The sequence below is a fragment of the Actinospineispora eucalypti genome, from assembly GCF_039543365.1.
In the GTDB taxonomy this organism is placed as follows: Bacteria; Actinomycetota; Actinomycetes; order Mycobacteriales; family Pseudonocardiaceae; genus Pseudonocardia; species Pseudonocardia eucalypti.
Window position 1 is genome coordinate 230,686 of the sequence record NZ_BAABJP010000052.1, and the last position, 57,671, is coordinate 288,356.

Annotated in this window: 13 protein-coding genes (2 of these 13 only partly in view); 7 read left to right on the forward strand and 6 right to left on the reverse strand. The window is 71.5% G+C overall.

Going from position 1 to position 57,671, the window contains the following annotated elements; all coding sequences use genetic code 11:
• From ABEB12_RS35890 to ABEB12_RS35915, 6 genes are all read left to right on the forward strand, one after another.
• Positions 1-19,636: the 3' portion of a rhomboid family intramembrane serine protease gene (locus tag ABEB12_RS35890; protein ID WP_185063161.1), read on the forward strand. It extends 103,127 nt beyond the left edge of the window; the window shows 19,636 of its 122,763 coding nt (coding positions 103,128-122,763); its start codon lies off the left edge, out of view; its stop codon occupies positions 19,634-19,636.
• Between the two features lie 65 nt (positions 19,637-19,701).
• Positions 19,702-20,382 carry a hypothetical protein gene (locus ABEB12_RS35895; RefSeq protein ID WP_185063160.1) on the forward strand — a complete coding sequence of 227 codons (681 nt, stop codon included), beginning with the start codon at positions 19,702-19,704 and terminating at the stop codon, positions 20,380-20,382.
• The gene (locus tag ABEB12_RS35900) at positions 20,379-20,996 is read left to right on the forward strand and encodes a trypsin-like peptidase domain-containing protein (protein WP_185063159.1); all 618 of its coding nucleotides are present in this window, start codon (positions 20,379-20,381) and stop codon (positions 20,994-20,996) included. The genes ABEB12_RS35895 and ABEB12_RS35900 overlap by 4 nt, the downstream gene beginning before the upstream one ends.
• 111 nt (positions 20,997-21,107) lie before the next feature.
• A complete protein-coding gene (locus tag ABEB12_RS35905; RefSeq protein WP_185063158.1) occupies positions 21,108-22,109 on the forward strand; it encodes a dihydroxyacetone kinase subunit DhaK in 1,002 nt (333 codons plus the stop codon).
• Positions 22,106-22,747: a DAK2 domain-containing protein gene (locus ABEB12_RS35910; protein ID WP_345703438.1), complete on the forward strand. Its 642-nt coding sequence runs from the start codon at positions 22,106-22,108 to the stop codon at positions 22,745-22,747. The genes ABEB12_RS35905 and ABEB12_RS35910 overlap by 4 nt, the downstream gene beginning before the upstream one ends.
• Before the next feature lie 4 nt (positions 22,748-22,751).
• A complete protein-coding gene (locus ABEB12_RS35915; RefSeq protein ID WP_185063157.1) occupies positions 22,752-23,432 on the forward strand; it encodes a winged helix-turn-helix domain-containing protein in 681 nt (226 codons plus the stop codon).
• Positions 23,433-23,469: 37 nt separating this feature from the next.
• Here ABEB12_RS35915 and ABEB12_RS35920 read toward each other — a convergent pair whose 3' ends face one another.
• Together ABEB12_RS35920 and ABEB12_RS35925 are read right to left on the reverse strand one after the other, a co-directional pair.
• Complete coding sequence (locus ABEB12_RS35920) at positions 23,470-24,225, reverse strand: winged helix-turn-helix domain-containing protein (protein WP_185063156.1); 756 nt, start codon at positions 24,223-24,225, stop codon at positions 23,470-23,472.
• Positions 24,226-24,227: 2 nt separating this feature from the next.
• Complete coding sequence (locus tag ABEB12_RS35925; RefSeq protein ID WP_345703439.1) at positions 24,228-25,646, reverse strand: amino acid permease; 1,419 nt, start codon at positions 25,644-25,646, stop codon at positions 24,228-24,230.
• A 290-nt stretch (positions 25,647-25,936) separates the two neighbouring features.
• On the opposite strand from ABEB12_RS35925, the gene ABEB12_RS35930 reads away from it, so the two are divergent.
• Positions 25,937-26,803 carry a MurR/RpiR family transcriptional regulator gene (locus ABEB12_RS35930; protein WP_345703440.1) on the forward strand — a complete coding sequence of 289 codons (867 nt, stop codon included), beginning with the start codon at positions 25,937-25,939 and terminating at the stop codon, positions 26,801-26,803.
• Positions 26,804-26,922: 119 nt separating this feature from the next.
• On the opposite strand, the gene ABEB12_RS35935 is transcribed toward ABEB12_RS35930, so the two are convergent.
• The 4 genes from ABEB12_RS35935 to ABEB12_RS35950 form a co-directional block, all read right to left on the reverse strand.
• Positions 26,923-27,561, reverse strand: coding sequence for a winged helix-turn-helix domain-containing protein (locus ABEB12_RS35935; protein WP_185063154.1), 639 nt, complete (start codon positions 27,559-27,561; stop codon positions 26,923-26,925).
• Positions 27,562-27,572: 11 nt separating this feature from the next.
• On the reverse strand, positions 27,573-28,205 hold the full coding sequence (locus tag ABEB12_RS35940; protein ID WP_185063153.1) for a trypsin-like peptidase domain-containing protein: 633 nt from the start codon (positions 28,203-28,205) through the stop codon (positions 27,573-27,575).
• Positions 28,202-28,870 carry a hypothetical protein gene (locus ABEB12_RS35945; protein WP_185063152.1) on the reverse strand — a complete coding sequence of 223 codons (669 nt, stop codon included), beginning with the start codon at positions 28,868-28,870 and terminating at the stop codon, positions 28,202-28,204. The genes ABEB12_RS35940 and ABEB12_RS35945 overlap by 4 nt, the downstream gene beginning before the upstream one ends.
• 86 nt (positions 28,871-28,956) lie before the next feature.
• Positions 28,957-57,671 carry the 3' portion of an MFS transporter gene (locus tag ABEB12_RS35950; protein ID WP_345703441.1) on the reverse strand. The gene runs 32,794 nt beyond the window's last position, so only the last 28,715 of its 61,509 coding nucleotides appear in the window; its start codon lies off the right edge, out of view; its stop codon occupies positions 28,957-28,959.

The following is a 57,671-nucleotide window of genomic DNA, read 5'->3' on the forward strand; positions in this document are numbered from 1 at the left end:
CGTTTCGGCGGAGGACGGGGCTACCAAGCTGGATCTGGCCGAGCGGTTCCCCGCGCTGGTCGGGGATCCGCTCAACTCTCGCCTGCTGGCTCTGTACCGAGCAGGGTTGCTTTTCCGCGAGACCGAGTCCATGCCGCACGGCGGCGCGCGGCTTCGCTATCGGGCCTCGGCACGTCTGCCCGAGTTGTTGGGCTATGTGCGCGACCCGGGCAGCTGTCCGGCCGATCGGAGGGCTCCGTTGGGCCTGGTGCGGGGGTGGTTGGCGCCGGACGCGGAGTTCGCGCCGAGCAAGCTGCCCGTACGCCGGGTGGCCGCCGCGGTACGCGAGGTGCTCGGGCTGACCGACGAGCCACTGGTGTGGGATCTGGTGCCGGAGAACTCGATACGGGCGCTGTTGGAGTTCCTGGTCGACTACCCGGACACCGCCTACCCCAACGGGCTGACCATCTGGGAGCTCGCGCGGCTCATGCCCTGGCTCAACGCGTACGCGATCCGGGAGTGGCTGCCCGCGTTGGCCCGGTTGGGTCTGCTGTGGTGCGACGCCGGCCGCTACCGGCTCGCGGAGAACGTCCCGGCGTTGTTGGCCGCGCTCGACGATCCGTTCGGTCACCGCGATGAGGACCTTGCGGTGATCTGGGCGTTCGCCGCGCTGTTGATGGGACCGGTCACCAGGACCCGCCTCGCCGCGACGGAGGTGGATCTGCAGGTCCTGCTGAGGCGGCTGGGCCGGATAGCCGGCGGCCCGCTGGCCGGCAGCTTCCGGCTGGCCCCCGAGGGTTCGGTGGGCCACATGCTCGACGCGATCGCCGCGACGGGCACCGAGCGGATCAGCGGCGACGAGCTGGCGGCGCTGCCGGGCGGCCCGCCGAGGTCCCGGATCGGGACTCGCCTCCCGGTGCTCGACGAGCTGGGGGTGACCGACGGTGAGGGACATCCGAAGCGCTACCGGGTGACCGAGTTCTTCGGACGCCTGCGGGAAGCGCTGGACGGGCTGGACAGCCACCTGAACCCGGAGACTTACGACAAGTTGTGGCGGCTGGCCGGACTGCTCCGGGACAGCGGCCTGAGCCTGGGACGCGGCCAGGTCTCGACAAACACGTTCATTCATCTGGTGACACAGCTGAACAAGATCATAAATGCGAAGCTGCCCGTCCCCCTGGTCAGTGTGCAACGCGGCTCCGTTTGGGCACTGCTGCTTCAGGTCGCCGCTGCCGAGCACGGCATCCTCGGCGATCCGACCAGCAGGCCATGGCTCGACCTGCTGACCGAGCTACGGTTGCTCGCCCGGACGGTCGGCCCAGACGGTGCGCGGTATCGAGTGACCGTGTCGACCTGGGAGCTGTTGGCGGATCTTGCCGATCCGGTCCGGCGGACCCGCGGCGCCTACCGGGTGGCGGTTCAGGACCTCGCGGGGGTCATCAGCCGGCGGGCGGCGACGGTTGACCAGGTCCGAGCGGGGGTCGCGGCGTTGCGGAACCTGCCTGACCCCCGGGTCGCCGAGGTGGTCGCCCTGTCTGCGAGGTCACCGCTGGGTTTCCTGCGTAGCGTCATCGCCCATCCGGGCGGCGCCACCGTCAAGGAGCTCGCCCGCCGGCCGAACAGCTACAGCGACAACCTGGTGAGCGGCCAGTTGGTGGTGCTTCGGCACCTGGACCTGGCCACTCGGACCGCTCACCGCTACCCACCGACCCCGCTCCTGGTCAGTCTGGTGGCCGCGCTGAACCGGCCCGGGACCATCACCGACGGCGCGGCGCGGAAAGTGCTCGGGCAGGCCAGGGCACGGCTGGGTAGCGAGTGGTCGTTCACCGAGCCCGATATGGGTGCCGACGAGCTCCGTGACGTGGCCAAGGTCGCCCTTGCCGCCCTCGGCTCGACCCGGCGCATCCCGGCCGGCCGGGTGACCGGGCTGTTCCTGCTGATCGCGGTTCCGCTGCTGGTGTTGCTCGCCGCCGGCCCGGCGGCCGCCCATTCGGCCGGCGGCGCGATGGCGGTGGTGGGCATGTTCAGCATGCGCGGCCTGCTGGGCGCGGTGCGGTCCAGGTCGACCTCTGGCGAGCTGGCCGAGCGGTTGAGCACGCGGTACGTCCGCGTCCAGCCGGCACAGGTCGAGGCCGCACTGGCCTACCTGCTACGCCTGCGCCTGATCAACGGTGACCCGGAGATCGGCTATGCGCGCGGGGACTCCGGCAACGCGTTGCTGCGGCTGCCGGCGGTGCTCCCCATGCGGGACGCCAGGACACGGCGAGCGACCCAGCTCGCCCTGGATGTGCTCGACCGCAGGCAGAACTGGCGTCCGGCGATCGTCCAGGCCGGCGTACGCATCACCAGGGAAGCCATGCTGCTGACGCGGGTGCTTGAGCTGCTGACCGAAGGACTGCTGGCCCCTTCGGGCGTCGCTGACCCCCGGCGCGGGCTGGGGCGGCTGCTGGCGCTGCTCGCCGGTCGGGGTGGCGCCACGGTCGGGCTTCTGGTCGGGGCACTGGGCCGGGACGAGGCGACCGTGCGGCCGGTGCTGGAGGCACTCGTCACCGAGGGCTGGGTGGACCGGGACGGCGATCGGTATCACCTGGCCACTCGGCCCGCGGAGCTGCTGGGCAAGCTAGCCGATCCGGAGCTGTCGGTGGTTGCCGAGCGGCTCGCCCGCTGGCCGGACTGGCCGGCCGACGCGGACGCCGACTGGGCGGTGCTGTGGGCCGCCCTGGCTCGGTTCACCGGGCCCACCGAGCCCACCGAGCCGCCGCCCGGGCCGGCACCCGTCATCACAGAGGCCCTCGACGAGGGCGGGCCCGCCAACCTGCGCGATCTGTGGCAAGCGCTGGCTGGCGGACCGGCGCCGATGCGCCAGTTGCTGCAGGGCATGGGTGGCCGGGAGAAGCTCCCGGTGCGGCAGCGGCTGGACGCGTCCGCCGAGCTTGGCCTTGTGCACGTCGACAAGGCGGATAGGGCGTTCACCTACGAGTTGACCGATCGCGGCCGGACGGTGCTGGATCGCGTTCCTCCGGGCATCGAGCGGACCACCGAGGCCGAGCGAGTCATCGCCCAGCTGCTCGAGGGCTGGCCGACGGCGCAGACCATGCTCGAGCACCGGGACGCTTTCCACCGGGTCAGCCTCGGTGAGCGGGCGGCTCGGCGCGACTCCCCGCTGCGGTCGGTCGGCTTCTTCGCGCCGCTGGAGGGCGTCGGCCACTCGCCGGCGGTCCAGGTGGCCGCGGCGGTTGTGGAAGCCGGGCTGATGCTCTGGGCGTTGACCCTCCCGGTGTCGCGTGCCTGGATCTCCGGGCTGCTGGTGCGCCGCGGCTGGGCCGGTGACGACCGCCGGCGGTTGGTTCGTGCCATCGCCGCCGAGCTGGCCCAGCTGATCAAGACCGCGCCGGGCGATCTGCACCCCGAGACCCGCCGCTGGCTGGCCGGTGAGCTCGGTGTGCTGCACGACAACCTCGTCCACGCGCCGGCGAAACCCGCCGCGACCGTGCTGGTCGAGCCGGGTGGCGACCCGGTACCCCGGGCGGCGCGGCTGCGTGGCGGGCCGGGCCAGCGGTTGCGGCTTCGGGTTCCCGACGGCTTGGTCACCCGGCTCACCCGGATCGTCGACGAGACCGCGGCGAGCCATGACGTCGACCTCGACCCTGGGTTGCGCGATCGGCTGGTGATCGCTGTCGTGGTGTCCACCGCGCTGGTCAACTACCTGCACGAACAGTACGGCGAGGGCGCTGCCAGGGCGTTCGCCGGGCGTGCCTACGGCGGGCTGGTCGCGACCTTGCCCGCCGAGCTGCGCACGCCGGTGCACGCGTTGCTGCGGATGCTCACCGACTCGGCACCGCGCGCCCGGGTTCGCGTCCCGGGCCAGGGCGCCCGGTCCCCGCCGCCGACGCAACCGCGGCCGAGCGCGTCCGCGCCGTTCGCCCGGTTCTGGAACTGGCTGAGCAGGCAGCCGATCTGGGCGTTCTACCCCGGCGCCGGGCTTGGGCTCGGCCTCGCGTTGCTGGTCAAACAACCGTCGACGATGGCGCTGATCGGGCTGGCGGTCGCCGCGATCGCGGCGTTGTGGCCGGATGCGGGCAGTGCGGTGGTCAAGCGGTGGTCGCGGCGGCTGATGTGGGCCGGGATCGGGCTGGCGTCCGGCGCGGCCTGGGCGTTGCTGTTGACCGGTGCCGTCGTGATCCGGTTCGGCTTCGGGGTGAACGGTGCGCTGGAGCTGTTCCCGGATACCGATCCACTCGACCCGGACGACGAGGAACCTAGGCTTGCCCGGGAGCTGCCCGGCCTGACGCTCACCGAGCTGGGCACCGAACGCACCGGCGCGCCCGCGGACGTCACGGTGGTGTCCTTCGACGTAGGGCAGCTGGCCGGCCGGGTCGGCGCCCGCACCGCCCACAAGATCGCCGCGTACACCGTGGGCCGGGTGGTGTACCTGCCGGACACGGCGGTCACACGGCTCCCCCCGAAGCTGCTGCGCGCGCTGGTCGACTACGAGGTCACCCACCGGGTGCGCGGCCCCACCGATGACGCGGACCGGGAGCGGCACGCCGGCTGGCTGCGCGAGGAGCTGCGCAAGTACCTGGCGCCCGGTGTCGGAACGGTGCGGTACGCCCGTCGGCAGATCGAGATCGGCTACCTGCTCGGCGCGGTGGAGCTGTTGCTGGACGAGCTGGACACCACGGCGTGGGACCCGACCAACGAGACGGTTCGCCGGGTCGGGGCGCAGGCTCGGGTGCGGCTGCTCAGCTCGCTCACCCGGCTGGGGCTGGTCGACGAGGCGGTGGCGCGCTATCGGGACATCCTGGACTACCGCACGCTGGCCGAGGCCGCGCCGGCACTGTTGAAGGCCTGGCAGGACCGGCGGGGCGAGGTGGACCGGTTGCTGGCGGTCATGCCGACCGACCGGCACCGGGCCGCGCTGACCGCTCAGCTGGCCATGGTGGGCGAGCTGGCCGAGCCCCGAAACGCGATCGACGAGGGACACCGGCGGGCGGAGGCCGACGCCGACTACCCGGACGGGCTGCGCTGGGACTACGGCTACGACATCGCGCTCGGCGTGTTCAGCGGGCTCACCGAGGGCAGTGGTGTGCGGCGGGCCGAGCGGTTCTTCGCCGACGACCCGAAGCTGGTCGCCGCGCTGCACTTCGTGCACCGGCTGATCGAGGGCGAGGCGTCGGAACGGGAGTTCGCCGGGTTGCCCGAGGATCCGGCCAAGGACTGGGCACTGACCCAGCTGGCCGAGTACCTCCGGACGGACGAGGAGTACCGGCTTATCCAGCGATCCGGGCCGGAGCTGATCGGGTTCACCGATCAGCGGATGCTCGGACGGGCACACGCGGCGGGTGAGCCGGACGGCCGAGACCCGGCCACCGAGCGGGCCGTCCTGGCGCACTGGTTGACCGAGGCGCTCGGCTTCCGGGTGCGGAAGCTGCCCGAAGCCGCGCAGCACCACCTGGCCGACCTGACACGCGCGGGTTCCCGATGGGCCGATTCGGCCAGCTGGCCGGCCGGCGACTGGCCCGAGGTGCGGGGGATGCTGCTGGCCGGCGCCTGGGCCCGGTTCGGCCCGCTGGACGCGCGGTTCTGGGCCACCGCAACGGCGGCGGTGCGGCACCTGATCGAAGCGGGCGACGACGAGCCGGACTGGTCGGCCCCGCTGCTGCGCCGGCTCGCCCTGGTGCTGGCCCGGCCGGTCACGGAGGCGCACCGGGCCGCACACCGTGAGCTTGCCGGGCACGTCCTCGCCGCGCTGGGCCTGGACCTGCCGGTCGGCGATGTGCCGACCGGCCAGCTGGTCGACCTGATCAGCCTGTGGCTGGATCCGGCGCTGGCGGAGCATCGAGGTGCGCTGAGCAGGCTGCGCGCGGAGCTGCTCGTGGCGGACCCGCCGGTGGCGCGCGCCTGGATCGGGCTGGTCAGCGCGGTGGCCCGGATGGCACCCGCGCTGCGCGCCCACCTGCTCATCGATGCCGCGAGCGCCCAGTTGTGGCTGCTGCCCACCAGGCTGTCCGGGCTGACCGACCCGACGGTCATCGCGGACCGGCTCGAGGGGGCCGCCGGCACACTGCGACACCTGGTGCATCGCGCGCTGGGCCTGCCCGCCGCTGAACCCATCGACGAGGAGCTGGCGTCGGTACTGGTCGACGACCGCCCGACGCACCCGGCGCTGGCCCGGCCGCTGGCCGCCTACGAATCCGCGCTGCGCGCCACCGGGGACCGCCGGCGGGCCACCCTCGATGCGCTGAAGGCCCTCGGTGCGCTGGAAGCCGCCGCGCCGGCGTCTCTAGTGCTCGGTGACCCAGCGGCCCGGATCGGCGTGCTGGACGACCTGGCCATCAAGATCCACCTGTTGCGCCGGGACGGAGAGCTGGACGAGGCCGCCCTGGAACTGCTGACCGACCCCCGCGCGGTCTGGCTGGGCGCCTGGGATATCACCGGCACGCTGCTCGGTTACACGGTGCTGTTCCACGCCGAGTCGGGTCTGGCCGTGCGGGTGCCACCGCGCGGTCTCGGCCACATCGACGTGCGCGATGCCTTCCGGCTCTACCTGGATATCTGGGATCCGCCCGCCGACCGGCCGGACCGGCGCATGCTGTCGACGGCCGTGCTCGGCCTCGGCGCCGGACACCTGGCGGTTCCGCACTGGGTCGGCGCCGTGGTGCTCGGGATCGCCGCGGTGGTCCTGCTCGGCCACCTGGCTTATCGGTACCTGCTGCCCTCGGCCGTCACCATCGAGGAACCGGTCGGCCGGCACTGGGCGCTGCGCGCGCCGCTCCGGCGGCTGGCCTCGGCGACGGTCGTGCCGGACAGGTACTCGATCCTGGCGACGCCGGACCAGGACGTGGCGGGACACGCGCCGGACGCCCAGCCTGACCTGGGCATCGGCCGGTGGGGGGCGCTGTCGCCGGCGGAGGTGGCCGCCCTGGAAGCGGTGGCCCCAGGGCTGGTGGTGCTGCGGTTCGGTGGCCGGGCACTGATCCCGTTGGCTCTGGCCACGGCTACCGCCGACGACATCACGGTGGGCGTGCTGCGAGAGGACTGGTGGCCCCGGGTGCTCGCCCGTGCCCGCGAGGGCGTGCTGCCGGCCGAGCTGCGCCGGGAGTTGCTGGACGCGCGGCGGGCGGCGCCCACGGCACTGGCCGACCGGATCGCGCTGCTGCGCGGCCGGTGGGACCTGCTGAGTCGGTCCAGGCTGCTGCCCGGCGGGATGGCCGAGCTACGCGAGGTGGTCTACCAGCGCTCGTCGCTCGAGCGCATCGCGACGCGCTATCGCGACCGATTCGGCACAGCGGCGATGGCCCGGGCCGACGCGGAGCTGACCGTGCTGAACGCGGCGATACGCGAACGCCACCATGCGGCCCGGTGGCGATACGCGCGGACGCTGCTGGCCAGGGCGGAGCGGTCGCTGCGCGGAATCCGCGACCCGCTGGAGCTGCTCGAGGTCGCGGTCCTGGCTAACGAGGCGGCGATCGACCTGAGCTACCGGCTGGCCACCCCACCGGCGGAGTTCCGGCCCCTCCGCAACCAGCTCGGACACGTCCGGTCCGAACTGGCCAGTCGGTACGCGCGAGTTGCGCCGGCCGCTGGCCGTCCACTGGATGAGCGAATCGCCGGGTTGGTCGGCCAGGTGGCCGGCCCGGTGCACGTCGGTCCGCTGGCCATGCTCTTCGGCATCGAGCCGAGCACCGTTTACGAGACCGCACGCCGCTCCGTTCGCCTCACCCTGGACACCCGGCAGCGGACGATCACCATCGCGCGCCGGTCCTGGCTGGGCCTGCTGGTTCGCTGGTTCGGCATCGCCGCCGCCGTCATCGCCGGGCTAGGCACGGTCGCCGCCGCGACCGGCTGGCTGCACAGCTTCTTCGCCGCCGCCGTCGGCTCGGTGGTCGGGCTGGTCATGGCCACCTTCGGCGCCGGCGGCGGGCTGACCTCGATCCCCGCCCTGGACCACCTGTTCGGCCAGGCTCCCGCCACCGTCACCACCGGCAGCCTGGTCATCGTCGGCCTGACCGCACTGGTCAAGACCCTCACCAAGCTGCGCACCCGAACCGGCGGGGTGGACTGGCGCACCGTGGCCGTGCTGGGCGCGGCCAGCGTGCCCACCGCCATCAGCGGGGCGATCATCGCGGTTCCGCCGGTCGTGTTGAAGTTCGGCCTGGCCGGGCTGATGGTCTTCGCCGCGATCCGCACCCTGCGCAACGCCGTCCCGGCGAGCTCGGGCACCGACCCGCCGAGCGGCATCGCCCGACTGGCCAAGACGGCCGTGATCGGTGTGCTGGCCGGCGTGCTCACCGGCATGTTCGGCCTCGGCGGGGCGTTCCTGATCGTCCCGTTGCTGGTCGCGGCCAAACTGACCACCACGTCGAAGGCCGTGGACATCCTGCTCGCGGTCACCGCGATCACCTCCGCGGCGAGCCTGCTCGCCCGGCACACGCAGCTGGCTGTGCTGGACTGGACGGTGGTCGCGCCGTTCGCCCTGGCCGCCGTGGTGGCCAGCCTGTTCGGCGGCAAGTTGAAGAACCGGCTGCCCGGCGGCCTGGAACGCGGCTTCGCCGGCTTCCTCACCGTGCTCGCCGGGCTGACCGTGTTCGAGGGCCTGGCCATGCTCGCCGGCGGGCTGGCCGCGGGTGTGGTCACCGCTGTGCTCGCACTGGGCGTCATTGCCGCCGCGCTGCACGGCCGGGGTAGGAGTGGCAGGTCCGGCGCGCTGTCCGAGTGGCCGCTGGAGCCGGCCGAGGAGCGGTCGGTTCAGGCCATGTTGGTCTGGGCGCACGAGCACGACCTACTGACCGAGCGGTCCGTGAAGCGGTGGCGGAAGGTGCTCGGCGTCCACGACCACCGGCTGCGGTGGGTTCCCGGCGAGCTGATCGACCGGCTGGCCGACGGCGAGTTCGGCGTCCCGGTGCGCGGGGTGGTGCTCTACACCTGGCTGGAGCGTGACGGCGCGCCCGGTGGCGACCTGATCGCGGTGTCCGCGCGGGCGGCGCGGCAGACCGGGACCGATGCCGAGCGGTTCTGGAAGAGTGCCCTGCGGTACGAGCTCAAGTACCGGATCGGCGGCGCCGAGGGTGCGGAGGAGGCTCGCCGCGCGTTGATCAAACGGCTGCACGAGCTGCGCGCGGCCCGGCAGGACCGGCGGATCAGCGACCAGCAGCGCCGGCTGATCGACGTGAAGGTGCGCAAACACGGTGCCGTGCTCGCCTCCGCCGAGGAACGGCGGGCCGACCGGCGCGATCCGGCGGGTTACGACGCCGGTTGGCTGGGCACCGCCCGGGGCGCCGCGCTGGAGATCCTCGGTCTGCGGCCGGCCGAGAGCAACCAGCAGGTCCTGCGCGCACCGTTCACCAGCCGGCGGATCAGTGGGTTGGTCCGCGAGGCCATCGACCGCTGGGTGACCGAACTCGACGGCGGCGGGCTCACCACCCGGACCTACAAGCCGGAGGATGACCGGCGGGTGCACGCGGCGATGACGGAGCTGCTGGCGGTGCGGCCCGACCTGGCGGGTCCGCACACCGATCTGGTGCTGGACTGGGCACAGGTCGGCGGGTTCTTCGTGCTGGCCGGGCTTCCCCAGGCGGGCGCGGAGATCCTGGCCTACACGGTGTTCATCAAGGGGCAGCGGGTCACGTTCAGCTTCCGGCATGTCCGCAACCTGATCGACAGCCTGCCGGACCGGGAGCGGGCCGCGCTGAACCGGATCGTCAAGGCACACGAGCGGGGCCATGCCGTCGGCGACTGGGCGGAGCGGGAGAGCGACCACGAGCGGGAACGCCGCGAGGTCATGCTTTTCCACCGGGCCGCGCTGCTGCTGGCTCAGCTGCCGGCGAGCCTCATCGAGGTGGTGAGGGTGGCGGCGGCCCGGCCCGGGCTGCCGCTGGAGCGGTTGCGTGCCGAGGCACTGCCCGGGGTGCCGGAGCCGACCGCGAACCTGGCATTGACCCGGCTGGTCCAGCTCGGCGTGTTGCGCGTCGGGCACGGCCGGGACACCGAGGTGGACGAAGGCCTGCTCGACCTGCTGGTGCGCCACCGGGTGCTGGACAAGCCCCGCAACCTGCCGGGGTCGCGCCCGGCCACGCCCAAACCGGCGCGCACGGTGGAGGCATCGCTGCTGTTCACCCTCCAGCTGCTGGTCGACGCGCGCCGGCACGGCCGGGGCATGACCGCTACACAGCTGGGACGACTCATCCCGAGCACGTACAACCGGGGCGTCGAGCGGCTGCACGCGTTCACCCGGTGGGGGCTGGTGACGGTGAGCCTGCGTGACGGTGTCAGCCAGTTCACCGCGACCGAGGATGCCGAGGTGGTGCTGCGGCGGTTGGGGGGTGTCCGGCCGCACCCGCTGTGGGACGAGCTGGCCGTCTGGTTCGACACGGCCAGCCATCTGCTGCCAGGTCAACCGGCAACCCGGACGATCGGCGGCCTGCTGCGCGCGCTGCGAGCCATCCCGGGCGGTGGGCTGTCCCGCCACCGGCCGGCGGCGGCCGGCCAGGGCTCCTACCGCCACCTGTTGATGCTGCTCACGGACGCCGAGGACGGCATGGGCCTGGCCGAGATCGCGGCCGCCATCGGTGAGACCAGCCGGCGCAGGACCGAGCGGCGGATGTTCGTGCTTCAGGAGGAACCCGCACTGGTGGAAGCCGTCGGCGGGCTCTACCGGCTGACCCCGCTGGGCCAGTTGCTGGTGCACGACATGACCCACCCCGACGGCCATCCCGAGGAGTACCGGCGACCGCTGGCACGGCTGGCCGAGCTGTTCGACTGGATCGCCAGCCCGGTTCCGGCGCGCGTGCTGCACGAGAAGATCCGTCAGACCTTGGCGGAGGTGGTGCGGGAGCGCACGCGGTTGATCAACGCCGACCGGCGCCGGGGCGCCTGGCCGCGCGCCGGGCGGCCGACCGTCTGGGTCGCCTCGGTGGAGGGCTGGTCCAGGGACGACACCGTCGCGCTGGCCGAGCTGCTGCCTCGGTTGGTCGGGTTCCTGCGCCCGGCACCGGAGCTGTCGGCTGTGCTGCCCCGAGGTCCGCCGCTGGTGCTGGACATTGACGCGCTGGCCAACGCCGCCTGGCTGAACAGCGAGCAGTTCGCGCTGCTGGCCCGGGTTCTGGCGATCCGCTGGCGGGACCCGGCCCTGCCGCTGGTGGCCACCGGCGCGGTAGTGCTGACCAGCACGCTCGTGGCCGAGGCGGCCTCGGCGAGCGCGGGCTGGTGGCTGCGGCTGGCCGAGCGGCTGAGCAAACCGCCCAGGCTGACCGACCGCCCCAGCCTGCTGGCCTCCGACCAGTCGCGGGCGCTGGACGAGGTGGTGGAGCGCCACCGGGCCGAGGTGGCCGCACCTGGCGTGCGGGCGGCGTTCGCCGCCGACTCGGTCGGGTTCCTGACGTCCGGCCGCTACCCGTGGGCACCGAGGCTGGTGGACGCCGCGTTGGTCGAGCTGGCCCGCCCGATGATGGCCGATCTGGGCGAGCTGCTGAACGCCCAGCTCATGGCCAACGTGGTGGTGCGCCGGGGCACCCGCGACGTGGCCACGTTCGGCTTCCTGCTGGTCGACGCCGAGGGGGCGGTGGTCGCGGTGGGCGACGGGGACCACCAACCGCTCGCGGCGCTGCTGTCCGAGCTACCGGCCGGAGCCGGGTACACGATCCACTGGGACGAGCGGCCCTCAGGCCTGCCGCTCGTGGCGTTCCGTGACCGGTTCCTCGCCGACACGACCGCCGACCAGGCCACCGCGGTCGAGCTGAGCACCGCGGAGGGCCCGGGCCACGCCTACCGCATACCCCTGACCCGGAACGCGCTCACCCATGAGATCGCGCTCGCCCTGGCCCGCCGTTTCCACCTGGACGAGACCAACGGCAAACCGGCGCGAACCGGTACCGACCCGGGAGCGGTCGATCCGGCCGACCTGGAGGATGCGCTGGCAGGGCTGCGGGGGCTACGTGAGACGGACCCGGACGCCTACGCCGCGGGCCGGGCCGAACTGATGCTCGCGGCCCATGGGTGGCTGCGCGAACAGCGCACCCATCGCGGCCGCCCCGGGACCACCGCTTACCTGCGTGATCGGCTGCTCGGCCAGCTCACCGAGCTGACCACGGCGGTGCCCGCTTCCGAACAGGACAACCTGGTCCGGCTGCACCGGCAGTGGAGCCGAGCCGACGCTGCGCCCGCCATGCTGGTGAAGAACCTGGTCACCGCCCTGCGGCGAATCGAGGACGCCGGCCACGCCTCGGCGACCAGGTCCCTGCGGCTGACGGTGCTGCTGATCGTCGAGGACGCCCGCTCCACCGGCGGCGGGCTGACCACCCGGCCGTACGAGTCGGAGGACGACTTGCGGGTGGCCGCCGCAGTGGCCGCCTACTTGGAGACCCGTCCCGACCTGGCCGGACCGCAGACCGATCTGGTGCTGGACTGGGCGGCGGCGCAGCCGTTCTTCACCAGGGCCGGGCTACCGAACGCCGATCTGGAGATCCTCGCCTACACCGTCCAGGTCGGGGGTCACTGGATAACGTTCATGTTCGACCACGTCCGGCGGGGGCTCGACAGGCTCCCGGCGACCGACCGGGACACCCTGTACGCGCTGCTGCGGGCACACGAGCGCCGGCACACCGAGAACGGCTGGGCCGGCCACGAGCATGCGCACGAGCGAGAGCGTCGGGAGTTCGTCAAGCTGTACCGGGCGGCGCTGGTGATCAACAGGCTGCGTGCGGCGGCCGAACGACGGGCGCACCGGTCCGGGCGGGCGCCGGACGTCCTGCCGGCCGGAATCGTCGAGCTGCTGCGCACCGCCGCGCAGGAGCCGGGCCTGTCCGTGGAGCAACTGCGCCGGGTCGCGCTGCCAGAGGTGCCGGAGCACACCGCCGGCCTGGTGCTTGCCTGGCTGGCCCAGGCCGGGCTGCTGCGTATCGGGCTGGGTCTCGACGTCGAGGCCGACGAGGGCATGTTGACCCTGCTGGCCGACCAGTTCCTGCCGGGCACGTCCGAGCGGGAGTGGCCGGAACCGAAGCTCAACTCGAGGCGCTCGCCGAGGGCGGTGCTGCGCGCGGTCGTCGAGGCCGAGACACCGATCACGCCGGCGGAGGTGGCGAAGGCCACCGGAATAGGGGAGAGCACGGTCGGCTACCTGCTGCGGGTCTTCGCCGGCTGGATGCTGATCCGAGCGCGACCGAGCGGGGATTACTTGCCGACCAGAGACGGCCGGGCACTGCTGCATGGCCTCGCCCTGCCGGCGCCGCGGTCGCACCAACTGTGGGACGAGGTGGCCGTTTGGTTCGAGGCGGACGCCCGGTGGCGGCTGCGCCGGGCGCAGATCCAGATGATCGGCGCCATGCTGCGCGCGTTGCGGGCCACGCACGACAGCGGCCTCACCCCGTTCCCGATCCTGACCTGGGACCAGGTGCGGGGGAGCACCGACGAGGTGAGCCCGTTGCTGCGGGCGGTGCTGGCCGACCTGCGCATGCTGCCCGGCCGGTCGGAGCGCTACCAGCGGATGTTGGAGGAGCTGGCCATCCGGTACAGCGAGTCCGACCGCGACGGCGCCGAGCGGGTACTGCGCGACATTGCCGAGGAACGAACCCGGCTGGTCAACGCCGACCGCCCCGGTGACGCCTGGCCCCTGGCCGGCACGACCACGGTCTGGGTAACTGCCCGGGAGCGCTGGTCGGCCGAGGACAACGCGGCGTTGCTCGCCCTGCTGCCCCGGCTGGTGGACCATCTGCACCCGCAACCCGATCTAACCCCGCTGCTGCCCCGGGGGCCACCGCTGCTGCTCGACCCGCACGCGGTGCCCGAGCTGACCGACGCGCAGCGCGCGTTGCTGGGCCGGATCGTGCTGGCCCGCTGGCGGGACCCGAACGTGCCGCTAGCCGCCCGGGGCGTCGTGGTGATCACCCCGGCCACCCTGGCCGACGCGGCCGAGCCGGACAGCGGCGGCTGGCCGAGGCTGGACCAGCGGGCCGCCTACCCACCTGAGCCGCACCGGCGGCCGAGCCGGCTGAGCGAAGAGCAACAGCGCCAGATCGACCGGGTGATCGCCAAGTACGGCGCGCGGCTGACCGACCCGGCGGCGCACGCCGCCTTCGCCGCCGACCCGATCGGCTTCGTTGTGCTCCGCCAACGCGGCTGGGTGGGGAACATGCTCGGCGCCGCGCTCGAGGAGCTGGCCCGCCCACTGATGACCGAGCTGGCCGACCTGCTCGGCGGCTGGGTCCTCAAGAACGTAACCGGCGCGCGGGCACGGTTCGAGCGCGACTACCTGCTCGGAGACGACTCCGGCGTCCTGCTCCAGGTCAACGCCAAGGTCAGCCACATCACCTTCCACCCGGCCGACGACAAGGACAAGCTCGGCCGGCTGGTCACCGACACCGACTACCCGGCGCGCTGGGACGGCTCCCGGGGTTGGCTGCGCAGCGGCGAGTTCCAGACCCGGTACGTCAGGCAGACCCGACCCGACGAGGTCATCACGGCGTTGCTGACCACGGCGGACGGCCCACCCGCCGCCTACCGGCTGTGGCTGACCCGGGACGAGCTGGTGCACGAGGTGGTGCTGGGCATCGCCCGGTACATCGCGTCGCTCGAGGCATCCCTGCCCGGGGCGTTCTCCGAGACCAGGCTGGACCGCTACCGCCGCGCCGCCCCAGGCAAGCATGAGCACGCCGGCCACCTGATCGCGTTCGGCGAGGCCGGTCGGCCGGTCGAGGCCGAGGGCGAGTTGTTGGAAGCGCTGCTGGAGACCGTGCGGCTGCTGCGGTCCCGGGGCACGCTGAAGGTGGCGGACAACGAACGGACAATGCTGGCCACCCCGCAGGGCACCTGGGCCGCCGCCGGCCTCGGGTTCTCGCTGGGTGACGGGTTCGCCGCGGTCCTGACAGAGCAACTGGCTCGCCGGGGCCTACCCCCGGTGACCGTGCTGTACTTCCTGCACCGGGATACCGCCACGGTGATCGCCGACCGGGAGCTGTTCGACGGCCGGATCAGTGACTTCGACCTGGCGACACGCATCGGCATGGAGAACCACGAGCTGGTGCACTGGCAACACCCGGACTGGTCGGAGGACCAGGTATGGGCGCACGCTGAGGCGCTGCCCCAGGCGCAGCCCCTGGTTCCGCTCGGCCGGCTGCGCTTCGGCGAATCGCTGACCTCGGAGGTCATCCGGGGCAGCCGGGTGAAGGTGTTCACCGCCTACGACGCGCAGCGCAACCTGCTGGTGCTCAAGCACTGGGAAGGCAACCCGGGCATGCTGCTGCGCTCGTCGGCCGGCCCCCGGTTGTTCGAGGTCGCCGGCTTCGACGCGCCTTGGTCCGAGATAGCCATCGCCACCGAACCGCTGCCCGGCCGGCGCGGCTACGTGCTGCGGGCCGGCGACGTGGTGGAGATCGTCGGCCGGGTCCCCGGACCCGCACCGACGGACCTGCGGGACGTCGCCGAGCTGTGGATCGCCCAGATCGCGCTCAACGCGCTGCTCGGCGACTGGGACGGCGCCGCGCATCCGCACAACTTCAAGGTGCCCGCGCCCGGTGAGCTGGTTCGCATCGACTTCGACCGTGCTCTGGAGGACAACGACAGCTTCGTCGCCAAGCTGGTCCAGCAGGCCTCGACACGGGCCGACCTGGTCCGGGAACTCACCGAGGCCCAACTGCGCGCACAGATCGTGCACCTGGTCGGCCTGCGGGAGCCGTTGCTCGCCGTGCTCGCCGAGCCGCGGCTGCGCGTGCTGGTGGCCGCCCGCCTCGACCAGGCCGAGCGGCTGCTCACCGACGCGGTCGAATGGACCGGGTTGGCTCGCGCGCTGGCGTTGCGGCCCGGTGGCTCGGCCGGCGATCGCCGGATCGTGCGCCCGACCGAAAGGCCGAAGCTGGCCAGCGAGTTCTGGCTCATCCATCCCGACGACCTGCTCGGCGCGGCCACCGCGACTCCCGAACTGATCTTCCTGCACAGCTTCGTCGCCGGGCAGTGGCTGGTCAGCCTCACCCCGGGTGCCCCGGTCGGCGCCGCGTTCGCCCGAGGCCCGCCCAGGTCCGGCTTCGCCCGGTGGGTGGTGCGACATGCCGCGTACGGCCCGCTCACGGCCGAGCCGCACCGGCTGGACCTGGTCGCCGAACCCGCCGACGGGGACGGTGGCTCCATCGCGGACGGCGTCGACAGCCGCGTCGCACGTGCGGTGATGCTGCCCCTGATCGGCCGGCTGCGTGCTGAGGCCCGCAAGCTGCTCGACTCCCGTGGCGAGTTCCCCAACCTGGCGCGGGGGCCGGCCGAGCTGGTCAAGCTGGTGCGCATCACCGACGAGGCCCCGCTGGACGGAAAGCTGTACGGCTTCAGCTGGAAACCGCGCGGCGCCGCACCGGAGGACGGCATCATCCTGGTGCCCGCGCACATTGCCCGCCGGGTGGAACGGCGGATCGCGGCCGACCCGTCCTTCGCCGCCGAGTGGGCCAGGTTCCTGTACCACGAGTGGGAGTTCCACCTGGTTCGTGACGAGCACACCGGGCATCGGCACGACCGGGACGCCGCCCCGATCGCCGCGGCGTTCAACGCCGCCGGCCCCGCCGAACCGCCGGCGCTGGCCCACTCAGCACAGGTCGCGGGATGGCTTGCCAGGGTAAGGGACCTGATCCGCGATCCGGACTACAAGCCGCTACCGGTGTTCCACGGTGACGGTCCGCTGTATCTGGGCCTGGAGCTGGAGATCGAGGTACCCAAGGGGCGGCTGCGCGAGGTTGTCGAGCTCGTGTTCAGCACGATGGGTCCACGGGCCTATCTGAAGGCGGACCGGTCGATCGTGCGCGGCTTCGAACTGGTGACGCACCCGATGACCTACCGCTGGATGCTGGCCAACTTCCCCTGGCCGGTGCTGCCCCAGATCGGCGTGCCGGACTCCCTGGTCCAGCGGGTCGGCCTGCACGTCCATCTCGGCCGCGCCGGTTTCGACTCAGCGGAGCACATCTACCGCTGGATGCGCCTGATCCACTACAACCGCGACGAAGTGGTCATCTTGGCCCGACGGGAGTCGAGGCGGCACGCCGAGTTCAGCGACCACGATCGCCGCCTGCTCAGGCAGTACGCCGAGGGCACCCTGCAGACGGAACGTGGCCAGGCGATCAACACGCGCAACGCGGACACCTTCGAGCTGCGGGTGTTCGCCAGCACGCTGAATCCCGATCTGGTCAAGGCCGCGCTCGCGTTCGCGGACGCAACCGTGGAGTACACCCGTGACCCGGATGCCTCGCTGGCCTGGGCCGACTTCGTGCGCTGGGTCGGCGACCAGCCCGAGTACCGCCCGCTCAGTGAGGAGCTGCGGCGGTTGGGCCTGCAGCCAGGCCCCGCCGTTGGGGAGATGGCCGGCGGCGGGGCGGCGGATCAGGTGGAACGGGTGTTGGCCGACGCTCGGGAGCTGTTGGACGCCCGCGAGGAGTTGCCGCACCTGGCCCGGGGACCGCCCGACCTGGTACGCCGCGTCCGCCTGATCGGCGCGTTCGCCGTGGGAGGGAAGCTGTTCGGCCTGGCCCCGAGACCGCCCGGCGTGGTCGCCGAGGAACGTCCGCTTTTCGTGCCGTTCTGGCTCGCGCGCGCGATGGAACGGCTGATCGCGAACGACCCGGATCTTGCCGTTTGGTGGCTCCGGTTCCTGCGACACCTCGACGACGGGGCGCACCCGGAGCCGACCGATCTGCTGGAGTGGCTGCACGCCGAGACGCTCAGGCCGCGAGCCAGCCTCACCAGGTTCCCCGAGCGACACCATCCGCGGCTGCGGCGGGCCGAGCAGCTGTGGGCGCTGGCCATCGACCTGGAGGCCGCCGGGCAGCGGGCCGATGCGGAGGCAACCAAGGAGCGGGCACGGAACACACTGTGGTCGCTAAGTGGCGAGGTCACCCCTCCAGCCGGTGAGCTGGCCGACCCACTGGCCGCGCTGGGCCGGGCGATCGAGGCCCTGGCCGAGCACCCCGAGGCTGAGGACGAGCTGTCCGGGCTGCTTGTTCAGCATCTGGACCGGAGCACCGATCCGTTGGACGCCTTCGACCTGCCGGACTGGGACCAGCTCGGCGAGCGGGTCAGGTCGGCGTTCACCTTCGCCTATCGGACCGTGGTCGAGGCCGGTCCCGGGGTCTGGTTGCGGCGGGTCGCCGGCCGGGTTCGGGTGCGGCTGCTGCCCGACGACGAGTTCCTCCGGTACTACCGGGCCTCCCGCGGGAGGTCGGTCTCGCCGGGGGCGTTTGCCGTGACCGACCTCGGGCTGATGGTGTTCCGCCGCTCCACCTTCGACTTCGACCCCGCCCGGGCCGGGGAGCTGCCCAAACCGGTTATCGACGCCGTCGGCAGCCTGACCCACGAGTGGGTGCATCTGGCCGACCGGATGCCGGCCACCAACCGCGGTGATCGGGAGCGTCGGGCCTTCTGGCTACAGCGGATGCTCCAGCAGGCCCTCCGCGAGCGGCGCAGCCTGGTGTCCTCCGCCCGGGCGGCACGCACGCCACGAGTCGAACGATCGGTAGCCACGCAATGGCTCGCGGTCGAGCTGTTGGACGCGTTGTTGCGCTCCTGGCGACCGGACTCGCCCGCCCCGCCGGCACACTCACTGCCGCCCAACTACCACGAGCTCACAGCCGGCGATGCGCCATCGGTCCATGAACAGGCCGAAGGCCCGGCGGGCAGCCTGATCCTGCCCAAGGCAGCGAAACCGAGACCGGCGCACCGCGGCCGAGGCCCGCTGTTCCTCGGACTAGAGCTGGAGATCCACACAGTCGCCGGCAGGGTGCGGCGGTTCGCCCGGCTCAGCCAAGAGTTGCTGGGCGGCCTCGGCTACCTCAAGAAGGAAGGTGGCACCCGGCACGGCTTCGAGATCGTCACCCATCCGATGGGCTACCGGTGGGCGCTGCTCCATTTCCCGTGGGCGCTGCTCACCGAGCTCGAGGCCATGGGCGCGACCACCGACGGCCTCGGTATGCACATCCACCTCAGCCGCGCCGGTTTCGCCTCGGCCGAGCACATCGAACGCTGGATGACGCTGATCTACGACAACACCGCGAAGGTCACCACGTTGGCTCGGCGGCGGTCGACCGAGTGGGCCGAGTTCACCGAGGAAGACCGGAACCGGATCCCCGACTATGCGGCTGGGGTGCGCGGGGACAACCGCAACCGAGCGATCAACACCACCCCCGCGGACACCTTTGAGCTGCGGGTGTTCGCCAGCTCGCTGGACCCGACCGTGGTCAAGGCCGCGCTGGCGTTCGCGGCCGCCTCGGTGGGCTACACCCGCGCTAGGGACACCCCGTTGGATTGGTCCACCTTCGCGCACTGGGTCGCCGCGCGGCGCGTCTACGCCCCGCTCGCCGCCGAACTATCCCGGCTGGGGATCGGCCCCGACCCGCCCCGACCAGTGGCCGGCGGACACCCGGCCAGGGCACCACCGGAACCGCTGCCGGCCGAGTTGCCCACGCCTTCGGTCCCGGACATCGGCAGGGCGGTCGCCGATCGCCAAACAATTCGCGCGGCATTCCACACGCTGCCGGAACCGATGCGCGCCGCGCTCTGGGCCATCGAGGTGGAAGGACGGCAGACCAGGGAGGCAGCCGCCCTCCTCGGAATGCCCCGAAACGAGCTTTCACTGCTGGCCGAGCGGGCGTGTGAGGCACTGCGCCTCGAGTTCCGGCGGATCGGGGGTGGCCCGTGAGCGCCCGCGCCCCACCCCGGCGACGCGGTTTCCGCCCACCCACCCGTCCGGGAAAGGATCCGTCGTTGTCTACCTTCACCTACACCCGGCCGGTGCGCTCGCATCCGGCCCTCACCTACCTGCGGCTGGCCGACTTGGTGTGCCAGCGACTGGCCGAGTTCGGCGTGGACTGCGCCCCGTTGATCTGGTTGTGCCGCGAACTCGGGGTGTCCGAGACCGAGCTGCGCGCCACCATGGACTACGCCCTGCACCTGGGCATTCAACCCACCCGAGCGGGCGAGCTGGTGTACTGCCTGCCCCACCAGCCGATCGCCGCCGGTTTCCTGCCCGAGTACCGGCGAGGGCGGATGCGGCTGCGGCTGCCCGGGCGCGGGCTGCGCTCGCCGCTGTTGATCATCGGGCGGCGGGTCGGACCGGCACCCGATGGAGAGGCCACCCTCGGCGCGGGTGAGCTCGGGTACACCGTGTCTCGGCTGACCTCGATGGCGGGAACCTGGCTGCCGGCCAGCCCCGACCCGGCCAGGTTCCTGTTCGAACTGATGGCCGAGGCGTGGCGGCACGCCGACGGCACCCACCAGCTCGGCGGGCTGGGCATCCACCGGGCCAGTTTCCAGGCGCCGATCGCGGCCGGCTCCGGGGTGTCCGGCGACGCCACCAACCGGCTGGAGCTGGTGACCAACCGGCGCGGGAAGGGCCACGAGCTGGTCAACCTCTACCCGATCCCGGCCCGCGGGGTCGACCGGTGAGGCTCAACTCGCGCCGGCTGCGCCGAAGGGTGCTGCCGGTGCGCAACCCGGGCGGCGTGATCGGCACCGCCACCGTGGTCGCGCCCGGGCTGGCACTGACCGCGCTGCATGTCATCACCAGGGACGGCCCGGCGACGTTGAGTGTCGGCGAGCACGCCCGCTATCCGGTAGCGGCGGTTCAGAGCCTGCCGCTCGCCGGGTACCGGGACGCCGGCGAGCTGGCCCGCCGCTCCCAGCGGTACGCCGAACACCTCACCGGCGGCCCGGTGGATCACGCGCTGAGCACCGTCGACCTGGCGCTGCTCACCGTGCCGGGGCTGCCCGGGCCGGCGGTGTCGCCGCGTGGCGATCCGGTCAGCCCTGGGGAGCACCTCGTGGTGCCGGGTTACCCGGGCGGGTACTGGAGCGTCAACCACGGGCCGGTGGTCGGCACGGACGGCGCCGACTTCGCGGTGCGCATGCTGCTCGGCCCCGGCGCCAGCGGGGCTCCCGCACTGGACCTTCACAACCGCCTGGCCGGCGTCGTCACCCTGGACCACCACACCGCGACCATCTGCGTCGGGCCGCCACTGGTCAGCACTTTTCTGTACCGATTCCTCACCCCGCGCCGATGAGGCCGAGCCCTTGTGTGCCGCGGGTCTCTCCCGTACCGTCCGAAGTAGCTTCGGTATTAACGAAGTCTTTTCGATTATGTCGAACAGCGGCAACTTCTCAAGGGAGAGCGGATGAGCGGCCGGAAACTCCTCAACAAGCCCCTGGACTTCGTTGACGAGGCGCTGGAGGGGCTCGAGCTGGCCCATCCCGGACTGGTCCGGTGGAACCGCACGCCCAGCTTCGTCCGGCGCGCCGAGCTGGCCGGCCCGAGCAAGGTGGCGCTGGCCTCCGGCGGGGGATCGGGGCACGAGCCGCTGCACAGCGGGTTCGTCGGCACCGGAATGCTGGACGCGGCGGTGCCGGGCGCGGTGTTCGCCAGCCCGACCACCGAGCAGATCATCGCCGCCACCCGGGCCGTCGCGCACGACGCCGGCGCGATCCTGGTGGTGAAGAACTACACCGGTGACGTGCTGAACTTCGAGATCGCCGAGGAGACCCTGGCCGACGACGGGCTGCGGGTCGGGCACATCCTGGTGGACGACGACCTGGCCACCGACGGCGATGACGACGGCCCCGGCAGGCGGGGCACGGCCGCGGTGATCGCGGTGCACAAGGCCTGCGGAGCCGCGGCCGAACGCGGCGCCAGCCACGAGGAGGTGCTCGCGATCGGCAGGGGCGTGGTCGCCCGGTCCCGCACGATGGCCTTCGCGCTCACCGGCTGCACCCAGCCGGACCAGATGCAGCCGTCGTTCGAGCTGGCCGACCACGAGGTGGAGATGGGCGTCGGCATCCACGGTGAACGGGGCCGGGGGAGGGTCCCGTTCGCCACCGCCGACGACCTGGTCGACTCGGTAGTCGGACCGATCGTCGAGGCCGTGGGCCTGACCAGGGGCGACGAGGTGCTGGCCATCACCAACGGCCTCGGCTCCACCCACCCGCTGGAGCTGCACATCGCGCACCGCGCCGTGGTGCACCAGCTGGCCGCGCGCGGCATCCGGGTGGTCCGCTCGCTGGTCGGCCCGTACGTGACCGCGCTGGACATGGCCGGCTGCTCGATCACCCTGACCAAGGCGGACGACCGGTTCCTGGACCTGTGGGACGCCCCGGTCCGCACCCCGGCGGTGACCTGGTGAGCACCGTGGAACGCACCCGGCAGATGACCCTGGACGAAGCGTTGGCTTGGATCGACCGGTTCGCCACCCACGTCCAGAAGGCGAAGGTCGACTTCACCGAGCTCGACCGCCGCGCCGGCGACGGCGACTTCGGCACCAACGTGGACACCGCGCTGGTCCGCGCCCGGCAGAAGATCACCGAGCGACCGCCGGACACCGCCGGCGGCGTCATGCACCGAGTGTCCGCCGGGTTCCTGACCACTGGCGGCACCTGCGGTCCGCTGCTCGGCGCTTGGTTCCGTGAGCTGGGCAAGCACCTGGCCGAAGGCGCCACTACCGAGGCCTTCGCCGCCGGTGTCCGGGCTGCCACCGAGAAGGTGCAGCGGTTGGGCAAGGCCCAGGTCGGGGACCGCACGATGGTGGACGCCATGGTGCCGGCCGCCGACGCCCTGGCCACCGCCGCCGCCCTCGGCACGGGGCTGACGAGCGCCCTGGCCGACGCGGCCGACGCCGCCCGCCGGGGCGCCGAGTCAACCGCCGAGCTGCTGGGCCGCAGGGGTCGCGCCAGCTACGTCGGCGAGGCGGCACACGGCAGCCCCGACCCGGGGGCGGTGCTGATCGCCGACCTGTTCGTCACCGCGATACCCCAGCACGCGTGAACCGATGAAGATCCTGGTCATCGCCAAGGGCAACCGCGTCGTCGACACGCTTGCGGGGGAGTTGCGGAGCAGCTCGGTGGACCTGCGGAGCGCACGGACGGCCCGGGCCGTGTTCGAATCGCTCCGGCACATCGATGCGGTGCTTGTCGGCTTCGCCGCGGACGACCTGGCCGCCGGCAGCGTGGGGGTCTGTCGGGCCATCCGAGCCAGGAGCGACGTCCCGATCGTCGCCCTGGTGGACACGCCGGAGACCGGCCGACACGTCCTCGCGCTGCGCGCCGGGGTGAACGAGTTCCTGTGCAAGCCGTACCGGGCCGCCGCGCTGGTCGCACGGCTGGACATGCTTCGACGCAGCCGTACCCGCGAACCGGACCCGCCGGACAAGCTGCTGCTGGACGACGTCACGATCAACTTCCGGGGCCGGACCATCACGGTGGCGGGCCGGACGCTGCAGCTGACGAACAGGCAGTACCAGATCCTCGCGCTGCTGGCCGAGCATTACGGCGCGGTGTGCCCCAAGAACGCGTTGATCTCGCGCATCTGGGGCGACTCCTGGTACGGGGCCGACCAGAGCCTGTACGTGCACATCAACGCGCTGCGCGGCAAGATCGGCCGCCCGCGCGTGATCCAGACCGTGCGCGGCGAGGGCTACCGCCTGGCCTCGCCGTGCGCCATGGCAAGCTAACGCGAGACTGAACCCAGCCAGATCCGCGGGACACGCTCTAAGCGGTGTTTGCGTGCGGGCGGCCGCGGTCCGGGCTCGGGTCGGCAGAGGACAAGAGGTAGGTGCGGGTGGGCGCGCTGGCCCCGTCGGGACTCTTCGCCACGGGACCGGGTGAGGGGGCGCCGAAGCGGTAGCCGAACCCGTGGATGGTCTGGATCAGCGCCGGCCGGTTGATCTTGGCGCGGAGCGTGGTCATGTGCACGTTGAGGGACCGGGATGTGGAGTTGTTCATCGTGCCCCACACCGCTTCCTCGATGTTGCGCCGGCTGACCACCTGACCCGCGTGGCGGGCGAGGATGGAGAGCACCTCGAACTCCTTGGCGGTGAGCAGCACCGTTTGCTCGCCGACCCAGACCGCCCGGGCCTCGAGGTCGACCGTCACGTCCAGCGCGGTGACCACCCGGTTCGCCCGCAGCGCTGCCTGGTGCACGATCTGCTCCAGCTTGCGCAGCAGCTGGTTCGCGTCGACCGGCTTGACCAGGTACTCGTCGGTGGGCGCGGCCTCCCGCAGGGCAGCCACGTCGGCATGGGCGACCAGTATCAGCACCGGAGCCGGGCTGATCTGGTGCAGGCGGTCGAGCGTGTCCAGGTCGGTGCGCAGCCCGACGTCGACCAGGATCGCATCGGTGTTCAGGTAACAGGTGTAGCCGATGGCGTCCCGCTGGCACCAGATGATGCTGTGGCCGCCCCAGCCGAGCGTGTCGACCAGGGCGCGCCCCTGCTCTTGGTCCTCCTCGACGACCAGGATGTGCATCGTCAGTCGACGTCCCCGGCGAGTACCTCGGCGCGAAGCTGCTGCTCGGCGCGGACCTGCCGGCGTTGCCAGATCAGTCCGGCGCCGACCGCGACGAACGTGGCCAGGCCGGTCAGGTACAGCGGTTTGTGACTGGCCGGATCGAACACCATCCCGATCACCACACCCACCAACAGCACCAGGGTCAGCCCGGACAGCCACGGGTAGGCCCACATCCGCACCGGCAACGCCGCCACACCCTCCGCACCCAACCGCCGCCGGCACGCGATCTGCGTCACCGCCACACACAGGTAGACGACCACCGCGACCGCGCCGGCCGAGGCCAAAAGGAAGCTGAACACCACATCGGTGGGCAGGAAGTAGTTCGCCAACACCGCCACGAACCCCGCCCCCGCGCAAATCCACACCGCACGAGTCGGCACCCCTTGCGCGTTGACCTTCCGCAACGCGGCCGGCGCCTCACCCCGACGGGCCATCGAGAACATCATCCGCGACGACGAGTAGATCCCCGAGTTCAAACACGACAACACCGCGGTCAACACGATCAAATTCATGATCAACGCCGCGCCGGGGATACCCAGCCGGGTCAACACCGCCGTATACGGCGACGCGGTCACCTCGGTCGAGGACGCCGGCAACAGGGTGACCACCACCGCGATCGACCCCACATAGAACACGATGATCCGCGTCGCCACACTCCGCAGCGACCGGCGCACCGTCTCCGCCGGATTCACCGACTCACCCGCCGCCACCGTCACCAACTCGGTACCGAAATACGACAGGAACACCGTCAACGCCGCCGGCAACAACGCCCCGAACCCATGCGGCAACCACCCACCGTGCCCCGTCAAATTGCTCATCCCCGGCGCCGGCACATGCGGCAACAACCCGACAATCACGATCAGGCCGATCACGATGAACAACACGATCGACGCGACCTTGATCAGCGCGAACCAGAACTCGAACCGGCCGAACGACGACACCGCCGCCAGGTTCACCGCCGTCAAGAACACCATGAACACCAACGCGGACAGCCAGTTCGGCACGCCCGGCACGAGCTTGCCCGCGATCGCCGCCCCGGCCACCGCCTCGAACGCCACGATCACCCACCAGTGATAGGCGTACAACCACCCCACCGCCAGACCGGCCCACGGGCCGAGTTCCCGGGTGGCGTACGCGGAGAACGACCCGGTATCCGGCGCCGCCACCGCCAACTCCGCCAACATCCGCATCACCAACACGATCAGCACCCCGACCGCGGCATACACAAACACCACACCCGGACCCGTCGCGTTGATCGCCTTCCCACTACCCACAAACAAACCAGCACCGATCACCCCACCGATACCGATCATCGTCAACTGCCGACTGCTCAACGCGGCCTTCAGACCCGTGCCGCTCGACGGTAGATGCGTGGCCATGGTTACCCCCTCCGGGTTGACAACAGCAGTGCCGCGGTGTCAGCCACACTCAATTCAAGTTGAGCAATATCGTGGCGGCGCAACTATTGTTTCGTCAAGGGGTCTTCACGGCTCGGACAAAGCCTCACGCGGCAGGGTGAACGACTCGGCGATCCAGGGCAGGGCGCGGTCCAGTCGGTCCGCGTCGGGGACGCCACCGGCCTCCTCCGGGATCAGCACCGAGACCACCCGCTTGCGATGCGCAAGTATTGTTGCGTGAAATCGATTGCCAGGAGAGGGGGATTGCCGGCTTGAGCGCACCGACGAGCTATGCCGAGTTACGTTCGGCCCTTCAGGAGCGGATGGACGGCTTCGCGTCCGGTCAGCGGCGCATCGCCACCGTGCTGCTCACCGACCCCGGCGGCACCGCGTTCCGCAGCATCGCCGACATGGCCAAGGTGGCCGACGTGCACCAGTCCTCGCTGGTCAGGTTCGCCTCGACGCTCGGACTGAAGGGGTATCCGGCGCTGGTCGCGCTCTGCCGGGACCACCTGGCCGAGGAGGCGCAGTTGGTCAGCCGGTTCGGCCGCGCAATGGAACAGTTCGAATCCGGCGGCCTGCTGTCCACCGCGGTCGAGCACGAGGAACGCAACCTGCGGCGCACCTTCACCCGCATCGACCCGGAGCAGTGGGAGCGCACCGTCGCGCTGCTCGCCGAGGCCGACCGGGTGTACGTGATGGGCCTGCGCAAGTGCCTGCCGATCGCGCAGCTGATGGCCTACCTGCTGCGGATGGTGCGGCCCGGGGTGACCCAGGTGGCCCCGCTGGCCGGCGCGCTGGTGGACGAGATGCGCGACCTTCGGCCGGACGACGTGTTCGTGGCGATCTCCATCCAGCGGTACACGGCCGACACGGTTCGGGTGTTCACCGAGGCCAAGCGGCGCGGGCTGCGCACCGTCGCGTTCACCGACACGGCCGCCTCCCCGCTGGCCCGGATCGCGGACGTGACCTTCCTGGTCGACTGCGAGGGCGTGACGATCCTGCGCTCGGTGACCTCCTTCATCTCACTGGTGCAGACGCTCGCCACGGCGGTCGCGCTGCAACGCGGCACCCGCAGCCGCGACCAGTTGTTCACCGACGAACGCATGCTCTCCGAATTCTCCGTCTACGCCACATGACCGCTCTCGCCGGCGACCGGCCGATAAGCCGCTCGCGCACGGTTCGTGTACGCCGAGCACAGGTTGCGCCATGTGCGCGGCGTACGGAACCTGTGCTCGACCGGGGGAGCACCGTGCGATCACGTCATACCTGAAATTCTGTATCCGGAAGCTTGTTCGATAAGGGATGGACGTCCGATCTTTTTCCGAATCTTTGAAATGTACACATGCAACACCGCCGTGGCCTCACCGGTGGAACGCCCCAACGCCTGGGCTATCAAGCGGTCCTTGTCACAGAGCCTGCCGCGTTCCCCCGCAATTACCGCAAGGACCGAGAACTCCGTATCGGTGAGCCGTACCTCAGCGCCGTCAACGGTGACGAGGCGCTTCTTGAGATCGATCACAACGTCGCCGGCTCGGACTACCCCGTTCGGGGCCGCATCGGCCGATGGCCGCCGGACTACCTCAACAATTCTCGCAGCAAGTTCCTCCGTTCCCCGTGACGCGAGAATATGCCCGTCCACCTGGGGACGGACGCGATCGTTGTCGATCAGTGCAAGCACCGGTATCCCGCTCACGGCGCGTATCGCCGACACCATTGCGACGTGATCCTCGGTGGGCGATACGAAGCTCACGATTGCCACGTCACACTTCCTGACCGCGTCGAACACCAAGCCTGTCGACCGAGAACGGAGGGTCCTCATTCCGCATTTCGACAGCGCCTGGGCTATCCGCTCGCTGTTGCGCCGGTCATCCTCGACCAGGAACACGTTAATCACGGGCCGGGGGCTCATCGCGGCAGCCCGCTTTCTTGGCTGACCGCCAGGAATTGCCCCAAGAAGGCGGCCAACAGCCCCGGGCCGACACAAATGGTGGCGACCTCGTGATCCAGGGTGACCACACCGACAAGGCGGCCGTCCTGATCCACTACCGGTGAGCCGCTGGCGCCGGGGCCGAGCAGCAGGCGCACGGCGAAATCGGCGTCATCGGCTCCGGTGACCGGACCCCGGGTGATGCTCCACTGCCCGCCGGGGTAACCAGGCACCACCACGTGCTCACCCACCTCGACCGGGCGCTCGCGCGGTTGCAGCGGCGGAGCGTTCAGCCCGGGCACCGCCAGCAGCGCAAGGTCGACGGTGCCCAGGGCGTCGACGGTGTCGCCGACCATTGCCTGGGCTCGCCACAGCGAGCGGCTGGCCTGTTCGTGTACTCGCTGGTAGTCGGTCAAGGGCAGGGTGGCGACGTCACACACGACCAGCCCCGGATCGCAACCCAAACGCAAAGTTGCCGGGTCTTCCCACGCGATGACGTGCAGCGCGGTGAGTGCGAGTCCTTCGGACACCGCGGTGGCGGTGCCGATGGCACCGTTCCGGTTACGCACCGGCAGAACGCTTCGGCGCAGGCGGCGGGGGGTGGGCTTCATGCCGTCACCGCCGGAATGGGATAGAGGTTGACCAGCTGATGGCCGCCGCGGTGCCGGTTGGTGACGAGCTCGATCCGGTTGGTTGCCGGTTCGGTGGCGATCGCCTCGGTGAAGCTGGCCCGGTGGATGCTGAATCCTCGGCCGAGGCGGCTGGTCGATCCGTGCCGCCAGCCCTCGGCGATCAGCTCGAACAACAGCCGGGTGGGGTCGGATGCGGCCACGAGCCAGTTGCCGGCCATCAAGGTCAACCGGCAGATCGTGTAGGCCAGCTCTCCGGCGCCAAGAGTGCCCGCACGCTCGTCCTCGGGTACCGGGCCGACGTGCTGACCGCTGATCAACAGCGGTGGCCGCAACCCGTGCCCGGGCAGCCGCAACACCATCCGGCCGTTGCGATGGACGGCCTCGAAACCGGTTGCCATCGGCTGCCGAGGCAGGCAGTACAGCACCGGCCCGGCGCCGCTCTCACAAATGCCGAGGTGCAGGGCGTACTTGACCGCGGTCCGCAGTTCGACCGCCGGGACTCCCAGGGTGTGCGACAACCAGGACAGCGACGCGCAGTCCAGGTCGTGCTCGGCCAGCGTCTGACGCAGCAGATCCGCCAACCGCAGGTAGTTCAATGCCGGGTGCCGATGCACCGGGCGAGCGAGAGTGGTGAAAGAAGACACTTCGGGTCCTTTTCTCGATGGGTTTCGGGGGTTTCGGGGGTTGCGAACACGCATCGAGAGCGGAGGCGGACCGCGGGCGCGCATGGTCATGACGCACCCCCGAGGGGCGCGTCGCCGTAGCGCCAGGACCAGTGCGGTGGTCCGCGTGGGGACCACCCGGCCAGCGCTTGCCGGTGGGCCGCGAGGATCGCGCGCACCGTCGGTTCGTCGTGGAAGTGCTGGTAGCCGGGCAGCTCCGGGTTGTCCGGCAGCGGCGCGGAGTGCGGGCCGCCGTAGCCGAAGGCGTCGATCTTGACCGAGCGCAGCACGGCCGGCAGATAGTGCGCCTGCCACCGGGAACCCATGAACCGATCGCCGCTGTAGCGGGTCAGGAGCAACTGCGCGAGGCCTTCCGCGAACCGCTCGTTCTCCACCAGGACGGCGCTGGTGTAGGGGTTCGGCTCCTGGATCAGCGGTGTGGTCCTGCCGGTTGCGAAGGCCGCCAGGGCGAGCGCGTCGTGTGTAGTCCCGGCCGCCTCGCCGTGCGCCACCTGCAGCACGTGCGCCAGCTCGTGCCAGACCAGCTCGAAGATGCCCAGCCGCGCCTCTTGGCGCGGCGTGATCGGGTGGTTGAGCAGCCCGAACGCCTGGCGCAGATGGCCGGCGTTGAACTTGACGTCGGCCCGCGTGAGCAGCATCTCCCAGCCGTCGGCGCCGCGACGCACCTCGCTGGGCCCGTCGTCCGGCGCCCAGTAGCTGTGGGCGCGGATGTGCTCGAGAAGCGCGACCAGGCGGGCGCGGGTGGCCGGGTCGAGGTGGAGCTCGAGCTCGTCGATGAGCGCGGGGAAGAGGTCGATCGCGTCGTGCACGGTCCCCGCGGGTCCGCCCCGGTCGGTGATCCGGTTGGCGATCCGGACGATTGGCCGGTCAGGGTCGGGCTCGAGCGCTCTGCCCCGCTTTCGGGACGCCGGGATCACGACCGGTCCCGCTGGCAGCAGGCGCGCGGTCGGGTCCGCCGGTTCCTGCCACAGCCGGGGGTGCAGCTGTGGCGGCGCGGGATTCTCGTCCGGCCACAGCCGGGGGTGCAGCAGCAGCGCGGCGTCAAGCGTGTCCGCGTCGACGCCGAAGTGGGCGCTCAACCGCCGGCGTGAAGCGCTGCCACCCGGCCGGGTGTCCAGGTGGTCGATCACCGCGACGGCGAGCTCGACCGGGTTACCCAGCGCCGGGCTACCGAGGTCGGACTCGGTCACCAGCTCGCGCAGCCGCTCCGGCGCGGGCAGCACCATCCGTTGAATCCGCTGCTCGGACCAGTCCTCGTGCAGGATGCGAGCCAGCTCCCGCTCGGCCAGTTGGGCGCGTTCCGTTTCGCTGAGCGTGCGCAACCGGGCGAGTGTCAACGGGTCGACGAACACCGCCAGCCGCCCGTCCGGGCCCGGCGCGACGAACATGACCAGCCCGGTGCGCTCCGACCCGAGCCGCCATTCCCGCAGCGCATAACGGCGGTTCAACCCGGTGAGCACATACATCGGCACCCGGTGCCGCGCCCACCGCCCGAGCGGATCGGCCAGCTCGTATTCGGGGTCGCCGGGGCCGAGCGGCTCGGGCCGTTGCTCAACCATCAGCTCGGCGATCGAGGTGCGCGCGGCCGCGTACTGGTGATGCCGTTGCGGCATCGGTCGGCCGGTGGACAGCTCGATCATCACCGCGCCGCCCCGGCGCCGCTGTATCACGTCCGAGATGTCCTCGTAGGTCTTCGCGCCGCGCAGCGGGGAGAGCACCAGGAACACCACGGCGGCGACTCCCACACCGACCAGGACCACGGCGGCGGCCTCGCGCATGCCCATCCAGGTGGCCAGCGCCCCGCCGAACGCCGCGCCGAACGGAGCACCGAAGTTCCCGACCCACCGGTTCGCGGCGAACGCCTGAGACAACAGCTCCGGGGAAACGTTCAGCTGTAGCACGGTGTCCGAGATGGCCTGCCGCACCCGGGTCATCGCCGTCACGGCGGTGAGCCCGCTGGCGGCCATCGCCAACCCGCCCCAGTCGACCGGAGCGAACGGATAGATCGCCAGCGCCACCGGTGCCGCCACCAGCGGCGACACCCACAACACCCGGGACGGGCCGTAACGCTCGGCCAGCGAGTTCGCCCAGCGCGCGGCCAGCCAGCCACCGAGGAACATCACGGTTGCAACCGCACCGACCGACCAGCCGGGCAGTTTCAGCTCGTTCACCAGGTATGGCGTCTGGACGGCGAAGATTGCGCCGAGGAAGAACCGGGCGAAACCATCGAACAGCGCAAGGCCGCGCAGCACGGAGTCACCGAACAGCAGGGAAAGGCCCTTGCGGACCGAGGCTTTTCTCGGCGGCAACGGCGTGTCCGGTGTCTCGATGTCGGTCAGCATCTTGACGTTGACCAGGTAGGACAGCGCATCGAGTCCCTGGGTGGCCGCCGCTGCCTGCACCGGGGTGGTCACCAGGTCGATCGCTCCGACTAGCCCGCCCCCGATCGCGGGGCCCGCGGACTGCGCGGTGGACGAGGCGGTGACCAGCGAGGCGTTCGCGGCCGGAACCTGGCGTGGGCCGACCAGCTCCGGGACGTAGGCACCGGAGGCAACGGCGTAAACGATGAACAGCGCGCCGGTGGCCCCGGCCACCACGTACAGCTGGACCATCGTCGGCCCGCCGAACAGCACCGCGACCGGTACCGAGGCGACCAGCACGAACCGCGCCAGGTCGACCCCGATCATCAGCGGCCGTTTCGGCACCCGCGCCGCGATCCAACCGGCCGGCAGCCCGAACACCACACTCGCCCCATAGGTGAGCGTGGCCAGCAGGCTCACCTCGAACGGGTTGGCACCCATCCCGGTGGCCATCAGCGGCAGCACCACGGTGGACACCGCCGACCCGCCATCGGAGATCGCTTTGCCCCGCCTCAACCGCTGGAAGTCGTGCAGCAGCCGGATGATGTCGTCGGCGTCTTGGTCGTGGTCGAGGCCGTGCTTGTTGGTCCCGTGCGGGTTGCCGCCTCGGTGGAAGAACTCGACGTGCTCGGCCACCCGGTCCCACAGCCCGGCCGCGCGCACCCGCTTGGCCATCGGCTTGAACACCACGAGCAGGTCTTCGTCCGGCCAGTAGATATCGATCATCCGGCGAGGCAGATCCGCCAGGCCCGCCTTCCGCAACAGCTTGCGGACCTTCCGTTTCACCGGTAGCTCGAGCACGTCCGGCGGAGCCCGCGCCTGGTTCGGGTCCTTCCTGGCCTCGCGGACCTTGCCGTGTTCCTTCAGCTCCGGCAGCACGCGCAGAATCCGATCCCGCTCACCCCGCCGCTCGTTGATGATCACCCCGCCGGCGTTCGGGTGCCGCCCGGTGCCACCACCGAGGGCCCGGACGGCCTCGGTCGCATCGGCGATCAGCTGGTGCTGGGTCTCCTCCTCCCCGGTGGCCTTCACCCTGGCGACCATCCCGGTGAGCAGCCCGCGCACCGCCCTCGGCGAGGGCGGACCGGCGCCACGAGTGGTCTCGATGAGCGCGGTCAGCAGCTCGCGCCAGCCCTCGCGGAACCGCTCGGAATAGCGCAGCTCATCGATCAGGTCGCGGTAAGCAAGCACCCGCTGGTCCACTCCGGGGCGGTCCAGGTAGTGGGCGTCGAACCAGGCCGGCACGGGCATCTCGCCCAGCGACTCGGCCACCGCCGAGGGCGTAGCCCCGAACGGCATCTCGGCATCCGGCCCGAACCGGTCGAGCAGGTCGAACAGCAGCTCCAACTGCTGTGCGCGCAGCCCGCCGACGGGCGCGTCCGGGATTTCGGCCAACCCCGCGAACGCCTCGCTCACCCGCGCCCAGAAGTCCGCGTTCGGCTCGAAGCGCGGGTCGGCCGTCAGTTCGCGAGCCCAGTGGATGAACTCCAGCTCGGGGCGTACCCCGGGCATTCCGGCGATCGCGCTCGGGTCCGCCAGCCGTAGCGGCTCGTATGCCGAGCGGGTGACCCGGGTGAGCCATCCGAGGATGGCCAGCACCACCGGCGCCGGGTGGTAGTAGAGGTAGCCGGGTAGGCCGGTGTTCTCGCTGGTGGGGCCGCCGTGCCGGTTCCGCGCGCCGGCGTGCATGGAGTCGGTATGCACCGAACGCATCACGTCGGGCAGGTAACGCCGCTGTGTGGCGGTCAGCTCCGGATGGCGGGCGAGGATGTGCTCGAGCAGCAGCAACATCGCCATACCGTGGGCGAACCGCTCGTCCTCCAGGTGCGCCGCGTTCGTCAGCCCACCCAGTGGAATGGCGAATGCCGAGGACAGCCCGGCCGCGAAGGTGTCGGCACCCAGCCGGCCGCCGAGCGCGACACCGTAGGCCTTCTCCATTACGTGGGTCAGCTTGTGCCACAGCAACAGCCGCAGCCCCAGGTCATGGGCTTCCTCGGCGGTGATCGGATGCCCCAGCCGGGCGAACGCCGCATGGATGTCCTCGGCGAGCAGCCCCGGCATGGTCCGGGAGACCCGGAGCGTCAGCGTGGGCTTCCCCGCCGAGGTGCGGCTGGTGTCGACGGAGCTTTGCAAACCAGCCGACCAGTACGCGTTCGCTTCGACCGAAGGCACGAAGCCCGCCAACTCGGCGCGGGTGCCCCCGTCCAGTGGCAGCCCGGCGACGCGGTTCGGGAAGTCTCGGATCAGCGCGAGGACCCGGGCACCGAGCGGGTCGCTTTCGGTGATCCGCTCGGCCGTTCCGGCCTCGTCGGTGGGCTCGGCCCAGGCGACGATCGGTGCGGGACCGCCGACCGGCTCGGCGGGAACGAACCACACCGCCCCGCCGTCCGGGCTCAGCCGCAGCCTCGGATCGACCGCGATCGCCCGGTCCAGCAGGTTCGCGGCCCTCGGCGAGCCACCGAGCAGGGCGAACAGCCAGAGCACCGGCCGGGCCCGGCCCGGCTGCGCCCTGACGTCCTCGACCAGCGCCGACGCCACCCCGAACCCGAGCTCGAGCGCCGCATCGGCCGACTCGGGCTCACCGGTGGGGGCGTACCGGCGCACCACGGTCTCGACCGCCTCGACCAGCGCGACATCCTCGGCGGAGCGCGGACCGTTGAAGAACACCGAGCGCACGATCTCCTCGGCGTCCTCGTCGTGGGTCAGTCCCAGATGGTTGCGGGCGTACAAGATGCCATGGCGGTGGAAGAACTCGACATGGTGCAGCAACCGCGGCCACAGCCCCGCGGCCGTTATCCGCTCCCGCATTCCCTCGAAGACCACCATCAGGTCGCGGTCGGGCCAGTAGTACTCGAACAACCGGACCGGGAAGTCCGCGAGGTCGGCGTCCCGCAGCAACATCTGGACGGCCTCGTTCACCGGAAGCACCAGGTTCTTCGGCGGCGCCCTCGGTCGCCCCGGGCCCCGCTCCTGCTCGAGCTCCACCCCGTGCTTCGCCAACTTGGGCACCAGGTCGGCGAACCGGTCCAGCTCGCCCTCACGCTCGTTCGCTATCACCGCGCCGTGGTTCCGCTGGCCGGGTGCCGGCAATGCCGTCCAGGCGCGAGAGGCCGGGTCACCCGGCCTTGTCGCCCCCGCGCCCGCCCCGCCCGTGCCCGCGCCCGGGCCACCGGAGCCGCCACCGGTACTGGAGCTACCGCCGGGACCGCCGTCCCCGTCGTACAACGGGGAGGCCGGGATGGCGCGCAGGTCCGTGAGGACCTCCGCCAAGTCGTCCAGAACGTGTTTCCGCAGCGGCTTGGCGGGTGCGGCGAAGGCCTCCGACAAGCGCTCCAGCGCGGCGTCGTAGTCGGGGTCTTGCACCGGTCGCCGCCGCTGGTCCGCCAGCAGGGTCTTGCCGGCGGCGGAGAGCGTGTAGGCGTTCGGCGGCTGACGCCTGATCGGTCCGTGCCGTCGACCCTTGGTCATCACGCCGTGACCGACCAGCACTCGGAGCAACCTGTCCAGCTGGGTACTGCTGAGCCCGGTAATGTCGGTCAGTTCCCGATAGGTGACCCCGATGCCGCCGGTCCCTTCACCCTCGGCAACCACCGACACAACCCCACCCACTCGGAACGGCTCGTCGTCCGGGTCTGGCTGGACGGCGGACCGGGCGTTGCGGGCATCGGCCGCCTCCAGTGCCCTGCGGCCGAAATGGGTCAGCGTGTAGGAGCCCCTGGTAACCCCACCACGCGCCCGGACAAGTTCTCTATCCACCAACTCGGCCAGCTCTGGCCGGAGATCGAACCGCCCGGTGGCTCGCATGAGGTTGCCCAGGTGGATTCCGGCGGAGTAGCCGATCACGCGGAGCACGGTTTCCTGGACCGGGCTCAGCGGGAAGGCAAGCTGGGACAGCGCGGAGTCGAACGAATGGCCGATGGGGAGCCGGCCGAGGGGTTCCAGCGCTTCCCGGTACTCGGCCTCCTCGATCCCGCCGAGGTTCCTCCAATCGCGCAGCACATTCTGGCCGTACCGGGACAGCCGGTAGGTGTTGCGCGCGCCATAGCCCCGGCCAGCCTGCTTGACCGCCAGGCCGAGCCGGACAAGGTACTCGAGGCGCGCCGTCATCTGGCGTACCGAAAGGTCGGTGCGCGGCTGGAGGTCGTAGGCGCTGCTGCCCGATTCGCCGGTCAGGGCGGCGAACAGGTCACCGATCGTTTCGATGGCCGGCCCGTCGATGCCGGGGTTGCCCGAGGCCGGGCCGGTCTCGGTACCGCCGCCCCGGGTTGCGCCGGGCGTAATGGTGACGTCCCACCGCCCGTCCGGGAGGGGGTCGTGCACGCGGACGTCGTGCCCTTCGGCGCGGGCCTCGGCGAGATCGACCGGCCCGAGTGCCTGGCGCGTCCCGCCGGGCAGGGCCTGGGGAACGCCTGGGTTGGCAGGGGGCTCGAGCGGGTGGTAGCCACCGTCGGTCTCGGAACCGACTCTGGCCGCCGACCGTCGAGCGGACGTGAGCCTGCGCGCCACCTCGTCCGGCAGTCGGTCGTTCGCCAGCACGTCGGCCATCCAGAGCAGGCCGACTGCGACCTGCTCGCGCAGGCGCTCGTTCGGCATCGCCGCGAGCAGCGGCTCGCGCAGCGCGAGCGCCTGGGCGAGCAGCGCCAGCACATGTTGCTCGGTGAGCAGCCCGAAGACCTTGCCCTCGAGGTTGATGATCGACCCCGCCTCCGCCGTGCGGTTCCACGGGTGGGCGTCCATGGCCTTGTCGAAGTCGAACTGGGCGGGCGGGGCCTGGGGGTTGGCTGGGTCGACCATCAGGTTGTGCCGCCGGATGCCGTCCCAGTCCCGGATGGTGAGCGCCGCACCGAGCCGCCCCGCGAGGTGGTGCCGCCAGTTCATCCACTGGTCGTGCGTGGGTGCCTCGCCGGGCAGCGCCTGCTGCACCAGGACCACGTCGCCCGCGAACACCACGGGCTTCCCCGTACCCGAGGGCGTCACGTCGTGCGCGGCGACGGCCAACCACGACGCCGGCACTGGCACCCCGAATATCCGCAGGGCCAGCGACGCCACCACCCAGTCCACCAGCCTGTGCCGCTCGCCGGCCGGTGCCTGCTTGATCCATAGAGCGCGATCCGCGCCGTCTCGGACCTGCATCGTCTTCGGCTTGCCGTCAACCTTCCGATCGGATTCGACGATCTCGTCGATTGCCGCGATGTCCAGCATTTCCAGCGGAAGACCAACCAGCGGGCGCGCCGGCGAGGGGCGCGGTCGGTCGAGGCCGAAGAGCAGCCCGACGATGTCGTCGGCGTCGCTGTCGTAGTCGAAGCCGAAGTCGTTAATGCCGGCGCGGTTGCCGGCGCGGTGGAAGAACTCCGCGTTGTGCATCAGCCGCTTCCACAGCCCGGCCGCCCGCACGCGCTCAGCCATCGGCGTGAATACCACGTTCAGGTCTTCTTCGGCCCAGAAGAACCCGACCATGCGCTCCGGGAAGTCCTCGGCGAGTCCTCCCTCTGCCAGCAGCGCACGGACCTCGTCGTTCACCGGCAACTCCAGCACCGCCGGCGGCGCCCTCTCCCGGTTGGCGTCTCTGCGCTGCTGGCGCTCCTCACCGAGTCCCCTCAAGCGGCGCAGCACGTTGACGAACAACGCCCGCTCACCCGGCCGCTCGTCCCTGATCACCCCGCCGGAGTGCGGACCGAACGGGGACACGACCGCGGCCACCGCGATCCCACCGGGGTGGAACAGCACGACCCCGGCGGCCGCCCCCAGCAGCAGCGGGATCCCGAACTCGCCGATCAGCCGCAGCGCCCGCGCCACCGCCGGTTGTCGCGCCAGCCCGGGGAACCAGTGGTGGACCAGCCAGGCGCCGATGAGCAGTACGAAGGCGCCGACCACCGCGGCCTGGCCGAAGGCGAACGCGCCGGCGAATCCGGCGCCCGCCGCCAGCCGGTCCAACCCGACCCGCCCGGCAAGCGCCCGCGCCCGCCCGACCAGCTCGCCGCTGTGCCCGACTCGGCCGACGCTCCACACGCCCGCGCCCAACCTGCCGGCGACCAGCGCCAGCACCACCACGCCGGCGCCCAACGCGATCCGCTCGAGTATGCCGGTCGACAGCAGCCATGGCAGGTCGCCGAGAACCGGGTCCAGCACTTTGCTGACCGCGGTCGCGGCGCCGAAGCCGACGAAGGTCCACACCGAGGCGCGCAGCGCCCGAACCGCCGGGAGGGCGATGGCCAACCGGATGGCCGCCCACGGCAGCGAAATGAACAGGACGACCGCCGCCCACCGGTGCACCTGCGCCGGCCAATCGAGCGCAACCCCGAACGGTGTGGTCGGGAAGGCCGCCATCACCGCCAGCGCCACGCCGGCAACGCGCAACAACCGCACGGTCAGCCGCCCAAGATCGGCTCGGTCCACGAAGCGCGCCACCAGCTCGACGGCGACTGCCGTTGGCGCCATCGCGAGAGCCAGCAGGACGACCCCACCCGGAGCGGCGACATACTCGCTCACCATCACGGTGGGTTTGGCGTATCCGATCCCGACGACGTGCAGCAGCGCTACGCTCACGACCGCGACCTCCAGCAGGACCAAGACCACCCGTCGCTTCGCGGCGCGGTCGAGCCACCGGTTCACGACCGGCAACGCGGCCAGTACGCCCAGCTTCTCGACCTTCACGACGCGGTCGCCGACCCGCTGGTAGCGCTCGGTGAGCTCGAGGATCCGCTCCAGGTTGCCGATCCGGGTCAAACCCGGGTTGTCGATGCGCAGCTCGACTGCTCGGTGGCGGACGAACACCCACCCAACCCGGTATTCACCGATCATCCGGACCACATCACGCGGCCGCAGCAGCACGGCGACCGCGGCGACGGCGGCCAGCGCGCCGATCGCGCCGGCGAGCTGGATCGGCGACCGCCCGCCGAAGTGGTCGCCGGCGGCGCCGAACAGCGGTGAGCTGACCGGGTCGAAGACGTAGAGCAGCATCGAGTACAGGCCCATGACTCGACCCCGCACCGCCGGCTCGACGGACAGCTGCAGGTAGGCGCTGATCCCGGTGGCGTAGAACATCGCCACGAGGCCGGCGACCATCAGGACCAGAGCGGCGGCATGCTCGCTCGGCGCGAACCCGGCGACGACGTGCAGCAAGCCAAGCAGCACCGCCCCGCCGAGCACCGTCCGCAGGTGGGGCTTGCCGTGCCGCAGCGCGCTGAGCACCGCGCCGAGGAGCGTCCCGATCGCGGCCGCGGCCAACAAGGTGCCGTAGTCGGCTCCGTCGCCGCCGAGACCGTGCAACGCCAACAGCGGCACGGTCACCTCGGTGTTCTGCGCGGTGGCGGCCACCACCGCGGCCACCGTGAGCACCGTGAGCACAACTGCGTGACCGCGCACGTAACGCAGCGCCTCGCGAGAGCTGGCGCGGTCGGTCGTCTCGGGCGCGTGCAGCTGGCCGCGGTCCATCAACGCCAGCGCGGTGAGCGGGGCGAGGAAGCTGGCCGCGTTCAGCCAGAACATCGGCGCGATGCCCACAACGCCGACCAACACCGTGGCCAGCGCCGGGCCGGCCAGCAGACCGACGTTGGCGGCGATCGCGGTCAGCCCGATAGCGCGGGCCAGGTGCCGCTTGCCCACCACCGACACCCCGAACACCTGCTGAATCGGCATGTTGATGGCGACCAGCGCGCCGTGCAGGAACGCCAGCACGAATACCGGCCACAGCTCGGTCGTGACGCCGGTCGCCAGCACACCCAGCACCACCGCGACCAACGCCATCCCGGTGTAGGTGATCGACAGCAGCCGACGCTTGTCGAACCGGTCCGCGAACGCCCCACCCACCAGCGACAACACCGCCGGAATGGCGTGGGTGCCGAGCACCAGACCGAACGCGGTTCCGCTCCGCCCCGACAACTCGAACACCAACAGGCCGAACGCGACGTTCTGCATCCCGGAACCGGTGAACGAGATCAACTGGCCGCCAAGCAGCAACCGGGAGTTCCGCACCCCAAGCGGTCCCTTGGCCGCACGTTCGGCCTCCACCCGCGCCCTGGGCGGTGCGTTGCGCCAGATCGCGTAGTGCAGCACGACCAAGACCCCAACGCCGATCGCTCCCAGGGCCACCATCGCGGCCACCGGCACGTCAAATCCACCGATCGGCGAACCCGTCGACGCCCACGCCGGGACGGCGCCGAGCGCCACAAGCACCGGTGCCGCCAGAAGCGCAAGCATGAGGCGACCGATCCAGCCCCCAGGCATCGTGCCCGGCCGATGTCCGCCGGAGCGAGGCCCGCCGGCGTCGGTCGCCGTGCGGCGGGCGATTTCGCGGGCGAGCGGCGCGTATGGCGGTCGGGCGCGCACCCAGGCGGCGAACCGCGACCATTCCCCGGTCTCTCCTCTGACATCATCCACGGAGAGCGGCCGGGTGTATTCCACCGATGCCTCGGCAAGGCCGAGCGCGGCTTGCAGCTCGTCGAGGACAAGCGTGCTGGCGAAGACCCGCAGCTCGTAGGTGTCGGCTGGCTGGGTGTTGATGGCCCGGTACTTGACGGTTCCCACGCCCTGGGCGTAGAGCTTGAGGTTCCGGCGGTCCTTCTCGGTGAACGCGGCATGCTCCGATTCCCGCCGCGCCAGCGCGACCACCGGTTCGCGGTTGCGGTGGATGAACTCCATCCACGCCCACGCGTGCTCCCACGAGCTGAATCCATCCCGGCTGATGTGCACGTGCAGCCCCAGGTCACCGGGGTCGGCGCCGAGTGCGGCGAGTTCGTCGAATATGTCCCAGGGGAAATGCGCCATGGCCCACTCGTAGGACATCGGGTGGGCGACGATTTCGAAGCCGGACGCGATATCGCGATCGCGTTTGAGGTAGACCAGGTCACCGAGCCGGCGTTGTACGAGCTCGGCAGCCTCCCGCACGAGTTCCTTCGGGACGTTGATCTCGAGCTCGAAACCGAGGAACAACGGCCCGGTCCCGCGCATTCGCGGCGCGGGCCGATAGGTGTGGGGCCGGATCAAGAAGACCTGCCGGACGATCTCGTCGGCGTCGTCGCCGCGTTTGGAGCTGAGCGCGTCCAGCAACCGCTGCCACAACCCTCGGGCCTTGACGTGCTCGGCCATCGGCTCGAAGACCACAATCAGGTCGCGCTCGGCCCAGAAGAACCCGACCATCCGCTCCGGGAAGTCCTCGGCGAGGCCACCTTCTTCCAGCAGCTCCCGGACCCGGTAGGTCGACGGCAACTCCAACACCGCCGTCGGTGCCCTCGCCCGGTTCGGGTCGCGCTCCTGCTGACGCACGTGACCAAGCCGCTCCAGGCCCCGCAACACCTCGGCAAACAGCTCGGCCTCACCTTCCCGCTCGTCCTTGATCACCCAGCGAGAGTGTGGGCGGGCGCGGTTGCCGGTCGGGGGCACGGCGACGGCCGCCGCAATCCCGGGGTGGGTGAGCAGGAGCGCAACAGCGACCACGCCGAGCAGCAGCGAGAAGCCGAGCAGCCGTAGCACCCTCGCCACCGCCTGCCGGCCAAGGTCAACTCGCTGACTGCCCGTCTGGCCCATACCGGCCTCACCGGCGCCGGTCCGTGTGCTGCCTGCCCGCGTACCGGCCGCCGGGTCCGCATCCGTAGCACCGGCTTGACTCGCGTCGGTCTGGGCTGGATCGGCTTCCCGGGTGGCGGAGTCGTCGGCGAGGTAGGCGGTTCGTAGTTCGGCGTGGGTGGCCCGCAGGTAGTCGTAGAGGTAGTGGGTCGAGGTGTAGGTGGTGTCGCGGTCCGTGAGCCGGTCGAGTTGGTTGAGCCACAGGCCGGTTTCGATCAGGGTCAGCACGCCGTCGTAGGTGCTGGGTGGGTTATTGCCGTCCGGGCGGGCGTTGCGCAGGGCCGTTCTCACCTCGAACAGGGCGTCCTCGGCGCCGCGCGGCCGGTCCAAACCGGTGAGTAGCCGCGGGGAGAGGCCGTTGGTGGGGTCACGGAGCCCGACAACCGGGAGGACGGCGAGCGTGAGTCGTTCCACGAGGTCGAGCTGTCGCCAGGGGATGTGGTGTGGGAGCCAGTCCGGTGGTTGGTTGAGGAAGGTCCAGTCGCCGGCGAAGCCGGCGCGCCGGGTCGGGTGCCCAGTTTGGCGCCCGGCGGAAACACCGCCGGCGGTCGTGATGGGACGGGTGAGGGCGATGAGCAGCAGCTCGGCCGCCCGTTTGTCGGTGAGGCTCCAGTCGCCAGGGTCCAGCCGGGCCAGCCTGGTGAGCATGTCGTAGGCGCGTGCCCAGGACTCGGCGGTGCCAAGGGATTCGCGGCTGGCGTCGGTGAGCCAGCGCAGTTCGTTGAGCACGGCGAACAGCTCGTCCGCCGTGGCGAGCCGGTCAACCCAGTCCTCGCCCACCTCACTCGCGTGGGCGGTGATGTCCCGCAGATCGCGCCCAAGAGCGTCGAGCGAGGGACTCGAGATGTTCGCCTGCCGGGTGGCGCCCTGCACGCGCAGGTACACGGCCCAGATCGCGTCGCGCTGATCGCCGCCGATCTGTTCGAGTCGGTCTTCGTCGGTCGGTGGCGGGCCGCGCCGGTTGATCGCCCACCTGCCGAGCACCACGAACAACACACCGGCCACGACCAGCGCCCCGACCGCCATCGCCACGACCCGACCATCGGTCGGCCACCGGCCCAGCCAGTCGTGCGCGGTGATCTGAACATCGGCCGCGGATACCGGGGTGAGCAGACCGAAGCGCCACGCATTCGCGTTGAACAGCAGCGTTGGGATCGTGGCGGTTACCACGGCGATGATCACCCACGCGGTGGTCCGGGCAGCTCGGGTCGTGCCGGTCCCGATGGCGAGCAGGGCAACGGAGACGACCGCGTAGCCAGAGGCCAGTCCCAGACCCAGCGGGACCGCGGCCAGCGAGTGCAGCGCGATCGGCAGGAAGACCAGCCCTGGGCCGATGATGTGTCCGGCCCGCTTGGCCGACTCCCGCCACTCGGGATGGGACCACCGCTCGCCGATCGCGAACAGCGCCATACCGGCCAGCCCGACCGCGACGATGTGCACCACGAACAACGTGCTGGAGTCCCCGAAGTCGAATATCTCCGAGCCGCCACCCGCAGCCAGCTCGGCATGGTGCCAGAGCGCGCCGCCGTTGTGCGGCATCGGCAGTGCGCCGACGGTCGCCGCGATCCGCCCGAACAGGGCGCCACCGCGAGGCAATCCCGGACTCGTGCGGGCCGTGCCGGCGGTGCCCGGCATTCCTTGGGCTCGTTCGGCCGTTTCCACGGCGGCGATGGCTCGAAGCACCGCGAGCACCACTTCACGGTGCAGTTCCGCGCGGGTCAGGTCGACGTGATGGGCGCCGCTCTCGCCCCGGGGGGTCAGTTTCTCGATGGGGACGTCGGCGATATCCCGCTCGCCGAGGTAATCCGCTCGGAATTCGCTCAGCGGGATCCAGTCGCCGGCGCCTTCCCAGGAAACCTCCAGGCCAGTTGCCTGGCCTGCCCTCTCCGGCGGGAGTCCGCCGAAGAGAGTCGCCAACCGCTCTCGTTCTCGATAGAGCTTGAACTTGTTCGCGCGGGACTTGACGGCCACATATCTCACCAGGCCGAACTCGTCAAAGAAGAGATAGTCGAATTCGGCTACTTCTGCCACGGGCTCGCCCGAGCCGGTCACCATCCGCACTCGTACGTTCTTGAGCACGAACTCGTTGTTGCTGTTCGCCAGCCGCTCCATGACGGGGCGAGCCAGCTCCTCCAAAGTGAATCCGATGATCTTCTTCATCCAGCGGGCGTGAACGATGTCGCCCGGCGCGGCGGCTACCTCCCGGCGGATTCGTGGATCTCTCAGCGGGTTGCTGTAGCGTTCGACGACCTCGCCGACGGCACGGACCTGGTTCGTGCCTAGCCGGCTGCTCTGGGCCGGCAGAAGTCGGTAGGAGCCCGGCTTGGCGTCGGTCAGGTCCGGCAACGGGGCATATTGGCCGACCAGCGAATCCGGCCAACCCGGGCGCTGGACTCGAAGGGTCTCGTGCCACAGCACGGCTTGCAGCGCGTCCTCGGGCAGCGAGCCGTACATCCCGGTGTCGAGGTAGATCCAGCCGAGGTGGCGGTAGTGCCAGACCCCGCGAGGGCCGCCGATCGCGGTGACCCGTTCGGGCAGGTCGTCCACCAGCAACAGCCCGGCGACACCGGCCAGTTCGTCCTCGCCGGCCCGCATGTGCTCGGCGAGGGCGCCTCGCGGCAGCACCGCCCGCGCGTTGGCCGGGGTGAGCAGACCCATCAGCCCGATCGTTTCGCCGCCGTGGAACAGCGTCGCGCCGACGGCCGCGCCAACGAGCAGCGGGAACCCGATCTTGCCTGCCAGCAGGAGCGCCGCCGCCACGACCGGCCGCCCGGCGAGCTTCGGGGCGAACCGCTTGACCAGCGCCGCGACAACCAAGAGCCCGAACGGGGCGAGGGCCGCCAGCTGGCCCAGCTCGTGCATGCCGACAAGCCCGAGCGCGGCTATTGCCCAGCGGTCCAGCCCAGCCATCAGCGGCGGCGGCCCCCGCGCGGTCCAGCCCTTGCCTTCCCCGCTTATCAACGCCACGCCCCGGGCTGACCAACGCGACGCCGCCACTGCCAGCAGTGCTCCGACCACGACCACGACGAACAGCCCCGCATCGCCATGTGAAGCGCCGCCGGCCTGGGTCGAGCCGGTTTCCTCGGCCCGCGCCGGCTTCGCGGTGGCGGCGGTCAGCGCCGAGGCGCCGGCAAGGCCGACACCGATGACCACGGCGCCGCCACCGAGCAACCCCGGACCCGCGCCGGGCTCACGCAGGCGCACAACGAAAACGCCGGGTGCTGTCTGGTCGAGTTCCAGGACCGACGGCCGGCTGTCGACGGCATCGACCAGGTCGAGGAGGTCGGCGCGCAGCAACCAAGCCAACCGGTCCAGCGGCGCCGTGCGATCCCGCTGGCGCGCCAGCACCGCGATCAGCCGGTCGGCCAGCCCTCGCCCGTTCGCCGGATCCAACCGGTCGTGCTCGTCGGCGACGGCGGTGCGCAGCTCGTCGGCGATCGCCGAGATACGGCCCGCCTCGGGGTGCTCTCGGTGGCCGGCCACCAACCTGTCGGCCGTGTCGATCAGCAGCGCGGCGTCATACAACACCTGCAGAAGCCGTTCGGGCGTGGTGGGTCGCCCGGGTCCGAGCAGCACGGTGACCGTGAGCAGCACCTCGTTCGCCCGCGCGACGTCCTCGAAGGCGGCTCCGGTGTCGGGGGTGCCGGTACGCAGCTCGAGCAGTAGCGTCCGCTTGAACTCGGCGAGCCGTATCTGGCGCCCCCGCACCTCCTCGCGCAGCCGCCGTAGCACGCGCAGAGCGTCGTCCGCCCACACCAGCGGATCAGCCCCGGGCGCCGGCCCGAACCTGTCGGCCACGCCGGCGATGCGCTCGAGCATGTCGAGCACCACCGGGTCGACCCCATCGGTCAGTTCCGCCAGCCGCTGGCCCAGCTCTCCGGTCACCACGTACCTGGTCTGTGTTTCGGCGGCGATCTCGACCCAGAGCTGCAGGTCCCAGAGCAGCGCGTTCCACAGCAGCGTATCCAGCTCGCCGGCGGCCGGCCCCGGCGCCTCGGCCAGCCAACGCCTGAAGAGGGCTTCGACCTCGGGCAGTACCGTGCGCAGCCGCTCCAGCTCCACCCGGTCCGGCGCCGCCTCCTGGCTCACGGTGATTGCCTCTACCAGCGTCGCCACCACCTGGGCCATCAGGATGAAGTGGTCGACGCGCAGCTGGCGGAGCCGGGTCAACAGGATCGGTCGGTCCACCGAGGCGCCGTGGAGCTCCGAGTCGTCGAATCCGACGGTGTGGAACAGCAACACATGGTCGGCCACGCCCGCCCAGAAGGCCCGGACATCGGCGCGCACCCACTCGGCTTCCTCGCTGGGCAGCACCGCCTCGGCGAGCGCGATGATGCCGAGGGTCTCGGTGACCAGCGGCTCCGGGACGACCGGGTACCCGTTCCGCGCGCCGTCCGGCGCCCAGGTGATGGCAACCAGGCCGGTGACCGCAGTCGCGAGGTCCCTCCCGACCGGCAGGACCTCGAGCCCTGGCGGCAGCACGGCGCGCTCGGCCCCGGTCGGTTCCCTGGGGTCGGCCCGGGTGAACAGGAACGCCAGCCGATCCGCCCGATCCGGACCCCACGGCACCTCGGCCAGCACTGGCGCGCGCCGGGCGATCTCCCGGTGCAGCCATGCGATCAGCAGGTCGTTGTCGTGGTCGTGATCGGGGCCGGTGTGCTCGTCCCTGGCAATGTGGAACCGCCACTCGTGGTGCAGGAACGCCACCCACCAGCCCCGGAACTCCGAGTTCAGCCCGACCAGCCGGTCGACCAGCTCGATGACGTGACGCGGTACCAGGATCTTGCCCTGGGCCGGGGCGGCGCCCCTCGGCCGGAAGCCGAAGCCCTTCAGCCTCCCGCCCAGAGGCGCCTCGTTGACGATCTCCACCAGATCGTTGAGGTCAACGCCCGAGCCGTCCGGCGCCAGAACCGGCTCGGCCAGCCGCGAGAACCGTTGCTTGTCCATCGGCTCGGAGTTCCTGGCCAGCCGGTCTCGCTCGGACTTCGGCAGCGCCGCCGCCAGCTGCTCGCCGGTCATGTTCGCCACGACCGCGCCGCCGGCCCCGCCGGCCTGGGTGAGTGCCAGCGAGGCAAGCGTCTGCCGCTCGTCGTAGTAGTAGAGGTAGCCGGGCAGCCCGGGGCTGCTCGGTGTGGGGCCGCCGAGCGGGTTGTCCGCGCGGTTGGCGACGAACTCGGCGTACCGCATGTCGCCGAGCACGCTGCGCAGCACCGTCGGCAGGTACTGGGCCTGAAGCTCGGTCAGCTCCACAGTTTCGAGCAGGTGGCGGGTGATCAACAGCGCCGCGAGACCATGCGCCTGCCGCTCGGTTTCCAGCCACTCCGGGGTGGTCAACCCACCGAGCGGCAGGTCCAGCTTCGGCGCGATCTCTCGACGGAGCGCCTCGCTGGCGAGCGCCAGCTCGCTACTGCCTGTGCGATGGTCGTACGCAATCTGGAGTACGTGGGTGAGCTCGTGCCATACGACGAACCGGGCGGCGAGCGGGATCAGCTTGACCCGGGGCGGGACGCCGAGCGCGCGCAGCACGCGGCCGAGGTCCTTGCTGTAGCGGAGCACGGCTCCGTGAGAGACGACGAGGCGCACGTCCGGCAGCTCGGTTCCCGGCCGGGTGCCGACCACGTCCACCCAGCTCGACCGGCCATCGATCGCCCAGGAAGGGTGTTCGCGTACCCAGGCCAGCAGGTCAAGCAGGATCGCGCGGTCTTCTTCGGCGATCGGCAGCTCTAGCGCGTACCGGGCGAACTCGTCGATCGCCGCGAACACCTGCCTGGCGAGCGAGTCGGTGGGTTTGAAGGGGCGGGTGGCTCTCTCCTCGAAGGGCTGGGCATCGCCGCTCGGCTCCGGGCCGCCGGTGGGTGCGGTCGGCACCAGCCACGCGGTGGTGGCGTCCCTGCGCAGTCGGGGATCCACCTCGACCGCGCCGCGCACCGCGCTCCGCGCCTCGGCGTCCCCGCCGAGGGCGGTAACCAGCTCGTCCAGCGCGGCGGTCTGCTCCGGCTGGTGAGCGAGGTGCTCGACCAGGGCCTCCGCCACCCGGGTGTGCAAGCGCAGATCCGCGTCGACGGTGGTGTCCTCGGCCCGGTCCTGAACCGCCCGCTGGAACCGCTCGCGCATGCCGAACAGCGCCCCGCCGCCGACCATCGCCTGAGCGATCTCCGGGTTGGTCGGCAGCAACACCGGCGCCAGCAGCACGAGTGCGAACCCGATGACCGGCCCGAGCCACCATGGCGCGGCCCGCGCCAGGCCGGCCAGCCACCGCGCCAGGTTCGCCAGTGCCGCGCCTGCCGAGAGCGTCACCCGTCCCTGGGTGGCCTTGCCCCACGCGACGGTGACCAGCCAGCGGTCGCCGCCGGCGTGGTCGTGTACCCAGACCCGGTGACCAGCGGCGACGAACCGGCGCAGCTGCCCGCCGGTTGCATAGCCCGACACACCGGAGGCGCGGTGGCTGGCCAAGAATGCCTCGGTCCACGGGTCTCCCGTGGTGGCGGGCAGCTGGAAGCCCTCGGCGGGAGGTTGGTAGTCGGGGTTGGCTCGGACGAACTCCCCCCGGACCCGGTCCAGCGAAGTCCGCAGCCACCCGGCTAGACCGCCGGCCGCGCCGGTGACCCGCTCGGCCATCCAGTCCAGCCGCTCGTCGGCGATCTTGCGCAATCGCTCGTTGGGCAACACACCCAAGATCCGGTCCCGCTGGTCGACCAGGTCGGCGAACTGCACCAGGATGTCTTCCTCGGTGAGCCGGCCGAAGGCCCACGCTCCGGCGTTGAGCGTGGTCAAGAAGGCCACCCAGGGCACCATCGACGACATACTGTTCGCGAAGTCGACCGGGTGGATCACCTGCCGCTCCGGCTCCAGGATCAGGTTGATCGGCCACAGCCCGTCGATCTCGCCGAGCAGGACGAACACCCCGAAGTGGCGGGCGAACCGGTCCAGCGGCGCCTGGCCAAGCTCAACGGGCACCGGCATGCCGCCCGGCTCGAGCTCGTTGACCTCGACCACCTGGCCGGCCCGCAGCAACCGCTGATTGCCGTCCGGGGTCTTCCCGAACATGTCCTCGAGCACCACGCCCAAGCTCGCGGCCGCCGCGTCCGTCCCGGCTATCGCGTGCACCGCGGCCGCACTGACGCTCGGGACCAGCGCGGCGCGGTCCCGGGGTAGCTTCACCGCGACGTTGCGGGAGCGCAGCACCACCAGGCGACCCCCCGAGTCCCGGCCCGCCATGACCTGCCACTCGCCGTTCGGCAGCTTCTTCGACGCGTCGAGGACTGTCAGCTCGGTCAGGCCGGTCACACCACGCAACGGCAGCCCGACCCGCGGCGCCCCGACCACAGCGGCCGCCGCCACCTCGGGCATGCCAGCCAGGGCCAGGAACGCGCCCAGGGCCGCGCCGCCGAACACGTACAGCACCACTCGGGCGGCCGGTTGGCGTCGGTGACGGACCACTGCGGCGGCCGCCCAGGCTCCGGCGGACACCCACAGCACCGCCGGCCCCAACCAGACCGCCAGCGCGCCGCCGGCGAGCATGCCCAACCCGGCGCCGAGCCACAGCCACCCGGTGTTGACCTCGGCGTTGTCCTCGATCGACACCCGGCCCTCGGCCGCGGAGCCGGCGTCCTCGGCCGCGGTGCCGGTGTCGTCCTCCCGGGCCTTCTCGGGCCTGTCTTCCGCGAGCCCTTCGGGGGTGACCCGCAGATCCGGGTTGTCCAGGATCCGAGACGCGAACGTGCCAAGCTCGACCAGGCCATTTGCCTGCTCGTATGCGCCTTCTTCGAAGGTCCCGGCCAGGGACTGCTCGCCAACCAGGTCGCGCAGCTCGATGACGGCCTCGAGGAGCGTGTCGATCCGCTTGATCGCCCCCTTGAGGAGATCTTCGAGTACCGCACGGTTGGGCTCGTTGCTGTTGGTGACGGCATAGCGGTAGGCGATCAGGTCCATGAGGACCGCGTTGAGTTCCCGCACCGCGTCGTCCGGCTGGTGGGCGAGGTAGGCGGCCCTGCGTACCCGGTCCGCGGCGAACCGGAGCACATCGATGGCCCTGCCGAGCACGCTGTCCGCGCCGGCGCCCGGCTTGACCCGGCCGAGCAGCTGCCGGTGGGCGATCTCGGCCAGGTCGGTGACCTCGCGGGCTTTGTCACCGACCGCGCCGCCGGGCTTGCGGCTGGCCACCGCCGCGCGCAGTTCGGAGATCGTTTCGGCCAGGAGCTCGAGCGCGGTGAGGGCGTCACGCCTCAGCGCGGCGGTATCGCGTACCTCCCCAATCTCGGGGTTGGTGTAGAGGTCGACCGCGCTCTTGGCCTCGGTCAAACGGACCACCAACTCGCTGATCAACCGGGCGACGGAGACGGTTGCGCCACCGCCGGCCACCGAGCGGTACCCGTCGCGGGCCAGCCGCCACGCGATGCCCAGCCAGCCCCGGAACGCGGGCACCGCCACCAAGGCGCCCCCCAGCACGAAGGCACCCGCGACAACCAGCACGGCCGGGCCGGCCCACGCCGGGAGGTCCAGCTGGCTCACCACCACGCCCAGCGGCCCAATCGCAATCATGCCCGTGCCGGTTGTGCCGCCCCGGCGATCGTCGCCCAGGCCCAGCGCCGCCAGGACGGCGCGCAGCACGTCCTCGAACTGGTTGGCTCCCTTGTAGTACTGGGTGAACGACCGTCCGTTGCTGAGTACCGCCCTGGCCTGCCCCAACACCCGCCGGGTCGCTTCGTCGGGGATGGTGCGCGGGTTGTTGAGGGCGGCCACGACCCGCGTCGCGATGGCGGTGGGCGCGTAGTCGTGGGCGACGAAGATGTTGGTTTCGCCCCGTGTCTCGCTCTCCCGGTGCGCCAACCCGAGGTGCCACACCACGACGAGCTGGCCGCTGACAACCTGGTAGCTGTAGCCGCGAAGCCGCTGGGTGAGGGCCGTCGCGGTGGTGCCGCCGGCGTCGGCGGTGAACTCGCGCAGGAACGAAAGCGGTGCCTTCGCCGGCAGGGTCAGCAGCCTGGTCAGCCGGGGATCGGCCGGATGGCGCAGCGCGGCGACCCCGGCCGCCACCGCGCCGGGGGTGGCCTGCCGCGCGGCCAGCGCGGCGAACCGGGTGACGGCCTCCCGGTAGCCGGCGTGGCCGATCCGGGCCGGGTCGGCGAGATCGCCGAGCAGCTCGCGGGTGGACACCGTGGCGCGGTAGCGGATGCCATCGGCGCCCTCGGTCCGGGTGAGCAGCCGCAACTCGGCGAGTTCCTCGAGCCACTCCGCCTCGGCGCCCTCGCCCGTGATGCCCTCGGGCGCGGAGGCGACGCGGTGCAGCAGTGCCCACACCGAGCCGTCCGCGGCCCCGTCGTCCAGTGCGGGCGGCTCGGCGCCGAGGATCGCGCGCAGCTCGGTCACCAGGGCAATGAATGCGCCGGTCGTCGCAAGCCTGCGGCTCAAGGTCAGCCCGCCGTCGCGCAGCATGCCGGTCAGCCGCCACAGCTTGACGTAGGTGTCCGGGTTGAGGTGGTGGTGCAACTCCTCGAGCGCGTCATGCAACAGCTGGCCGAACTCGGTTGTCGAGTAGCGCTTGGCCAGCCCTCGCCTCGAGTTGGCCTTGGTCGCGTCGAGCATGCCGAGCGTGACCAGCATCGGCAGGCGGCTGTCGAGCCGGCTCAGCGGTGCGGCCCCGGGCAGTGCCGCCAACTCGTCGCGGGCGATGCCGCCGGTGCCCGGGCCGGGGATGGCAAGGAGCATGCGGCCCGCCGAGCTGGCGGGGGCCAGCCGGAGGGTGCCGGCCAGTGGCCCGTTGTCGATCCTGGCGATCCGCCGCAGCAGGAGGTCGAGGATGGGCTCGGCGTCCAGGTACTCCTTGGTGACCGGGCCGGCGAGCAGCGCGCCGAACGCCCAGACGACGTCGAGGTCTTCGTCGTGGTGGTCGACCGGGTCGTCGACCGTGGCCAGCAGGACGAGGATGTGCTCGGGGAGCAGGTAGCGGTTGTCGACCCACCAGACCAGGCCCAGCCGGGTCAGCGTGGCCACCCACCGGGTGATCGCCTGGTCGTTGAGTGCCGGCAGGAGCTCGGCCAGTTCGGCGGAGCTCATACCGCCCGGGTGATCGGCGAGGGCGTCCAACAGCGCCCGCACGGAGTTCGCCGGCACCAGGTTGTCCGCCGGTGGCGCCGGCGCAAGTCCCAGCACCTCACGCACGGCCTCGGCGATCTCCTGCACCGGCAGCTCGGTCGGCGCGAACTCCGTGCCCGGCGCCAGCCACCGCCGCACCGAGTCCAGCGCCTCCCGGGAACGGTCCGCCGGGTAGCTGTTCGGGTCGTCCAGGTAACCCATCACCTCGGGCAGCCGCTCCGAGGCCTGGAAACGGACCCGCCAGCCACCGCTCGGCAGCCGCTCTGCCACTCGGACGATCAGGCCGGCCAGCCGCAGCATGAGCAGGCGGTTGTCCAGCGTGTGCGGAGCGAACCCGGGGTGCGCCTCGACCAGCTCGTGCCGCGTGACGCCGCCGTCCGACGAGGCCACCGTGGTCAGGATGGGCCGCAGCCGGCCGGGACCCGCGACGGCCATGCTGACCGTGCCCAGCCCGGCCGTGACCAGAACGGCGCCGACAAGCGCGCCCACGGTCATCCCGCCGAACACGAAAAGCCCCACCCGTGCGACCGGCTGGAGCCGACCGGATCCGCCATGGGCCACCGCGGCGGCCAGCGCTACCCCGCCCGAAACCCACAACACCGCCGGCCCCAACCACACCGCCAACACCCCGCCGGCGACCGCACCCAACCCGGCACCCAGCAACAACCACCTGACGTCGAGCCCGGCACTGATCGAGACCCCGTCCGCGAACACACCCAGCTCGGCCAAGCCCTCCGCCTGGATGCGCAACCCGTCCGCCTGCTTGCGCACGACGGCCACGAAGTCCGGCTCCAGCTCCCGATGGGTTCTGAGGTAGTCGGCCTTCAACCCGACCTTGAACATCTCGTGCTCGATCAGCTCGATCGCCCGGTCGAGCGAGTCCACGATCCCCATCCGCGTGGTCTCGCGGCCGAGGGCGGCGGCCCTACGGAGGGACCGCAGCCCACCCAGGACCGTGTCGAGCTCCCGCAAGGTGTCATCCGCCCGCAGGTCCGCAAGCAGGTTGGCGGCCGCCTGCATCCGGTCCGCGGCCACATCGAGCACCTCGCCAGCCCCACCCGGTACGTCGGCTTTCCCGTCGCGGGCCAGCCGCCACGCGATGCCGAGCCAGCGCCGGAACGTGGGCACCGCCACCCACACCGCGAGCGCCACCGCCGCACCGGCGGCTACCCACACCGCGACCGGCACGGCGCCCGTCAGCGGCGCGGCCAGCGTGGCACCGAGCGCCGGGACGGCGGGCAGCAGCAGCGCCAGCACGACAGCCCCACCGAACATGATCGCCAGGCGCCCGGCCCAGCGGCCGAGGCTTGCGGTCGGCCGGTGAGCGGCCAACCAGCGGAGCACGTCCCGAGGCCGCCGGCCCCCGATGGCCTCGCCGACATCGGCGGCCAGCACACCGGTGAACATGCCGGCCAGCGCCAGGATCACCGCCGGGACGATGTCGGGATGCACCGCGTGGACGCCCCGGATGGCGAGTGTGGCGAGGCCGAACGCGGCGGCGTACTCGCCGGCAGCGACCACCGGCGCGGGCAGCCGGCGCTTGGCCCGGGATTGGTGTACCCGGGCCATACCGTGGGCCAGGGCGCCGTTCATGAACACCGCCGCGCCGGTGAGTCCGATGAGGTCGGCGACGTTGGCGATACCGATCGGCAGAATCGGGATGAAGTCCGTGGCCGCCCGGTCGGTCAACAGGTCCAGACCGTTGCCGAGGCCACCGCCCAGCATCAGCCCGCCACCGAGGATGACCCGGAACAGCGGATCATGGCCGAGGTGGAACCGGCGGAGACCGCGCGGCAGGCGGCCGTAGGAGTCCACAAAGCCGGCCACCGCGTAGCCAACCAACAGGATGAACCCGACGGCCATCTCGCTGCCGGTGAGCGCCACTCGCCACCCGGTTACCTCGTGGTAGACCAGCCAGGGGGAGAGCCCGCTCACCCACACCTTGAGGAGCAGGTCAGCTATCGCTCCGATCAGCGCGACACCCAGCGCGACGGTGATCCGCCCCAAGCGTTCGCCGGACGCATGCGTCAACGGCTCCATTCCCGGCTTGCCCAGCGACGTCCCGAACAGGCCGTACCGCTGCCACCAGCCCACCAGCGCGGTTGCCGCGCCGAACCCGATCAGCGCGGCCAGCCACGGCCACACCGCCGGGGCCAACGGTCCCTGGCTGTGGTCGGCCGCGAGCTCCTCGGCCTTCGCCAGCATGGCGGCGGCCCGCTGGTGGCTGGAGACGGCGCGGTTCACCGCGAGGTGCGTGGCGGGCGGGTAGTCCGCCGCCGCGAGGTCGGTGGGTAGCTGGTTCCGCTCGGCGCGGGCTTCGTCCAGCCACTTGGCCAGCGGCACGAGGTGGGCGCGAAGCTGGGACCTGGTCAGCCCGCCGCGCTTCGCTCTTTCCCGGAGCAGGACGGCCAGCTGGGACTCGACCTGTCGCATGTCCCCGTCGAGGTGCTCCGCCCGCGACTCGAGCGCGGTGACCTGCCCCGGTGACGGCGGATTGGGCGCCCGGATCGAGTTGGCCGAGTTGTCCGTGGCCCGGGCAACCACACCGTGCGCCGTCGTTGTGGTGGCGCTGACCGGGCCGGCGCCGGACATCACCAGCACCACCCCAACCACCACTGGCGCGCCCACCCGACGGGCCGGACCCGCACCGAGCACGGTCTTGCCGACCGCCGCCAGCAGCGACCTCGGCCGGGCGCGCGGCGCCCCGACCACAGCGGCCGCCCCCAGCGAAGGCGCGCCCGCGAGCAGGAGGCCGATGGTGAGCAGGCCCAGGACGAGCACGATCCCGGCCACGGTCAATCGGGTCGGGGTCGCCCTCACCCAGCGATAGCCGTCACGGGCCAGCCGCCACGCGATGCTCAGCCAGCCTTGGAACGCGCGCGCCAGCACCGGCCACGCGACGGATACGAGCGCGCCGACCACTGCCAACTCGACCACTGATCGGGTCGTCACGGCGTCTACAAGCGTCAACGCAAGGGCTCCGCCGAACACGCTCCCGGCCCGCGTCGCCCAGCGGCCCCAACTCGCCGAAGGCCGGTTCGCCACCGACCAGCCGAGCACGTTCATCCGCCGGGCGCGCAGCGCGTGCCGGACGTCGGCGATCAGTACCCCGGCGAACAGGGTGATCTGCACCAGGGTCAGCGCGGGGACGATATCGGCGTCTGCGGCGCCGACGCCCCAGTTGGTAAGCCCCGCGACACCGAGCCCGATCAGGTACTGACCGGCGGCGGTGACCAGCGCGGGCCGCGAGTACCCGGCCCGGTGCTTGTGTACCCGAGCCATCGGTCGGGCGAAGACGGCCTGCGCGACCAGCAGTACGCCGGCCATTCCAGTGAGGTCGGCGATGTTGGCAACGCCGATCGACGGAATCGGGATGAAGTCCGTCGCGGCGTGGTCGGCGAGCAGGTCCAGCATGTTGCCGAGCCCACCGCCCAGCATCAGCCCGACGCCCAGCAGCAATCGGAACGACGGTTCCGCGTGCAGGCTCAGCCAGCGAGGCATGCGCAGCGTGAGGCGGGTGTGCGCGTCGAGGTGGCCGGCAACCCCATACCCGACCAGTAGGCCAACCCCGACGAGCACGTCAGCGCTCGTGAGCACCACCCGCCACAGGGCCGTCTCGTGGTAGACCAGCCCCAGGGACATGATGTGGGCCTCGGCCCACACCTTCGTGGACAGGTCGGCTACGGCCGCGCCCCACGCGATGCCCAGCACCCCGCCGACCTTCATCAGCCGCTTGGCGGCCCACGAAGCCCGCATGCTGTATACCCGCTGGCCCTTGAACTCGCCTTGGAAGCCGTGGCGCCGCCACCAGCCCACCACCGCGGCTCCCGCGCCGAACCCGATCAGCGCGGCCAGCCACGGCCACACGGCGGGGGCGAGCGGTCCTTGGCTGTCGTGGTCCACCCGCTTCCGAACCTCGCCGAACGACTCGGCAGCCCGCCGATAGGCACCGGCGGCGGTCTCCACATCGGAGTGGGCCGCGAGCAGCTCGCCGGTCGGGTCGGCGTACGGGTCACCGGAAGCGCGGATCGCCGCGCGCAGCCGGTCCCGCTCCACTCGACCCGCGCGCAGCCGCTTCGCGAACGCGTCGAGCCGCTCGCGCAGCTGCGCGTTGGTCAGCCACCGGGCCTTGCCGGCCTGCCCGTAGTTGCCGACCAGCTCATTCTGCTCGGAATCGAGCTGGTCCATGCTCGAGCCGAGTCGCTCCGCCCGCTTGACGAGCGCGGCCAGGTCCTTCGGCATCGACTCGGTGGGCACTCGGATGCGGTACGCCGATTCGGCCGGGTCGGGTTTGACAGGGTCGGGTTTGACAGGGCCGGGCTTTTCCGAGGCCGTGGCGCTGGCCAGGTCGGCGCCGGAGATCAGCAGGACCGCCGCGACAGCCACCGCCGCGCCTACCCGGCGGACCGGGCCAGCACCGACCCACCGCGGCCGGCCGGGCCACACGGCGGCCATGCCCACGGTGCCGCCTACCATGCTCGGCCCGAGCGTGACCAGCGCGGCGGCAAGCAACGCACCCAGGACCGCGCCGCCGAACACCACGAGCACCACCTGGGCGACAGCCTGGAGTCGGCGGCCGGTGCGGGGCGTGGTGTCGCTCGAGATTGTCCTGGCGCGCAACCACAGAGCCGGCGACGACCCGACTCGGATCACCAACGCGATCACCGCGACCCCGGCAGACACCCACAGCACCGCCGGCCCCAACCACAGCGCCAGGGCGCCACCGGCGAACGCGCCCAACCCGGCATGGGTCAACAGCCGCTTGGTGCTCAGCCCGATGCCCGTGTCGTGACTCACGTCGGGCGCGTTCGCCTCGGTGATCGGCAGGTCCGCGATCTGCGACACGAACGTGCCGAGCGCGATCAGGTCGTCCGCCCGCCTGTGCAGGATGTTCACGAAGGACCCGCCCAGTGCGCTCCCGTCCACCCGGTTGAGCAGGAAAGACGCGTCACCGATGAGTTCCTCGATCTGGTCGGTCGCCTGCCTGAGCGATTGTTCGAGTGCTTCCCGGTTGGGCTCGTTGCTCGCGGCGACGGCCTCGAGGTAGTCGCGTAGCTCGTCGAGGACCGCTTGTAGCTCCAGCAAGGCGCGGCGCGGGCGGTTCGCGAGGTCGGCGGCCCCGCGCATCCGGGCCGCGACCAGCCGGAGTACATCGGCGGCCCTGGCCACCACGCTGTCCCCGCCGGCGCGAGGCTGGACCTTGTCGAGCCACTCCTGGTGGACGTCCGCGACCGCGTCGGCAAATGTGCGGGCTCGGCCCCGGGCGGTGTCGTCGAGCTCGCGGTGAGCCGCCGCCGTGCGCAGTTCGACGATCGCCGCGGCCAGCTCCTCGAGCGCGCCGAGGGTGCGGTCCGCCAGGCCGGCGATGTCGCGCACCCGGCCCCGAGGGGGGTTGGTGTACGCGGTGATCGCGGTCCGTGCCTCGCGCAGCCGGGCTTCCAGTTCCTTCGTGAGCCGGTCAACCGCCTGCGCGGGGGCTTCCACGGCCGCCGCAACCGGCTCGCCGGAGCTGGCGGCCCTGCCACTCCGGTGCATCAGTCGGATGGCGACCAGTAGCCAGGAACCCGCGACGACCAGAACCACGACGGCTCCGAACGCCACCCACCACCGCGTTGCCACCGGCGACGCCTCGGTGGGCGCGTGTGCCCATTCGGTCAGCCAACTGTGTCCGGGGACGAGGCCGAGCAACGAGGCCCGCTTGGTCCGGTCGCCGAACCGCGCGCGGAACGACGCCGCGACCTCGCGGAGCCAACCGACGAGCTGGCGCCCGACGGGACCGGCCCTCGTGGGGTTCGCAGCGACGCGGAAGCCGGCGCGGGCGAACGCCGTGCGGGCCAAGGCGTACGCCAAGCCGGTGCCGAAGATCATCCGACCGCGTTCGTCGACAAATGAATCGATGCTGAGCGCATCGACCACCCAGCCGCCGCCGTCGCGGTGGGCCCGGACCCAGCCACTGAGCGAGCCCCTCGGACCGCTGCCGGCACGCCGAGGGACGCCGTCCCCGCCGAGCTCCCATCGCACCCACCCGGTGCTCAACAGCGGGCCGGGCGCGGCCAGCGCGGCCCCGACTCCGCGATGCGGGACGCCGGCGAGCAAGTACGCGACGTTGGTCCAGGTGACCCGCTCGTTTTCCCACTTCGAACCGGACTCGTCGGCGATCACGAATGTGAAGGCCTCGTCGGCATTGACCGCCCACAGCAGGAGCGAGCTCCCGGTCCCGGTCGTCGCCCGGGAGACCCACAGCCACTGGTTGCGCAGCTCCAGCTCGGCGCCCAGGTCGGCCAGCGACGGGCCCCGGGCGTGCCCGCGACGCGGCGTCCACCTGACCGGGAGCACCAGGTGCATGACCAAGGCCGCGACGGCGCCGGTCGCCAGCCCGCCGAAGTGCCCGATCACGGAGATTCCGGGGACCAGCAGGCTCAGCCCCACGTTCAACCCGATATTGATCAGCGAACCGAGGCTGATCCGGCCGTCCTGGACCAGCTCGGTGACCGCGACCGCGCCCATCAGCGCGTAGATGGCGCCGGACGCGCCCACCACCGGGGCGGGGCTGAACACCGCCACGCTCGCCGAGGCCCCGAGCATCCCGATCAGGTAAATGCCCAGGAAGCGGGCGCTGCCGACGGCCTGCCGCAAGAGCCAGCCCAGCATGACCAGCCCGAGCATGTTGAGCGTGAGGTGCACGAGCCCGGCGTGCAGGAAAGCGCCGCTGACCAGCCGCCACCACTCGCCGGCGCCGACCA

Coding starts and splice junctions, on each gene's coding strand:
- ABEB12_RS35905 (WP_185063158.1), top strand. CDS start 21,108: ATGAGCGGCCGGAAACTCCTCAACAAGCCCCTGGACTTCGTTGACGAG.
- ABEB12_RS35920 (WP_185063156.1), bottom strand. CDS start 24,225: ATGCACATCCTGGTCGTCGAGGAGGACCAAGAGCAGGGGCGCGCCCTG.
- ABEB12_RS35940 (WP_185063153.1), bottom strand. CDS start 28,205: ATGAAGCCCACCCCCCGCCGCCTGCGCCGAAGCGTTCTGCCGGTGCGT.
- ABEB12_RS35915 (WP_185063157.1), top strand. CDS start 22,752: ATGAAGATCCTGGTCATCGCCAAGGGCAACCGCGTCGTCGACACGCTT.
- ABEB12_RS35925 (WP_345703439.1), bottom strand. CDS start 25,646: ATGGCCACGCATCTACCGTCGAGCGGCACGGGTCTGAAGGCCGCGTTG.